The following is a 54,830-nucleotide window of genomic DNA, read 5'->3' on the forward strand; positions in this document are numbered from 1 at the left end:
TCTGCGAGAGTTCACGGCGCTCCGGGGTCAGCTCTTCGCCATATCTCGACGCCCAATGTTCGTGAAGCATTCTTCCCTGGATCCAGGCGGCTAGGTCGGCGATGTCCGTTGGAGCGCCTGCCAGCCCGACCTTATTCCTCTTCGCCGTGGAATGCGGGCCCGGCTCTCGGAAGTAGTCCAGCGTGACCATGTCCATGAGTATCCTCCAAGGCCGGATGATCCAGCGAGGGCGCATTGGTGTCAAGCGCACGGCGAACGCCCGCTTCGGGCCGAACTCGGACACCATTTGCGCATGTTTGGATGTCCGCTTAAGCGGTGTCTCGCAGGCACGTTGACTGCCAATCCTGGGCGCAGCGTTCCAGACCAGCGTTTGTCGACCATGGCTTCTGATGTCAGGTTGGCTAAGCGTATAGGCTTGTTGCAATCACAACTAGGAGCAAAGCAGGAATCATCGCCAGGATATTCGCCTTGGCGGCGTAGCCGGGATCGGCAGCAATCGTTTTGGCTGCCAGGACATGTCCGAGTGCGCTGCCTGATACCAACGCTATCATAATTGGTTGTTTTTGGAGGCCGAATCCCAAGAGCGTCAGGCCAGCAGAAATGAGGCCGAGCCAAATCCACGAGGTAACTTTTAGAAAGTGCATTGCCACGCTCCGGAGCAGATTTCTCTCTTGTGGTCACTGATACCTCGTGGGCGGTTCCGAAGACCATCAGTGCTAGACAGGTGACGATATGCGTGGGTTCGGGTTGGAGATTAGTTATCGGCCTCGGGGCGATACGAGAGCTGAGCCGATCTCATGTGAGCTTCTTGCAGGCTTGCGTAGGAGCCATCGACAGATAGTCCAAGGACGCAAAACGGTGGTGGCTAGAATTACAACGATCACTGTGTAAAAAGGCACCGTGGTCAGCGCTGCAGATAGCAATGATCCGAAAAACATTGCGATGCCGACCCACAGTATAAAAGCACGCGGGCCAGCTACACTGTTGTAGGCGAACAAATACATCAGCTCGATGATTACATTCACGATCGTTCGCCACATATCTTTCCCTCCGAAACCCGCTCAATGTGACATCGGTCGGTTAGTGACAGGTGAAGGGAAAAACTAAGATTGTCTGTCCGCTTTCGGCGAGCGGCAGTGTCCGCTTCGAACACCCTCTTTCCCCCCAATCACCCCATCTTCACCAGCGCCCGATCGCGCCTGAGCACAACCGCGGCCGAACTGAACGGCAAACCGGCATGGGCCGACTGTATGCCACTCCCACCACCCAATCATCCTAACCGCGCCCATCGCCCGAATGGCGAATCGCCGCCTCGACGGTCGGGGGCAGCCGAAAGCGCCGGCGATATTCACCCGGGGTCAACCCGGCAATCTTTCGAAACAGGCGGCGAAACGACGCAAGGTCCGAATATCCGACATCGCAGGCGATCTCCTCGATCGGCCGATCCTCCAGTTCGAGCATCTGCTTTGCTTCCTCGATCCGCAGGCATTGGATATATTCCAGCGGTGAAAAGCCCGTCGCCTTCTTGAAGCGTCGGTCGAACGACCGCTTTGGCAGACCGGATAGCTGCAGCAACTCGGCGAGAATTTCCGCCGATTGATAGTGGTCCGGAGCATAGGCCTGGCATTTCTCGATGACCGCATCGCCGTGGCTGATATTGGCGATCATCGAGGCATAGGGAAGCTGACCATCGCGATGCCACTGGTAGAGGAACAGCTTGGAGATCCGGATCGCCTCCGCCGTGCCGGCGTGCCTTGCAATCAGATAGAGCGTCAGGTCCTGCCAGGACGACGCGCCTCCCGAGCAGACGATGGAGTGTCCAGCACCGGACTGGACCAGGATACGCTCCTCCTTGAGCTCCACCTTCGGATATTCGCTACGAAACAGCGGCGCATACATCCAGTGCGTTGTCGCCGACTGCCCGTCCAGTAAACCCGCCTCGGCAAGCACGATCGACCCTCCACATGCGGCAAGCAGCCGTGCGCCCTGCCGATGCATCCTGACGATCCAGTCCAGCAGTCGACGATCCAGCGCCCGGATCGTGTCGGGCGTATCGACGACGACATTGGGAACGAGCACATAGTCCGTGTCGTCGACCTCGTCCAGGGTGACGTGCGGCATGACCGTCACCCCGGTGATCAGGGTCAAGGGGCCGGGGTCTGCCGCCACAAGGCGCGGAGCAAACAGGACCTCGCTGGTCGGCTCGTTCGAATTACTCTTCCAGTGCGCCCCGGCAATCCAGAGCGTATCGAAAATGCCGTAGAGGATAGAAGGATCGCATTCGCGGAACGTCACGATGCTGACCCGCAAGGGAGGCTTTGCGCTCGTGGGCAGTGGCTTGATCGGCTCCATAGCGGCCATTCTGCCTCTGTTGAGGGGTATAGGCAACGCCTAAAACTCCTGCCGAGCGGGCGGCATTCTGCAGTCCGATACGACAGGAACCAAAGACGATGGAATTGAATTTCGACAAACTGAACGCCTTGCTGGGCGTTATGGTGAATGAGCTTGGCGCGGCGCAGAACGCCGCGCTGGTGACAGTTGGCGACGAATTGGGCCTCTACCGGGCAATGGATGGCAAAGGACAGCTTTCAGCAGCCGAACTCGCGGAGTCCACCGACACGAAGGAGCGCTATGTGCAGGAATGGCTGTCCGCGCAAGCGGCATCCGGCTTCGTGACCTACGATGCGGCCACAGCAAAATTTGCCCTCTCGCCGGAACAGGCTGCGATCTTCGCAGTCGATGAAAGTCCGGTCAACATGATCGGCGGTTTCCAGGCGCTCGAGGCAGTTTATGCGGATCGCCCCAAGCTTGCGCACGCTTTTCGTCATGGCGGCGGTGTGTCCTGGACCGATCGCTGCAGCTGCATGTTCTGCGGCACGGATCGCTTCTTCAGGCCGGGCTACAAGGCGAATCTCGTTGCCAACTGGCTTCCCTCGCTCAGTGGCATCGTCGAAAAACTGGAGCGCGGAGCGTTGGTGGCGGATGTCGGCTGCGGCTTCGGTTCATCGACCCTGATCATGGCGGAAGCTTTTCCGAACTCGCGCTTTGTCGGTATCGACTTCCACGCCCCGTCCATCGAACATGCGAGCCGGCACGCGAAAGCATTGACCAATGTGCAGTTCAAGACTGCAAGGGCACAAGACTTTCAGGGCTCGGGCTTCGATCTGGTCACCATGTTCGACGCGCTTCACGACATGGGAGACCCCGTTGGTGCTGCACGCCACATCGCGCAATCCCTCAAGCCGGACGGCACCCTGATGCTGGTCGAACCGATGGCAGGCGACAGTCTCGCCGACAACCTCAATCCGATCGGGCGGGTCTTCTATGCCGCATCTGCCAATACCTGCGTCCCGGCGTCCCTGGGCCAGGAGGTGGGGGCGGCATTGGGTGCACAAGCCGGAGAGCGACGCCTGACCGAGGTGCTGAACGCAGGGGGCTTTTCCAGGGTCCGGCGCTCGGCCGAAACACCGTTCAACATGGTTCTGGAAGCTCGTATTTAACGGCGGCTGTAATGCGGAGGGGCGGGTGGTTCGGCGACCGCCCGCCCAATGCATGGCATTGCGAAGTTCAGCCACCCAGAGGTGACAGGTTTCACCCCTCAATCACCCCATCTTCACCAGCGCCCCGATCGTCCCCCCGACCAGCAGCACCAGCCCGATCAACGTGGTCAGCGCCGCACCCGGTCCGCGCTTCTTCGCATCAGTGTAATATTCCGCCGCATAGAGCGCCCGCGCCGCCGTCCAGCCGAGACCGAGTAGACCGGCGAGCTGGTCCGAGACATAAAAGCCGAAGATCCACAGCGCCGGCAGGAACAGCACCAGCTGCTCGACCGTATTCTGCTGCACCCGGAAGATGCGTTCGAAATTCTGATTGCCTGAGGTCTTGGGCGCTTCCACGCCGAACTGTTTGCGCGCCCGCGCCACCTTGATCATGAACCAGCAATAGGTCATCAGCGCCGCAAATGTCGCCAGAATGGTGAACCGCATCGAAACCTGCTCCGAAATCATCCTGAAAACGACCATCAAACCGTCATTGAGTAACCATCAACTGGTAGGAGAAAGGCCAGGGGCGCGCAAGCGCCATGCTGCGGCGCACCGCATCAAAGCTTGCGCTAAACGACGAATTCCGCCATCATTCCGCAAGCTGCGTTGCAGCCTGTGCGCGCAGGAAAGGCCGCCTTGATGACCCCCGAATTGACCGCTGAAACGACGCTCGAAACGAGCATGGAAGCGACCACGGAAGTAACCGGCGAAAGCTTCAAGTTTGGCCGCCCCTACGACCTGCACGAGCTGGTTGCCGACGGCATTATCCATGGCATCGGTGTCGTCTTCGCGCTGGTCGGCGCCACCGCGCTGATCTTTTATGCGACGGTCTATTCCGACTATGCCGATATCGCCGCATCCTGGATCTACGGCCTCGGCCTGATCATCGCGCTCGGCGTCTCCTTCACCTACAATATGTGGCCGCATTCGCGCATCAAGTGGATCCTGCGTCGCTTCGACCATTCCGCCATCTTCATCCTGATCGCCTCGACCTATACGCCCTTTCTTGTCCAGGGCGCCGACCAGCCGATGATCCTTGCGCTGCTGATCGGCATCTGGCTGACGGCCGCCCTCGGCATCTGGCTGAAATTCCGCTATCCCGGCCGCTACGACCGGCTTGCCATCCTGCTCTATCTCGCCATGGGCTGGAGCGGCGCGCTGGCCATGGGCCCGATTTCCGAGATCATCCCGGGCATCACCCTGACCCTGATCATCATCGGCGGCTGCATCTATTCCGCCGGCGTCATCTTCCATGTCTGGGAACGCCTGCGCTTCCAGAACGCCATCTGGCACGGCTTCGTCGTCACCGCCGCCGTGGTCCATTATTCGGCGGTGTTTACGGCGATCGCCTGAGGCGAGGGGGAACCCAAGTGGAAATCGTCATCCTCGGGCTTGTCCCGAGGATCTGCCGAGGTCGGCTCCAAGCTGTACGTTTCCGCATCCCTCCGATCAACGCTCGCTGGAACCAGCGTCTCCGGCGAAAGCGTGTCCCCGGCGCAATCACCGCCTTCCCCAATCAGGCAAGCCACCCTATAGCTCTGCGCAGGACCAACGCCCCACACCCAAGAGCCTCCCATGACCGACCTCATCATCCGCGACGCAACCGAAGCCGATCTGCCGGCAATCCGCGACATCTACAATCACGCCGTCGAACACACGACCGCGATCTGGAACGAGGTGCTGATCGACGTCGATAATCGCCGCGCCTGGCTCGAGCTGCGCCGTGCCAAGGGTTATCCGGTGCTGGTCGCCGAGCGTGACGGCACGGTGGCCGGTTATGCCTCCTACGGCGACTGGCGCGCCTTCGACGGCTATCGCCACACGGTCGAGCATTCGGTCTATGTCGACAAGGACTGCCGCGGCGGCGGCATCGGCAGGCAGTTGATGGCAGCACTGGTCGATAGGGCAAGAACCGGCAATGTCCATGTGATGATCGCCGCCATCGAGGCGGAAAACCAGGCCTCCATCGCCCTGCACGAACGCATGGGCTTCACCCTCGTCGGCATCCACCGCGAAGTCGGCACCAAGTTCGGCCGCTGGCTCGATCTGGCGATGATGGAGTTGAGGGTCTGAGCGATAGCAACGAAAGGTCGAGGCGGTATACCCCCACCCCCCCCTCCTGGCCTGCCTGCCATCTCCCCCACAAGGGGGGAGATCAGCAAGTCCGCCAACGGTTTGCCGATACATAAAGTTGACACCCGATCAGGTTGCGCACCTCGACGGACAATGCCCCCTCTGTCCTGCCGGACATCTCCCCCCGTGTGGGGGAGATGTCCGGCAGGACAGAGGGGGCCGGCTCGGCACCACGAAGCAGCGAAGCGCGACCTCCCTCATCACCCCGCCGTCATCTCCTGCCAGCGCACGCCAGAGATCACCACGCCGTCCTTCGGCCGGCATGGCATGTCCGACAGCGAGACGGACACATCCTGCTCCGCTGGCATGTCGTAGTCGATCGCCGTGGTCAAAAGCCGCACGCCTTCCTTGATGATCGACAGCGTTGCCTCTTCGCCGGGACAGCGATGGCCGTCCTTCACCGATCCGGCCCCTTGCGCAACGAAGCTGTAGTCGCCTGGCCCGTGGCGCAATTCGCGCAGTGGCCGGAACTCTCCGGCATTGTGAAAGGCCGCCTCGTCGTGGCAGGTGCCGTAGAGGTCGAAAAGCAGCCATTGTCCGCGCCGGATCGGATGGCCGTTCCAGTCGAAACCGGTGCGCGCCACCGCGCCGACAAACGGATAAAACGGCACGCAGCGCCGCACTTCTTCGGCAAAATCGGTCAGCAGCCGGTCGTCCGGCACGCGCAGGATCTCGCGCCATTCTCCGTGCCGCTCCAGCTCGACGGCGGCAAACAGGATATAGCGGCCGAGCGAGGCGATCGGCCCGAGCAGGTTGATCAGTTCGCCGGCGGCAACGGCGGGTGAGAGCGGCAGGCCTTTCTGGTCGCGGTAGCCGGCGATCATCGCCATCGGCGTGCCCGGCAGCGGCGCTTGGCGGCCGCGGCGGATCTGCCGAAAGGCGGCCGTCAGCCGCCGCTCGAGCTGCGAGCGCCGGCCCAGCAGACCCAGGGGCAAAGGCAGGCGGCGCGGGCCGAAATGGCCGGCCTGTTCGGCCAGTTCCGCCAGCAGCGCGTCGTCCCTGTCGATCTCGTCTGCATCGATCGGCGCATGGGTCCAGGCGAGCGCCGTGCGGATCAGGATCAGGTCCAGCTCGGCGCCGAGCGGCACGGCCCCCCAGCGGATCCAGTCCGGCACGCGCTCGATGAAGTTGCGCCGGAAGATTGCCACCAGCCGGTCGATGCCGGTGCGGTCCTCGACCAGCATGCGCACGAACATCGCCTTGCGGTGCCGGTGCGCGGCGCCGTCGAGCTGCTGCACGCTGCCTTTGCCCGCAATCAGCCGCAACACCATCTGCGGCATGGCGCCGACCCGGGTCAGCCGGTCGTCGTCATAGATCAGCCGGGCCGCGTCCGGCCCGGCCAGGCAGATGACGTCGCGTAGCATCAGCCGGGTGCGAAAGATCGGCGTGTTCATCGACCGGAAGCGCTGCGACAGGAAGCCATAGCCTTCGCGCGCCAGATTAAAGGTCTCGTCGAAGCCCGGGCTGCGCGGGATCGCCGGCGGCCGCCCGGGCTGGGAGACGTTTGCGGGCTCGGAGGTGCCTTCGGGTTTGGAGGCGCTCGCGGGCAGGCCGCCAGACAGTCCCTCGGGCAGGGCGCCCGGCATTGCGACCGCGGGATGGCCCGGCGTATGGCCCGGTGTGTGGACAGAGGGATTGGCCGGTGAGTGTGGCGCTGAGTGGGGCGATGTCGGGGCAGGCGTGTCCGGCTGGCGGTGAAACTCGCTCTGGTTCATGCCGTCCCCTCCCTGACGCGCCCGGTTTGCCCGACAATACTCCCAAATTTCGACGCGCTCCATGCGCTTTGTTCCAGCCGTCGCCCTGAATTATCGCCAATCGCGCCCGATCGCCTGCAGGCAATCCCTCTATTCGATCCGCACCCGCGCCATCTCGCCGCGAATGGTGATCGACGGCCTGGCGCCCGGCGTATTCGGCAGCGTGCTGTCGACATAGGAGGCCACGGTCTCGACCAGGTAGCTGATCGGCGTCGGCTGCAGGAAGCGCACGGTCGCATCGAGCATGCTGCCGGAAATCGCGACGACCTCGTTCTGCATCACCCGTTCGAAGGTCAGCCGTGCCCGAAGTGCGGCCCCCGAAACCGCGATCGAGGCGGCATGGCCGGTAAAGGCGATGTCGCCGGCATCGCTGCGGATATCGAGCGCGCCGAATTCGCCATCGAGCCGGGTTCGCGCCGCCCGCTGGTCGATGATGACGGTGGCGCCGGGCGCCAGATTGGCCGTCAGCGTCATGGTGCAATCACTCCAGTCGAAGAAGCGGCCGCCGCGGCCGACATCGACCGTCAGCGTGTCGCCGTCCCGCAGCATCGTGCCTTCGGCCGGGCAGGAGTTGGAAAACCAGCTCGAATGCCAAAGGGCGCCCCAGCCATGCCGTTCGCCGGACAGTTCGGCAACCTGCGGCATGTCGGCGTCGGCATTGATGCTGATGTCGCTCGCCGTGCCCGTCACGCGGACCTTTGACACGCCGCCAAGGTCAAGCGGGCCGGACAGGCTGTCGCTGGCGCTGATCAGCGACACGCCGCCGTCGATGGCGAGGATGGCGACGATCACGCCGGCAACGGAGAGAAGAATGGTTCTGGTTTTCATCGGGCAGGGCTCCGGGTTGGGCCGCGACGGGCCGTGGTTTGAGCCCCGACCGTGCCGGCCCTCGTTCTCCATCGCGACCTTGATCGCGTTTCAGGTCGAAGCGCATCGCGTTTGAGGTCATGATGTGCCATGCATCGGGCATTGCCCTGCATCGGGCCGCGCTCCGCCATGGGCCCCGGTCCGCCAGTCCAAACCCTGTTTCTTGCAAGACACCGATGATCCTCGTTCCGCTTTCCTTTCTCGTCTCGCTCTATCTGACCGTCTTTCTCGTCCGGCTGCTGCTGCGCGGCCGCGACACCTTTGCGGCCAATGGCCTCTTCCTGCTGCTGATTGCCGTCTATATCGTCCAGACCGTGCTGGTCGGCCTGCGCTGGGGCTATGGCATCGTGACGATCCTGCCGCTCCTGTCGACGCTCGCCAGCCTCGTGCCGCCGCTGTCTTATCTCGCCTTCCGCGATCTCGCCCGCGAACAGCGCGGCCTGTCGGCGCGCGACTGGCCGCATCTCCTGCCGACAGCCGCGCTGATGCTCATGACGCTGGTCTGGCGCAATCTGGTCGACCTGCTGATCATCACGGAATTTCTCGCCTATGGCCTGGCGCTGCTCTGGCTCGCCCGGCTTGGCCCCGATGGTCTTGTCGCAGCCAGGCTCGACGGCACGCTGCGCTCCTATCGCTCGCTGCAACTGACCGGCCTTGCTCTGGTGAGCTCGGCCTTGACCGATATCGCCATCAGCCTCGACATGCTGTGGAGCGGTGGCCAGTATTCCGCTCTGGTCGTCTCGGCCTCAACGACCGCCATTCTGCTGCTGCTCGGCATTGCCGCCGTCGCCGTCGGCTCGGAAGAAGGCGAGGGCGATGCGCCGGACGATGGGCACGACGACCCGGCAGGATTGGATACGGGACGAGAGGAAGGTCGCTCACCTGAACGAATCCAGGGATCCGAAAGACCGTCGACCGCCACCGCCGCCTCGCCCGAGGACCGGCAGGTCGCCGCCGATCTCGACCGCCTGATGTCCGAACGCCGCCTGTATGCCGATACCGGCCTGAACCTGGCGAGGATCGCCCGGCGTTTAAGCCTTCCGGCCCGCAGCGTTTCTCAGGCGGTCAACCGGGTGCATGGCATCAGCGTCTCGCATTATGTCAACAATCACCGCATCGCCGACGCCTGCCGGCTGCTGTCTGAAACCGACCTGCCGGTCACCCGCATCGTCTTTGATGCCGGCTTCATGACCAAGTCGAACTTCAACCGCGAATTTCGCCGCGTCACCGGCATGAACCCGAGCGACTGGCGCCGGCAGAAAACCGCGGCTTGATCAGATCATGGAAAATGCCGGTCCCCCCGGGAGGCAACGCGTCGCCTGAGGCCAGAAGCGAACCGCCAACACAAGATGTGTACAGGAACGTCTACCCGGCCAAACCGCCTTGCCTTTCACCCGGCCGCATTGTTCCCTTGGCGCATCATTTGATCACTCAAGGATTTAAAATGCCTCTGAAGCTCTATCTCGCCGGCCCCGAAGTCTTCCTGCCCGATGCCCGCAAGGTGCTGGACGAAAAGGCCGCCATGACCCGGGCCTATGGCTTCGAGCCGATCTGCCCCGGCGATATCGAGATCGAGCCGGCCCCGACCCGGCATGAATTCGGCCTGAAGATCAGCGCCGTCGACGAGGGCTTCATGAACGCCGCCGATGGCGTGATCGCCAATCTCACCCCGTTTCGCGGCATCGCGGCCGATCCCGGCACGGTGTTTGAACTCGGCTATATGTGTGCGTCCGGCAAGCTGGTCGCCGCCTATACCAATGTCACCGATAGCCATTTCGCCCGCACCAAGGCCTGGTATGGCGGCGAACTGACCATCGACGAACACGGCCGCAAGCGCGGCGCGGACGGCCATTCGCTGGAGGATTTCGAAATGATCGAGAACCTCATGCTGCACGGTGGCGTCACCCGCCGCGGCGGCCCCATCGCCATCCACGCCGCCAGCCCCGACCGCCTCTACCACGACCTGACCGCATTCGAACAATGCCTGAAGGCGCTGGCTGAGCGCGGCTAGAGCCCTGCCTTCTCGCCGAGCAGTCGCCGCTGGAATCTGCCCCTCACCCTCTCCCCGCCAGCGGGGCGAGGGGACGCAAGGCCCGACCACAACCGTCCTTCTCCCCGTTCACGGGGAGAAGGTGGCGGCAGCCGGATGAGGGGCAGCACCGGACGGATGGATACGGACGAAGACGCATCTCCTTCCGCGTTCAATCTGGGGATCTTCTCGCGATCGACCGATGACCTGTCTGCCGATCGCCTGCCAACCACCCGCCAGCCCCGATTCCCCCTGTCTTTTCACGGCTTGCCAAGCCGCATCGCCAATGCTCCGTTGCGGTTGCAAAAGGAATCGTCATGAACCAGCACGTCACGCCGCAACCGAAGCTCGGCGCCAGTTTTTATCGCCTCTGGCTGTCGAGCGGGCTCGCCAATCTCGCCGATGGCGTTGGCATCGTCGCCTGGCCCTGGCTAGCCTCGCTGATTACCCGCGATCCGCTGGCGATTGCGCTTGTCGGCGTGGCGCAGAAACTGCCCTGGTTCCTCTTTGCCCTGCCATCCGGCGTGATCACCGACCGGCTCGACCGCCGCAAGCTGGTGGTCGCCATGGATTTCGTGCGTTTCGTGGTCTTGATGGCGCTGGCCGCAGCACTGCTGGTCCCCGGTCTCCTGCCGCAAGACCCGATAGCCGACTTTCCGACGGCCACGCTCTACTGGCTGCTGCTCGCAGCCGCCTTGATGGTTGGTTTCGCCGAAGTGCTGCGCGACAATTCCGCTGTCACCCTGATGCCGGCGATCGTGCCGCTGGAGCGGCTGGAAACGGCAAACGGCCGCATGGGCAGCCTGGAAACCGTGATGAACATGATGATCGGCCCGCCGCTCGCTGGCCTGCTGATCGGCTTGGCCCTGCCGTTTGCCTTCGGCCTCTATGGCCTAGCCTTTGCCTTTGCCGGACTGCTGGTCCTGTCCATTCCGGGTCGCTTTCGCACGATCCGGCCGGAGCAGCGACACTGGATCGCGGAGATCCGCGAAGGGGCAGTCTATCTCTTCCAGCGACCGCTGTTGCGGGATCTGGCGATTGGACTTGGGGCCTTGAACGCCATCGATGTGATGCTGCTGATGGGGCTGGTGCTGTATGCCCAGGAGGTGATGGGCCTCAATTCGGCGCAATATGGGCTGCTGCTCACCGGTCTTGCCACCGGAGGACTGCTGGGTGGTCTGCTCGGCGAACGTGTCATCCGCCGCCTGGGAGCGTCAGCCTGTCTGCGGCTGACCATCGCCGCCTGCTGTGCGATGGCGCTGGTCATCCTGCTCATGCCGTTTTCGGTCGCCGTCTGGTTCGCCCTGATGCTCGCCAGCTTCACCGGCATGATCTGGAACATCATCACCGTGTCGCTGCGCCAGCGCATGATCCCGCCGCATCTGCTCGGCCGGGTCAACAGCGTCTACCGCTTCTTCGGTCTCGGCACCATGCCGCTCGGCCTGATCGTCTCCGGCCTGAGCGTCACTATTGCCGAAGGCTTCATGCCGCGCAACCAGGCGCTGGCCGCCCCGTTTGCCCTCGGTGCGGTCCTGTCGCTGCTCTTGCTGATCGCCATATGGAAACGCGTGTCGCCCAAGGCGCTGAGGGATTTCAGCGGTCGGTGACCCGGTCGTCGTGGCGGTGCCGGATGGGGACGGTACCGGACGAAGCAGTCAGCCCAAGACGCTCTTGAAGGTGGTTAGAAACCACACAGCTTTGCACATATTTGGTTAGGCTGGATGTTCTATCAATCAATGGTTGATCGGTCGGTGCCTTTGCGAGGTTTTACCGATGAGATTTAGTTTCATCCTCTGCTGGTTCATCTTGTGCGGCATTTGCCTGGTGGGAGCGCTGGTTCCGTTTGTCGGCGCCGTCTTCATCTTGCTCATGCCATTCATGCTTGGCACTTTGGCTGCACTGGGCTTGCTTGCCGTCTTCCTCGATGTGCTGATCCGACGGCTGCCTGTCGCTTTTGTTGTTTTGCCGGTTGGTGCGCTCGTCTGGTATTACGGTCTGGTGGTTTTCGACCAGCTGGATCTTCGACGTATTCGCGACGAGATCGCTGCGCAAAATCCAATGACAATCGCCGCGTTTGATCCGAGCGCGTATGACCTTGTGCTGCCGGACGCACAGCGCTTCGTCCGCTTGAATGCGATTGCGACAGCCTATGATGAAAAGCAGTTTGCGCAGATCAGCGCCTTGAATGACGATGACTGCAGTATCGTTGCCGATTTCATCAAGACGGTGCCGGGTAGCTGGGCCGATGTTTCGTCGGGCATATTCGGCGCCGTCTGTGTCGTGACTGTTCCCGGAACACCGGCCAGACAAACCGTCACGGTCACCAGGCAGCACACGCTCAACAACGACAGCCCGCAACTCCGGACAAGCTTACTCCGGACAAGCGGCCTCCAGCTGAGCGGTGCCAATGGGCCGGTGATGACGTTGATTGACCGGGTGTCGGTTGATGCCTATCCCCCGATCCCGGTTCTTCTTCTGGGCTGCATGCTAATGACCGAAGGTCAACCGCAATGCTATTTCGGCCCGAAGAAACGGCCCCAGACACTCGAAGTGATCAACCCGTCGATCGACCGCGATCTCTATCCCGAGCCGGAGAATATCCTGCTCGGCATCCCGGCCAGGAAGAAAGGCGAGGGACCGTTTGCAGACCGGGAAAGCGTGATGGCCGCAATCCGTACCGCGGCCGCCGGACAATAGTCCCCAACCCTCACGCCAGCGGTTCAAACACCATCGAGTGACCGTTGATGCAGTAGCGCAATCCGGTCGGCTTCGGGCCGTCGGGGAAGACGTGGCCGAGATGGCCGCCGCAATTGGCGCAGCGGATTTCAGTGCGCACCATGCCATAGGCGGTGTCGCGATGTTCGGTCACGGCGCCCGGCTTCACCGGTTCGAAATAGCTCGGCCAGCCGCAGCCGGCGTCGAATTTGGTATCGGAAACGAACAGCGGTTCGTTGCAGGCGGCGCAGCGATAGAGCCCCTTGTCGTTGGTGTCCCAATAGGGGCCGCTGAAGGCGCGCTCGGTGCCGTGTTCGCGCAGGATCCGGTATTGTTCCGGCGTCAGCTGCTCGCGCCATTCCTCGTCGCTCTTGGTGATCTTCGGTGCGGTTGTGCTGTCGCTCATCATCGGCTCTCCAACTGGAATTTCGAATGGACGGCCGGCGAACCGGCCTCCGTTGTCCTATAGATAGGACGCCGATGCGGTTGCGGCAAATCCTCTTGAACCTAAGCCTTGCCGTGTTGCGCCGGAAATTTGGGCCCTTGCCTTGCCGGCACCGCCAACACGCAGCACCAAAGGCGGTTTGACGTGAGGAAACCGGGGGTTGACACCTCCGTGATTGGATTCTGTTCCGTTTTTGCTTGAGGCGACGGTCCCCATGTCCTAACACGGAACCTCCTTGCATCGCAGCCAAGTTCACCATCGAACGACCGCCCGGGGAGGTGGAATGCCTGTTTTGACCGGCGATCTGACCTGGATCGCAATGTTGCTACCCTTTGCCGGTGCGCTGGTCGCGCCATGGTTGACATCACGGCTTGGCGCGTCCGCTGCCTGGCTGCTGGCACTGTTCCCGGCGCTCGCCTTCCTGTATTTCATCGGCTTCATGCCGGAAATCGCGGCGGGCGAAGTGGTGACCGGCGGTTATGCCTGGGTGCCGAGCCTCAACCTGTCGTTTTCCTGGTTCCTCGACGGCCTGTCGCTGACCTTTGCCCTGCTGATCACCGGCATCGGCGCGCTGATCGTGCTCTATGCCGGCGGCTACATGAAGGGCCATGTCCAGCAGGGGCGTTTCTTTGCCTATATCCTGCTGTTCATGGGCGCCATGCTCGGCGTCGTCGTCTCCGACAGCCTGCTGATGCTGTTCGTCTTCTGGGAGCTGACCTCGATCACCTCCTTCCTGCTGATCGGTTTCGACCACAGCCGCGAGGCCGCCCGTCGCGCCGCCCTGCAGGCGCTGGTCGTCACCGGTGGCGGTGGCCTGCTGCTGCTGGCCGGCCTGATCCTGATCTGGAATATCACCGGCGTCACCCAGCTCTCCCTACTCCTGCACATGGGCGATCCCCTGCGCGCCAGCCCATTTTATCTCGCGGCCCTGTTCCTCGTCCTCGGTGGCGCCTTCACCAAGTCGGCCCAGTTCCCGTTCCATTTCTGGCTGCCCTATGCCATGGAAGCGCCGACCCCGGTCTCGGCCTATCTGCATTCGGCGACCATGGTCAAAGCCGGCGTCTACCTGCTGATGCGGCTCAATCCGGCCATGGGCGGCACGCCCGCCTGGGAAATCCTGCTGCCATTCTTCGGCGGCATCACCCTGATCGTCGGCGCGGTGCTTGCCATCCGCCAGACGGACCTGAAGCTGATGCTCGCCTATACGACCGTTGCCTCGCTTGGTCTCCTGGTCATGCTGACCGGTTTCGACACGCCTTATGCGGTCGAGGCGGCGGTGCTCTATCTGGTCGCCCATTCGCTGTTCAAGGGCGCGCTGTTCATGGTCGCCGGCGTGATCGACCATGAAACCGGCACCCGTGACGTCAGAAAGCTGAGCGGCCTGCGCAAGGCCATGCCGGTCACATTCGCCGCAGCACTGGTTGCCGCCCTGTCGATGGCCGGCCTACCGCCGCTCTTCGGCTTCCTCGCCAAGGAAGAGATCTACACGGCCCTTGCCGGCAGCAATCCTCGCGCTGTGGTCTTCACCGCCGTTGCCGTCTTCGGCAATGCGCTGATGTTTGCCATCGCCTTTGCCGTCGGCCTCAAACCCTTCATCGGGCCGCTGGTCAAAACCCCGAAACACGCCCATGAGGGCCCGGTCCTGCTCTGGCTCGGGCCGCTGAAGCTGGCGGTGCTCGGCCTGGTGCTGGCCGTTTTCTCGCCGCTCACCCATTGGCTGATCTCATCGCCGATGGCGAGTGCCGTCGATGGCACGCCGCAGACGGTGTCCATCAGCCTGATCCCGCATCCCGGCGTGCCGCTGGTCCTGTCGCTGCTGACGATCGCGCTCGGCATCCTGGTCTACCGCTCTCTCGACCGCGCCCGCGCGCTGGTTGCCGAACTGCTCGAGGCCATCGGCACCGGCCCCGATCGTGGCTTCGACCACGTCATCAGCGGTCTGGTCAAATTGTCCTTCCATGTCACGCGCCGGCTCCAGGGCGGACGGCTCGAAGTCTACATCACCAGCACCTTCGTGCTTCTCGCCGTCGTCCTGCTCGTGCCGCCGCTGGTCTATGGCGAGCTTCCGGGCGTGCCCGCCTGGCCTTCGAGCTTGCGTTTCCACGAACTGGCCATCTTCGCCATCGCCGTCATCGGCGTGCTCGCGGTGCTCACCGCCAAGGACCGCCTGACCGCGATCGTCTGCCTCGGCATCCAGGGCTTTGCCATCGCCGTCATTTTCCTGCTGTTCGGCGCGCCGGATCTGTCCTTCACCCAGTTCATGGTCGAGACCCTGTCTGTCGTCATCCTGGCGCTGGTCATGTCGCGCCTCAGGCTGTCTCTCTCCGATCATCGCCCGCTCTGGGCCACATTCGGTGATGGTGCCGTGGCGGTTGCCTGCGGCACGGGCTTTGCGCTGCTGCTGATGGCGGCCACCGAAATGCCGTTCGACACGACGCTGACCGAATTCTTCAACACCTATTCCAAGGTGATTGCCCACGGCGCCAATGTCGTCAATGTCATCATCGTCGACTTCCGCGGCGTCGACACGCTGGGCGAGATCTCGGTGGTGATGATCACCGGCCTGTCGATCCTTGCCCTGATCCGGGTGCGCGCCCGTCCGGCCGTGGCCGGGGTTCCGGCAGGCGTCGCGGTTGCCGAAGAGACCGCACCGCCGGCCCGCAAGAAGAGGGGGGCGAAGAAGTGAACACCCTGATCTTCCGCACGGTTGCGCCCTTCCTCACCGCGCTCATGCTGCTGTTTTCGATCTTCGTCCTGCTGCGCGGCCACAACGAGCCCGGCGGCGGCTTTATCGGTGGCCTGATCGCGGCCTCCGCCTTTGCCATCTATGGCATCGCCTTTGGCGTACAGGCCGTGCGCCGCGCCCTTTATTTCCATCCGATGTCGATCGCCGGCTGCGGCCTTTTCGTCTCGACCCTGTCCGGCTTCGTCTCGGCGCCGCTCGGCCTGCCGTTCATGACCGGCGTGTGGATCTATCCGAGCCTGTTCGGCGTCGAGGTGCCGCTCGCCACCGTCATGTCCTTCGATGTCGGCGTCTATCTCGTCGTGCTCGGCGCCTTCACCTCGATCGCGCTGGCGCTCGAAGAAAGGGACGACGGCTGATGGAAGCGTTGTTTGCAGTCCTGGTCGGCATCTTCTTTGCCGCCGCCCTCTATCTGATGATGTCCAAGCATATCATCCGTGTCCTGCTCGGCGTCGTCCTGCTCGGCAATGCCGTTAACCTGCTGTTGTTCACGGCCGGCCGGCTGACCGCGGAAGTGCCGCCGATCATCCCGGCCGGCAGCGATACGCTGGCCATGAGTGCCGCCAACCCGCTGCCGCAGGCGCTGATCCTGACGGCGATCGTCATCTCGTTCTCCTTCTTCTGCTTCCTGCTGGTGCTGACCTACCGCGCCTATCAGGACCTCGGCACCGACGACACCGACGACATGCGCGTCGCCGAGCCGAAGGATGAACCCATGCCTCCAATGGGATATTGATGATGGCTACATCGTCCACCCCGATCGACCTGTCGCTGGCGCTTGTCATGGATCCGGCAACTGCTGGCCAGTGGCTGGCCATCCTGCCGATGGGCCTGTGCCTCGGCATCGGTGCGCTGCTGATGATGATCCGCCATCGCATCACCTGGCATCCGCCGGTTGCTCTTGCCGGTCTTGCCCTGCTGGTGCTTGTTGATGTCCTGCTGCTGTCCAAAGTTCTCGCCGATGGCCCGCTGACCATGATGATGGGGCGCTGGCGCCCGCCGTTCGGCATTGCCATCACCGTCGACCTGACCGGCGCACTGCTGGCGCTGGCTGCCGCCATCGTCGCCTTCGCCGGCGCGCTTTATGCCGAGGTCGATATCGACAACAGCGGTCGCCGCTATGGTTTCTATCCGCTGCTGATGGTGCTGATGGCCGGCGTATCCGGCGCATTCCTCACCGGTGACATCTTCAACCTCTATGTCTGGTTCGAGGTTCTGCTGATCTCGTCCTTCGGCCTGTTGATCCTCGGCTCCGAGCGTGAACAGATCGACGGCGCGCTGAAATATGCGGTGCTCAACCTGATCGCCACGACGCTGTTCCTGATCGCCGTCGGTTATCTCTATGCGATCTTCGGCACGCTCAACATGGCCGATATCGCGCTGAAGGCGCCGGAACTGTCGGGGTCTGCGCCGCTGATGACGCTGTCGGCGCTCTTCGTGCTCGCCTTCTCCATGAAGGCGGCGGCCTTTCCGGTCAATTTCTGGCTGCCGGCCTCCTATCATACGCCGCGTGTCGTCGTGTCGGCCCTGTTTGCCGGCCTGCTGACCAAGGTCGGCGTCTATGCGCTGCTGCGCGTCATGGTCATGCTGCTGCCGATCGAGCGCGAGGCCCTGAGCCTGATCATCGCCATTGTTGCAGCCCTGACCATGATCCTCGGCGCCATGGGTGCGCTGGCCCAGACCGACATCCGCCGCTTCATGGGCTATATCGTCATTGCCGGCATCGGCAACATGATGGCCGGCATCGCCATCGGTGGCGATATGGCGGTCGGTGCGGCGATCTTCTACGCGCTGCATTCCATCCTGCTGATGACGGCGCTCTATCTGGTCATGGGCGAGGCGGCCCGTATCGGCGGCAGCTTCAGCCTGTCGAAACTGGCCGGCCTGTGGACGTCGACCCCGGCCTTTGCCGCCCTGTCGCTCGCCCTGTTTTTTGCCGCCAGCGGCCTGCCGCCCTTTTCCGGCTTCTGGCCCAAGGCGCTGCTGGTCAAGGCCTCGCTCGATATCGGCGCCTGGTGGCTGGCCGGCTCCGTATTGCTGTCGGGCTTCCTGTGCACCATCGGTTTCGGACGGCTGTTCCTGCTCGCCTATTGGCGTCCGGCTCTGGCGACGGGACCCGAGGCTACGCTTGCCGCTTCGGGGCAGGTCACCTTCGTGCCGCCGCCACCGGTCCCCCGCACAAGCCTGTGGCGCAGCGCGCCGATCCTGCTGCTCTCTGGCTTCGTCGTCTGGTTCGGCCTGTTTCCCGATCCGCTGATCGTCGTCAGTCAGCAGGCGGCCGCTGGTCTCTCCGATCCGACGGCCTACATTCTGTCTGTCTTCCCCGAGAAAGCTGCGCCATGAGCCTGTTTGCCATCAGCGTCATCATGACCGCGATCTGGGCCGCCGTCAGCGAAAGTGCGGCCCTGCACAATCTGCTGCTCGGCTTCGTGCTCTCGCTGGTCATTCTTAGCCTGCTGCGCGAGCAATTGCTCGGCGATGCCCGGCCCAACCGCACCCTGCGCATCCTGTCGCTGGTCTGGCTCTTCCTGGTCGAGCTGGCCAAATCCGCCTGGAAGGTCGCCGTCATGGTCTGCCGGCCGAAACTCGACGTGAAGCCCGGCATCTTTGCCTATCCGCTGACCGTCACCAGCGATCTCGAAATCACACTGCTGGCCAACCTGATCACGCTCACCCCCGGCACGCTGTCGGTCGATGTGTCGGATGACCGCAAGACGCTCTATGTCCATGCGATCGACTGCGCCGACCCGGATGCCGCCCGGCTGGACATCGCCAATGGTTTCGAGCGCAAGATTCGCGAGGCCTTTGCATGATCACGCCTTCCCTGATTGTCGACTATGCCTCGGTCTTTGCCCTGCTGGCGCTGGGCCTCGCCTTTCTGCTGACCGTCTACCGCGCCGTCGTCGGCCCCACTTTGCCGGACAGGATCATCGCCCTCGACATGCTGGTCGGCATCGTCATCGGTTTCATTGCGGTGATCGCGCTGCGCTCCGGCTATACGCTCTATATCGACATCGCGATTTCGCTCGGCCTCGTCGGCTTCCTGGCAACGGTCGCTTTCGCCCGCTTCATCCTCGCCCGTGGCGCGGTCGGCGAAGGCGAGGCCCACGATTTCCGTGGAATTCGTGCAGAGCCCGTAACACAACCTGGATTAGAAAATCCGCCCCGCGCGATAAAGGCGTCGAAGCCGGCAAAACCCCGCGCCAGCCGCCGCAAGGAGGCAAAATGATCGATTATCTCGCAGCCATCCTGATTGCCGCCATCATCATTGTCGGCGCGCTGTTCTCGCTGGTTGCCGCCATCGGGCTCAACCGCCTGCCGGATCTCTACACGCGCATGCATGCGGCATCGAAGGCCGGCACCGTCGGCTCCGGACTGCTGTTGTTGGCTGTCGGCCTGCATTCCGGCGAATTTGCAATTTTTATCCGTGCCTTGGCCGGATTCGTGTTTTTCATCCTGACCGCCCCGGTGTCGGCTCACCTGCTCGCCCGCGCGGCCCACAAGGTTGGCTACAAGCTATCGCCTGTATCATTGCAAGACGACATGAACAAAAAATAGCCTTTATGGTCTCTCAGGTTAATTTAGCAGATCCTCTGCAATCTGTGGGCGGTTAAATCGGCACTGTTCTAGATGGAATCAGAATAGAGCCGCTTTATACCCGTTACATCTAGTAGAAATATCAGGTGGACATTTGCGCAGGGAGTGCTAATCCACTGATACGATGCTTATTCGCTGTATTCGTTGATTGACTGCTGGTCTGAGCCAATGATTACCACTTGGTAATATTCAGGGCGATGACCGCATTGACTGCGGCGCAGGACGGGACGGTTTGGGGCTGGACCGGGAGATAAGCGCGTTTGTGGGGTGGTTACTCGTTCCGGGACTGGTCGATAGGCGACCGGTAGGAGCGCACATAATTGACTCATGTTGGGTGCGGCGGCTGCCAACGACGAGATGAACAGGAGAATGAAATGATGGAAATACAACAGGGCCCGGGCCAGCAGTTGCTGGTCGAGCTGACGGCCGATATTGTTGCGGCCTATGTCAGCCACCATGTGGTGCCGGTTGGCGATCTGACCAATCTGATCGCCGACATCCACCAGGCCTTGAGCAATACTTCGTCGCCCGCGCCTGTGGTTGCCGTGGTTGAGAAGCCGAAGCCGGCTGTCGCCGTGCGCAAGTCTGTCCAGGACGATCATATTGTCTGCCTGGAATGTGGCGGTTCGTTCAAGTCGCTGAAGCGCCACCTGATGACCCATCATTCGCTTGGCCCGGAAGAATACCGCGAAAAGTGGGATCTGGCTGTCGACTACCCGATGGTCGCCCCGGCCTATGCCGAGGCGCGCTCGCGTCTCGCCAAGGAAATGGGTCTGGGCCAGCGCCGCAAGCGCGGCAAGTAAGCGTTCAGACAGGATCCGGCTATAAGCCGAGCAGGAACCGGGCCCGAAGGTCCGGTTTTTTGTTACCTGGACATATGAAAATAATCCCATGTTGCCGTGTTTATCGTTGCCCCTGTGCGAAAAGTGGGTTGCCGTCGCGGCGGAGCGACCGGCCGAAAATCTACTGAACTCCCTGAGAAATAACGAAATTCCCATCCGATTGTGGCTTGCAATCGGTCTTGCCCCTCAAAATATACGGGTATCTTTCCATCCAGACTCTGTTATCAAATAGGAAAATAAGCCTATTATGGAGTTGCCGATGTCTAGTGTCTCCGAGCCTGAACCAAACCCGCTTCCCGATGACCCACCCGATTGCCTGGCGCAGGCGAGGCCGCTGACGCCGGAGCGCAGGCTGCTGTGCATGGTCGTCCGCCAGCTTACCATCGAGCTTTTGACCGCCGTCGGCTTCGACGCCGAGCGCGACGGTCGCCGCCGGGCCACCAATCATGTGCGCCAGATCGCCATGTATGTCTGCCACGTCGCCTATTCCATGCCGATGATCGAGGTTGCCGAAGCCTTCGGCCGTGACCGCACCACTGTCCGCCATGCCTGCCGCATGGTCGAGGATCGCCGCGACGACCCGGCCTATGACGGCTTCGTCGCCATCGTCGAGCGCATGGCCTGCGCCGTCGTGCTGGTCGCCGGCCCGAGGCCATGACCGAGGCCATGGCCGAGGCCGAGGCCGGTGCCATGGCCGGCGAGATGCGCTGCTCTCCACGACAAGCCCGCCCAACAAGCCCAGCTACACGTCATCACGGACCGGGCCGAAAGACGCGCCCGGCCGAAAGACACGCCCCGACAGCAGATACCAGACGAACCATGACAGCGAGGAAATCCCGATGACGAAGACCCGGCCATCCGCCCCTGATGTAACCCGCGACATCGGCCGCAATACTGGCCGCAATACTGACCTTAGCGCTGGCCTTAGTACTGGCCCCAGCACAAGCACCGCCACCGGCGCAATGACGCCCCTCAATGCCGGCGACCGCAAGCTGGTCCGCCGCCTGCTGCGGCTGGCGCTCGACGGTCCGCTCCGCATGCAGGTAACGGGGCAGGCGACAGGGCAGGCCGCAAGGCAGGTGACGGGGCAGGCGCGGCCGGTGGTCGAGGCCGGCGGCCGGACAATCACCGACGTCGATCCGGCCTTGCTGCGTCGACTGGTGGCCGATGGCCTGCTGGTGGCCGTGCCAAAGGGCCCTGCCGAGGGCAGGGCAGAGGACCATGCCGAGGGCTATGCCGCCACGGCCGAAACGGCAAGCTGGCTGCGCCGTGCGCTGACCGATGCGGCGGCCGAGCCCTTTCTCGACCAGCACCGCGTTCTGGAGACGGTGACGCTGAAGGAGCCCGACGGTTGCCGCAACGTCCGCCGCAATCTGGCCGAACAGCCGCTCTTTCCTCTGCTGCGCCTGAAGGACCGGCAGGGCCTGCCGTTTTTGCCGGAGGATGCGGTGCGGGCGGGAGAACGGCTGGCGGAGGATTTCGAACGCGGCGGCCTGCAGCCCCGCATCACCGCGTCCTGGGAGCCGCGCCTGTCCAGCCGGGCGAGGGGACAGGCGCCGGCGGCCGCCGATCTTTCCGACATGGCCCAGTCCGCCCGCCGCCGCCTGGGCGCCGCCGTCACCGCCATGGGACCGGAGCTGTCCGGCGTGGCACTCGATGTCTGCTGCTTCGGCAAGGGGCTGGAAACGGTCGAGCGCGAACGCCAATGGCCCGCCCGCTCGGCCAAGCTCATGCTGCGCACAGCCCTTCTGGCGCTCGCCCGCCACTATGCCCCGCCACAACGGCAACACGCCCAGCACCGCCCGCGTCACTGGGGCGAGGACGGCTACCGGCCTGAAATCAGTTAAGGCGGCCCGGCTCTCACACCAGCCGGCGGGCCGCTTCCTCGCGGATTCGCTGGATCATCGAGCGCAGGCCGTTGGCGCGCTGGGCCGACAGGTGCTCAAGCAGGCCGATCTGCTTGAACAGGTCGATCGCGTCGAATTCGACGACGCCGGACGCGGTCTTGCCGGAATAGGCGGCGAGCACGATGGCGACCAGGCCGCGCACGATAAAGGCGTCGCTGTCGCCGCGATAGGTCATCACCGGATCGGCGCCATTGCCCGACGAAGTCGCAAGCCAGACCTGGCTGGCGCAGCCCTGCACTTTGTTGTCGGCGCTTTTGTCTTCGTCGGCAAGGTCCGGCAACGCCTTGCCCAGTTCGATGACAAAACGCATCCGGTCCTCCCAGTCGTCGAGGAAGGCAAAATCGTCGATCATCTGTTCAAGCGTCGTCATGGTACACCGGGTCTGTTCTTGCTGCATGCCATATAGGTTAAGCGCCGGCCGTTTTGAACCGTCTCTGTCGCGCGAAAAAAAGAAAGCCGCGAGGCGGTTAACCTCGCGGCCCGGCAAAATGCCAAAGGGACAGTTTAGGACAGGCAGACAGGCATCCGCACAACCGTCACGGGGACGGTCGCTCTGATGCAAGAGGGGTGGGGCGCAGGCCCCGAATTAGGCGGTGTTCGAAGCGATCTGCTGCAGGCTCGGCTTGCGCTGTCGCTACGGATAGTTGAAGGGTCGGCGGTCTCAAAGCTTCGGCGGTGTATAGGGTTTCGGCAGGTTCTTGTTCTGCGGCCGCGGTGTCGGCACGACGGTGCCGGTCACGATCGCTGCAGTATCGAGGTTTTCGGACAGATCGACCGCCTGGCTCGCTGCGGTTTCGACCGCCGGCTTCAGGATCTCGACGCGGCCCTTGGCCGGTAGTGGGTTCTGGCTCGTGCCGTCATCGGTAAACTGCTGGTCGAGCAGCTGGAAGGCAACCAGGGCGCCTTCGCGGGCCCGCTGGCCGAGAGCCTGGAAGGTCTCCTTGCCCTTTTCGCAAACCTCCGGCTTCTCGACGCAGATCGCCGAGACATACTGGTAGGCATCCGTTGCCGCCGTGATCGCGTCGCCCATGACGAGGCGCGGTCCGCCGGCGGTTTCCTCCTGCGGCGGATTGCCGAAGAACGACAGCACCACCAGCGCCATGGAGCAATAGAAAGTTCCCTTGATCAGAAACCACATTGTCGTCACCAAATCCCTGTTGCCGGTCGTTGCCGGACCTCTCGGGTTGCGTCCCGAATTCGTGATTTGAACCTATCGCTGAGTCGCAAAGATGGCTTTTCAGAACCTGTTCGGCTTTGAGGCAAATTTGATTAAAATGCCATCTAAGTCGCGTTTTTGTAGCCTTTGTCTCAAATTGTAACGGTTGCCGTTAAGCATAATTGTGGCGCCCGCCCGACAATCCCGCAGCTTTTGCCGGCAGTGGTCGACACAAGTGTTAACGCGACTGTGAAAACTCTTGGAAATCCGTTGCTTACGCCCGATTAACCATAAAATCGAAAGCCCGGTCCGGCTGTTCTGTTTCGGGTCAGATGAGCCAAATCCGGGCCTTCCGAAGGCCTCGCTTTATCGTTTCCTTAAGCGCGTGAAGCCTATGGTCGGGCTCGAAAAGACGAAAATGAGTCTCGGATTTCCCGCGTGTTTGTATTGCGTAAAAATGTGGATGGACTGACGGCGATCATCGATCGCCTGGCTGCGCGATGCCTGCCGCGCCAGTCCCATGGACGCGTGGCCGATGCCGCCGAAATCCGGCTGATGCGCAAGTTGACCTTGGCTTTCCTGCCGGCCCTGCCGGTCGTGCCCGCCGCGGTATCGCTGACCCTCGGTGCCGCCATCGGCCTGCCGCTCGGCTTCGGTCTCGTCGTCGCCCTTTATATGATGGCCGCCGTGGCGCTGATCGCCGGCCGCCGTGTTGGCGCCGAAAGCGTTGCCAATCTTGCCGCTACCGCTGCTGCACAGTCGGCCGACGCCGGCTCGCCCTACGATCTCTGCCCCGGCCTGTTCCTCGGCCTGGATGCGGCCGGACTGGTGCGCACCGCCGGTGGCCGCGATCGCCAGATGTTCGTCTCTTTCCTGCGCGAACCGCTGTCGCGCCCCTTCGTCGATCAGGTGCATGTCTCCGACCGCCTGTCCTTCGTCCAGGCGCTCGATGCCTTGCGCCAGGGCGCCGATGCTGTGGTCATTGACCTTCGCCTCGATCGCCCGGTTCTCGGCCTCGACCACACCCAGTTCCTCAATGTCCGCATGGACATGACCGCCGTTCGTTGTGCCGACGGCGCGCTGACCGGCGTTCAGGCACAGATCCTCGACATCGAGGGCGAGATGCAGATCCGCGATACTGTCAGCGTCAAGGAAAACGAGGCCGTTGCCGCCCATGAGGCGAAGAGCCGGTTCCTCGCGGCCGTCAGCCACGAGTTGCGCACGCCTCTCAATGCCATTCTCGGCTTCTCCGACATTCTCGCCGGTGAATATTTCGGCAAGCTCGCCAACGACCGCCAGCGCGAATATGTCCAGCTGATCCGCCAGTCGGGTGCCCATCTCCTGTCGGTGGTCAACACCATGCTCGACATGTCGAAGATCGAGGCCGGCCGCTACGAATTGCTGCTCGAGCCGTTCGCCATTGCCGAAACCGTCACCGAATGCGAGCGCATGCTGTCGCTGCAGGCCGCCTCCAAGGGCGTCAAGCTGACCAGCCGCCTGCCGCGCGGCCTCGGTGAGGCGGTCGCTGACAGCCGCGCGTTGCGCCAGGTGATCATCAATCTCGTCGGCAACGCCATCAAGTTCACCGACAATGGCGGCGCCGTGATCATCGATGCCAGCCGCACCGCCACCGACTTGGTGATCAGCGTCAGCGATACCGGCATCGGCATGGCGCCGGAAAAGCTGAGCATGCTCGGCCGGCCGTTCACCCAGGTCCACGACGACCTCAACCGCAATTATGAGGGCACCGGCCTTGGCCTGTCTTTGGTCAAGGGGCTGATCGCTCTGCATGGCGGCACATTCGCGATTTCCAGCCATCCGGGCGAAGGGACTGTGGTTACTGTCACTCTGCCGGTTGACGGCTCGGGCGCTGTCGCGCAGGCTGAGAATGAAGATAATATGGTCGAGTTTCCGCCGCGCCTGACCGCGCAGCCGGCGGCTCGCAGAAGGGAAGGCAAAGAGACCGGGTATGACCAAGCGAACGCGAAAATCGCCTGAGAAGAAGAAAAAGCCGACGCAGCATGCGCTCGGCCTTCTTTCCGCCGGCGTTACAGCGCTTGCGCGGCTTGCCGGGCGCCATCCGCGCCTGGTGGGTGGTCTTGTCACGTTCGCGGTGATCTTCGGCACCGTTGCCGCCAATGCGCTCTGGTACCAGCCGGGCCAGCACCCGTCGCCGTTCCTGCGCACCCGTGATGCCGCCAATTTCAGCGCCCTGGCCGGCGTTGGCCGTGCCTCGCATCTGTCCGAACAGTCGCATGCGAATGTCACTACCTTCAAGATCGCCCGCGAGGGAGAGGAAGGTCCGGTAGCCGACTCTGCAGCATCTTCGGCAGCCGCCGTAGAGGGTAGCGTCGAGATGGCAGCGGTCACGCCCGCCGCGGCGACCGCCGAGACAGCAGCCCCGACCGCTGCGCAGGCGACATCCACCGATTGGCCTGTCGCAACCGGCGAGACGGCCGTGCTCATCCGCGATGTCCAGGCCGAACTTTCCCGCCGTGGGCTCTATGACGGCGAGGCCGATGGCGTCATCGGTCCGCGCACCGAAACCGCGATCGCCGTCTTCCAGAAATCCGTCGGCATGGAGCCGAATGGCCTCGTCAGCACCGAACTGGTCGCCGCACTCCGGGTCGACCGCAGCGTCACCGCCGCCGTGCCCGCCCAGCGCCCGACGCCGGATCTGGTTCGCGACAGCGCAGGCGTCGACCCGGTCGCCGCTGCGATCCGTCGTGCCGAGACCCAGGTGGTCACCGCGCCGCGTCGTGAGGTGGCCAAGCCATCCGCGCCAGTGCCGGTTCCCCCCGGCGAGATCCGTGCCACCGCAGCCCGTCCGGATGCGCCGCTGCCGGTGCAGCAGGCGAGCTTCGATCCGGGGCTGGTGATGGAAATCCAGCGCGGCCTGTCCAACATGGCCTATAGCGATGTCACCATCGACGGCGTGCCCGGCGAGCAGACGCGCAATGCCATCCGCCGCTTCGAGCGCCATTACAAGATGGCCGAGACCGGCGAGCCGAGCGCCGTGGTGCTGAAGAAGCTGAAGTCGATCGGCGCGCTTTGAGCGACCGGCTTCTTGCCTATCCCCGGCGCCGGGAGTTCGACGAAAGTCGAAAACGCCCGTAAAGACCTCGTTAACCATACCATGGCCAGTATCCTTCACCGGAGGAGAGACCTGGCCATGAACGCTGTGAACGGCATGCCTCGCCATGAGGATGAATTGGCAGTCGCATCGACAGGTGTGGATGCCGAAACCTTGAAGCACATTATTGGCCGCCTGGCCGACGAGGCGTCGAGCCTGGGCATCGATATCGTCGATATCGCCGGCGCCATACAGGATGTCGCGGCAACCTCAAAGCGCCATTCCGGCACATTCGATCACGTCACCCGCACCGCGCTGTCGATTGCCGAGACCAATCGTGACGTCGCGATCTCCTTGCGCGAGACCGACGAGACCGCCGGCGAAGCCCGCCGCATGCTGAGTGAATCCGCCACCCGCCTGACCGGCGCCGTCGGCAAGATCGATCAGATGGTCGCGGCTAACGAAGAGATCGGAAGCGAGATCGGCACATTTGCGCGCTCGCTTGCAGAAGTTGACAAGGTCGCCGAGGAGATCGGCGCAATCGCCCGCCAGACCAACCTTCTCGCCCTCAATGCCGCCATCGAGGCGGCGCGAGCAGGCGAAGCCGGCAAGGGTTTTGCCGTTGTTGCCAGCGAAGTGCGCACGCTGGCATTGCAAACCTCGCAGGCCACCGGCGCCATCCAGCAGACGCTGGGCGTGATCCGCACCAAGATCAACCGTCTGACCGAGGCCGGCCAGGGCGCGAGCACCAGCGCAAGCGACGTGCGCCAGACATCGCAGGCGCTGAACGGCTCTTTCGGTGCCATGGAGCAGGTGATCACCCGTATTCTCGACGGCTCTTCCGCCATGGCGCAGACGACCGACATGGTCGACCGCCAGTGTGCCGAATTCGTCGCCACGCTGAACACCATGGCGGGCGAGGTCAAAGGTTCGGACGCGGCGCTGCAGAATGCCGCCGGCCGGGTCGACAAGGTGGTCGCACTGTCGGAAACGCTGATCCAGTTGACGGCGAGCGCCGGTATCCGTACCGCCGACAGCGAATGGATCGACACGGCAACCGCCGTCGCCGCCGACGTGTCCGCCGTCTTCCAGCGGGCGGTCGACAGTGGCCGTATCACCATGCAGGCACTGTTCGACCGCACCTATCGGCCGATCCCCGGCACCGATCCGGTGCAGATGATGACGGCCTTCACCGATTTCACCGACCAGGTCCTACCGGCGATCCTCGAACCCGTCGCCGCCACCAGCGAACGCATCGGCTTCTGCGCCCCGGTCGACGAGAATGGCTACCTGCCGACGCACAACAGGAAATTCTCCGCCCCGCAGCGTCCGGGCGACACCGTGTGGAACACCGCCAATTGCCGCAATCGCCGCATCTTCAACGACCGTGTCGGCCTAGCCGCCGGCCGCTCGACGGCGCCGTTCCTTGTCCAGACCTACCGGCGCGACATGGGTGGCGGCAATTTTGTCCTGATGAAGGACATCTCCGCCCTGATCACCGTTTCCGGCCGCCATTGGGGCGGGTTGCGACTGGCCGTCAAGGTTTAGCCCGCCATCCTGCGGTCCGGAGGTCGCCGTCATGCCGGTTGGCGCTGTCGGCACACCGGAACGCTACGCTTCGGCCACCCTGCTTCCCATCCGTGCCGACATCGCCTACACCCGTGCCATGCGCATCCGCTCCGACATCTTCGTCTCTGCTCTCACCCGCCGCGTCTTTTCCGCCGGTGGCTTTGCCGCAGTCGTGCACAAGGGTTCCGACGCCTCCGGCGCGATCTTCATCCGCCAGCGCTTTCGCGACGGGCTGGAGACGCTTTATGGTCCGGCGCCGCAGTCGATGGTGATGGTCGAGGACCGCGATGATCGCCAGTTCGAGATCCGCCTGGCGCGCGCCGAGCCGGAGGCGTTGAGCGCCCTGATCGCCCGCGAACAGCGCTTCGACAGCGATCTGTGGCTGGTGGAAATCGAGGTCGACGAGATCGGCGACTATGTGCCGCTCGCTGCTGGGCAGAGCTGAAACCTGTCTGTCCTTTCTATCCGGCCCTATGAAATCAGGCGGATTCAGGCGAGGATGAACCGCTCTAGTTTCGGGGGAACGTTGATGGAAGACCACGAGCCATATCTGCGCGAGGCGATTGCGCTGTCGAGATCGGCGATGGAACACGGCAACGAGCCGTTTGGCGCGCTGCTGGCCAGGGATGGAGAGGTCATCCTGCGCGCCGAAAATAGCGTCTTCACCGGCCACGATATGACCAACCATGCCGAGATGAACCTGATCAAGCTGGCCGCAAGGCACTACGACGCAGCCTTTCTCGCCGATTGCACAGTCTATACCAGCACCGAGCCCTGCGCGATGTGTGCCGGCGCCATCTACTGGTCGGGCGTCGGGCGCATGATTTTTGCCTGCTCGGAAGTGCAGCTTGGCGAGATCGCCGGGATCGGCCTGAATGTGCCGAGCCGGGCGATATTGCAGACCGGCGCGCGCGTCGTCACGGTGCTTGGCCCAAGTCTTGAAGAGGAAGCCGCCGACGTGCATCGGGAGTTCTGGCCGAAGCATCTCGGCAAGGCCTAGAGCCGCAAGCCGAAAACGCGGGCTCCGGAGCCGGGCGCTTGGAATCTGGTGCTTTGAACTTGGCGCCTAGCGCTTGCGCGCCCTGAGCAGCTGCCGGCCGAGTTCGTCGCCGACCGGCTTGCGCGCCGAGGCCGGCGGGCTCGGCGCAACAGCCGCCCTCGGACCGTTGCTGGCCGCGGTCACGCGCGTTTCTTCGCCATCCGTGCCGCCATCTGTACCAAATGTGTAGCTGTCGGCCCGCTGCCAGCTGTCGACGCGCGCTTCACAATCATGCGGATCGAGGCTGGAGACCAGCCGGTCGGCCCGGCTGACGCCGCCTTCGGCCCGCGCCAGATGCGGATAGATATGTTCGAGCACGAATACGGTTTCGGCCAGCGGCATCGCGACGCCGACCAGCGTCGTGGCCAGTTGCCGGCCGGAAATGTCGAGCAGGATGCGCTCGGCAAGCCAGCGGCTCGACGACAGGAGGTCGGCAAGCGTCGTGGCGAAATGGCCGCCTTCGTGGCTGCGGGCAAAGCGGATGAGCAGGGCCGCCTGCATCTGGCTGACCGTGCGCCGTCCGAGCCGGTCGTTGTCGGACGGATTGAGGTGCTGGGCAAGCCGCTTGATCTGCAGGCGCAGTTCTTCCTCGCGCGCCAGGCGCTCGTCGTCGGTCGGCGGCGGCGGAATGTCCATTTCGGTCCGGCGCACATTCGGAATGGCGTTCAGCGCCGGCATGGCGCCGGTCTCGCCGGCAGCAGCCCCCATTGCCATCCCCGTTGTCTGCACCGTCTCCCGCGCCAGTTTCCGCTCAATGTCGCGGGCCGTCTCGCTGTGGCGCAGGCCGACCAGCGCGTCGATGACGGTTGGCGACAGCCGCTCGCGCTTGACGATCGCGCGGGCATGGTCCGCCCCTTGCGTGCGGGCGATCATCACCAGCATCTCGTCGGTCAGGGCCGGCGAGGCGGCGAGGAACGGCGCGGCGATGGCGATCGGCTGGGTGGCGATGAACACGGTGATCGCCATCGGCAGGTTCGGGCTCTGCGACAACGCCGCGACCGCCTCGCGGCGGGCCTCCACCGTCGAATTGGCAAACAGCGGCTGGAACAGCTCGGCAAATTGTCGAAGCTCCGACTTGCCGGGAAAGGAAAGCGCCTGAAAACTCGTGACCGTGGCCATCAGAACAACGTCCTTTTTACGCACGCTGATGGGCTTTTCCAGCTCCCGAAACTGATCGCTCACGACAAACCCACCCCAACGCAATACAACTGTGGCTCAGTTTAGAACGAATTTGTTAGCAAGCTGTTAACTAACCTATGGCTTGATTAACAAACGCGGATGGCGCTGGACGGCGATTCGCGTACTGTTTAAGATATTAGGAATATGCGTGCCCCTGAGTAGAGTGGGCCAGATCCACGACAGAAGGGGCGCGTCAGAGAAAGGCGCAGATGACCCCGGATTGTGCGAAATCTTCCGCGACACGACCCGGATTGTGCCAGCCCTCCTAACCGGGGGCAGGGTGAAATCGATCTTTTCATCCGTCTCGACTGCTCAATGGAGACGAGGCATGGCGGAAATCATCAGGATGACGGACAGGCTCGATCTGTCGCGAACCCGTGAACAGACCGAGGGCCGCAAGGCGGAAATCCTGCTGTTCACCGGCATTCGTTACGAGCGCCGCGAAAGCGCGCAGATCCCGACCACCCGCAAGAACAAGCCGCGCGTGCCAGCATTGCCCAAGCCGCGCGAACAGGGCGTCACCTCGGACGTGATGCCGTTCTGAGAAATAGACGACTTCCTTTGCCGCCGTGCACGCTTGGCCAGCTGCGCGAAGATCACCGCCCGGTAAACGGCAGGCATTCGGCCTCGGCCAGGAATTCGCGCGCCTCCGCCTCGAAGCTCGGCTGCGCCACCATGCTGCGCAACACCGCATAACCCGTCGTGCCGCGATGTTCGACCAGGATCGTCTGGGCCAGCGCCGGGATCGGCGTCTTGCGCAATTGCGCGATCTGCACCGGCGTCGCCAGAAGCACATCGACATCGCCGGCAACAGAGGTCCGGTCGTTCATCGAGAACACCTCGTTGGAATCCTTGTCATACAGCGAGATCGACCAGAAGCTGCCGCTGCCCAGCGCCACCAGCGACAGCGGCTGTCGGCTGATGTCGAAATGGCAGACCGCGACCCGCATATAGGGATCGAGGCTCGACAGCCCCGTTGTGTCCGGCTTGACCTCGAGCCGGTGGAAGACGAAGGGCGCGCCTTCGGCCACCACCCGCGTATAGGCATCCTTGCCGGTAAAATGCGGAATGCCAAGAATGATGATGATATGCAGGAGCACCGCGCCGAAGACCCCGGTGATGACGGCGTAAAGCAGTCTACTCATTGCCGCACCCAAGCGTTTCGATCCCCGGCATGTCGAGGCCGATCAGCCCTGTCGAGCCGGCAGCCGGCGTGTCGAGCAGCGTCAGCACCAGCGAAAATGCGCCCGTATCCGGCAAAGCCAGCCAGTTGCCGGCCTTGGCCGTCGGCGAAATCGTCACCGAAAACGTGCCGTCGTGCTGGCGCAGAACGGTCTGCGAATTCAGCGACGTCGGCAGGTCGGCGCTTGCAACCAGCGGCAACCCGTCGCCGTCTGCGGCATAGAGCGTCCACAGCCGTGCCGTCGGCGTGCGCCCGGAAAGCCGGTAGGTGCAGGTGCCGGTGAGGCGCTGGCCGGCATCGTCGGCGGACGCGGTAAAGGTCAGCCCCTCGGCCGAACCGTAGAGCAGCCGCCCGGCCTTGGCCCGATGCGCCTTGGCATAGGGATCGGCCTCGGCCGTCTGGGCAGCGGGAAAGGCCGACCACACCCCGATCCGGATTGCCCCGAAGCCGACAGAGGCATTCAGCGCCGACAGCGACGACAGGATGCCGCCGCCAAACGCGATGATCAGGGTAAGCGCAATGAGCAGGGGGACACGAAACACGTCTCGTCAGATACCTTGTTCGACCTTGCCGGCGACCGCCGGACTTGGCGGCTAGCGGTATCACTGATTCGGCATCGGGAAAAGGCAAGCCGCAGATCCCGCCGCCGGCCATCCCGCCCCAGGCCCACCAGAAGCCTACCCCGAGAAGCCTTTCCAGAACCTGGCCCATCAAGCCCCGCCATCCCGTCACCGGCCGCAGCCATGCCGCGCAGCCGTTCCTAGAATCCTCCATGCCCCCCATGGAACCGATGCCGGCGCGAACCGTTGTCCAGCCAGAGAAGCAAACGCCGATACACCGCGAAACACGAGGAGAACCACCATGCGCAACAGGCTCATTCTGGCAACCGCCCTGGCCACGACGGCAACATTTCTGACGCTGTCCGGAACGGCCGGTGCCCAGGAAACCGTCATCATCCAGCAGGCCCCAGCGCCCGCGCCGCAGACCGTCGTCATCCCCGGCGAGGTCCGCACCTATGTCATGGAGCAGCAGGTCCAGTCGGTGCCTTATGAAGGCGACGTGCTGATTGGCCGCGTCATCGAGGATCCGGTCGAACTCTACCCGATCGATGGTTATGACGGCTATTCCTACACCGTCGTCAACGAACGTCGCGTCATCGTCGACCCGCAGACCCGCGCCGTCGTCCAGATCCTCGACTGACGCACACCATCCCGAGGACGATCTGCAAGGAGCCCGGCGCCGCGCGCCGGGTTTTTGCGTGCAGCGGCCGCTGGTTGCCCTTGAGATGAATGGCGTTTGAAGATCAGGACCCGCGCCGACCGGCGCTCTCCAGCTGCCAGGCTCTCCAGCTTACGGGCTCACCAGCTGCCGGAAAGCGCATTGCCCGTCAGCGGGATCTCCCGCAGCTTGCCGCGCGGATCCTTCGACGAGATCGCGCTTGCCATATGTTTCGGCGACTTGCGAAACCATTGCGCGGCCACGGTGGCGAGATCGCCGATCATCGTCTGGCCGCGCCATGCGGCAAACCGCCGGGCGCTGGCTTCGGGCTCGGACTGGTAGAAGAAATCGCCCGACTGGCTAAGCGCATTGATGTCATCCGCCATCGCTGAAAGCGGCTTCTGGAACATCTTCGACGGCAGCGACAGTTCCCGCCCGCTTTCGGAAAACGCCGGCGCCATGAAATCGATGGCAAAGCCGTCCGCCTCGACCCAGCAATGAAAATTCTCGCCGGCGCCGGTCACATGCCCGTCGTCGCGGTGATCGGCAAACAGGATCAGCGTGCCGCCAAGATTATAGGCCGCAAGCCCGCTCTTCGGGACGGCATTGACCTTGTAATGCTGCTTGAGAATGAAGGCGCCGAACGTGGCGAAATACATGCCCGCCACCGCCGGATCGGCATTTTCATTGACCAGCAGGCTGTTGATGACGCGGTAGATCCGCTGGTAGTCGCTCTGCTTGATCAACATGGGTAGCACCTACACATATGGGGGATGTTGGGGGATTTTGCGCTTTCTGTAGGCGAGGGAGGCGCGGATGTAAACGGAGGAGGGGCGAGGCCGCGGCAAACGACACAAGGCCCCACCATCGCTGGCAGGGCCTTGTATACTCATTGATCACAAAGGTCCGCGCTCGAAAGGCAAGCTTCCGAGGCTGCACCGCTTAAGCGGCCGCAAGCGCCTTTTCGATATCCTGTATCGTGTGGCCGGTCAGATCCTTGTCCAGTTCGCCGACGAGAACCTCCGACAGCGACTTGTGGTAGTTCTTGCGCATTTCGCCCAGCGTGCGCGGGGCCGCAATAATCACCAGGCTCTTGATATGGCCGTCGAGCACCTGCTTGTTCAGCATGTTGGCGACACCGACGCTGAAGCCGTCTTCCGTCTGCTGGCTGTCGTCCGGGTTGGCGGAACTGCTCGGGTGGCGGCTGCCGGAGGAGATCGTCGAACCGTCGACCTCGGCCGCCGGCATCGCCCTGAGCTTGACATTCGTCGCATTGCCCTCGTTCTGAAACAGGCTCAGCTTTTCGCCATCGGCAATGGCGACAACCGTGTTCTGCGGAAGTTGCATATCAGGTCTCCTTGGGTATGCACGCTTTATGCCACCCTTCTGGGCGACGTCATGCAGGGATGGTCCGAGGAGGTAACCTGTTGGCGGGTGATATGTTCCGGCGCGATGGCAGAAGGTGCGAACGATGCTGGGTGGCCGGCGGTCCCCTTGCACCATGAGGGTCTTCGTTAGCGGCTTTTAGATCCTGTTGCGGCCAGGAGCTCAGACTGAACGCGCAGCAACGACAACGAACTGTGCACTTTCCGTCCGAAGGCAAGTTTGCATGCGGCCTCGCGGCAAATGACCGTCTGGGAAACAATCTTATAGTAAGATGACGTATCCGCACCCCGGGCGTGCTAGGGTGTTTTTGTCGAGCTTGCCCATTGTGGCTTGTCGACCGTGTTGCCGAGCTATGACCCGCTTCGCGAGTCTCCGGCCCCAGAGGGCCATTTCCATGCCAACGACCCCGACTGTGCATTTCGAGGCAGCGAGCACGCTTGCCGTGGTGGTGTCTTCCAACGAACCGCTGCTGTTCCTGTCTGATGATCTGAAAATCATTGCCGCGAGCGCATCATTCTGCCGTGCCTTCGAGATTGACCCGGCGTCCGTTCCTGGCCGGCTGCTCAGCGAGCTCGGCCAGGGCGAATGGGGGATGCCCAAGCTCCAGTCACTTCTGATGGCGACCGCATCGGGAAGTGTAAAGGTCCAAGCTTATGAAATAGAACTCAAGCGATCGGGCCAGACACCGCGGCAACTGGTTGTCAACGCGCAAACACTTGATGACGGCGATGTCGATCGTATCCGACTGCTTGTGGCAGTGACGGATGTGACCGATGCGCGCGCGGAAACGCGACTGAAAGATAACCTCATTCGTGACAAAGCTATCCTGTTGCAGGAAGTGCAACATCGGGTCGCCAATAGTCTCCAGATTATTGCGAGCGTCCTGATGCAAAGTGCCCGCCGGGTTCAGTCGGATGAAGCGCGTGGACATCTCCACAACGCGCATCACCGGGTGATGTCGATCGCCGCGCTGCAACGCCAGCTATCCACATCCCCCGGCGGCATCGTCGAGCTGCGCGCCTATTTCAAGTAGCTTTGCCAAAGTCTCGGTGCATCGATGATTGCTGATCCCGAGCGGTTGTCGATCGACGTCACGGCCGACGACAGCGCGGTGGAGGCGGACGTTTCCGTCAGCCTGGGACTGATCGTGACCGAGCTTGTCATCAATGCCCTGAAACACGCATTTCCCGACGAGCGAAACGGGACGATCTTGGTCGACTATCAATCCTCTGGACAAGACTGGACGCTGTCGATCACCGACAACGGCATCGGCATGCCCGAGGGCAACGAAGCCCCCAAGGCCGGACTTGGCACAGGCATCGTGGAAGCGCTGGTCAAGAACCTGGAAGGCGAAATCACATTGGCCGATGCCGGTCCGGGCACCATCGTTAAAATCAGCCATCAGCAAGGCAAAGGTTCGCGAACCGATGTGTCCAAGGCCGCCTAGAAACCAAATTTCCCCGGGCGCGCATTGCGGTCGCAGCGACGGAGCTTTCTCATGATTGCGGGTAAACCATGAACAACGGCAAGGCGGTCGTCCTGATTGTCGAAGACAGTGCTCTCATCCGAATGGGTGCCATCGATCTGGTGCGGTCGGCAGGCTACGAAGCGCTCGAGGCAACCGATGCGGATGAGGCAATTCGCATTCTTGAGTCGCGAGACGACGTCGATCTTGTTTTCACCGATGTCCAGATGCCGGGCACGATGGACGGCATCAAGCTATCCCACTACATCCGGGATCGCTGGCCCCCGGTGAAGTTGATCGTCGCTTCCGGCGCTGCAATTCTTGCAGAGAGTTCGCTACCTGTAGGAAGCAGTTTCTTTCTGAAGCCCTATGACAGCCACGCAATCACAGATGCGATGGCACGCCTGCTTGCGCCGTGATTGCCGCGCGCCTGCATCGCTTGAGTTGTCGTATCTGAAAAACCAAGAGGCTTCGTCTGAGCCACCTGCTTCACGCCCCAAAAGCATCCCCCATCTTCACCCTTCCTTCGCCAATCCCTGATACACCCGGAACTCCCACACCCCAGAAGGATTTCCGATGAAGAGAATGCTCGTCCTCGCCATGGCGCTTGCCATCGCGCCCTTGCTCGCCCCGATGTTCGGCCCGATCCGCGCCGAAGCCGCCACGCTTGAATTTCCGAGCGATGCGCCGATCGCCTCGGTCACCATTCCCGATGCCTGGGAGCCGAAGGAAACCATTTCCGGCATCGAGGCGACCTCGCCCGATGCGGCGATCTATTTCTCCATCGATGTCGCCTCCGATGAAACGATGGACAAGGTGATCGACGATGCGATCAAGTTCCTGACCGACAATGGCGTGACGATCGACGAGACGACCAAGAGCGATTCCGGCGATGTCGAGATCAACGGCATGACGTTTGGCAGCATCGAGTTCGACGGCGAGGATGCCGATGGCCCGGTCGAGGTTTCGCTCGGTTTTGCCTCGCCGTCGGAAGGCAAGATGCTGGTCGTCACCTATTGGGGCACCAAGGAAACGCAGGGCGCCCACAGCAAGGACCTCGTTGCCATCCTGAAGTCGCTGAAGCCCGCCAAGTAAGGCGGCCAGTTAAGCCGGCCACCACTGAACGCGGTATCGGGGCGCGCTTGGCCGTTCCCCGATACCATCGCCTTCCGCCAGATCCCGTAACTTGAGCCCTCGCCAGAGCCGGTCTGCCGCGCTATGTCTTGCGCCGACCACGCGCAATCAGCGCAGCCACGCATTGGGAGGAACCATCATGGGCAAGCGGATCATCTTTACCGGCGGCAGCGGCAAGGCCGGGCGCCATGTCGTGCCCTATCTGACCGGCCGCGGCCATGCGGTCCTCAATCTCGACCTCACCCCCCTCGATTGCCCCGGCGTCAACACGCTGCTGACCGACCTCACCGACAGCGGCCAGGTGTTCAACGCGCTGTCCCAGCATTTCGGTTTTGACGGTTTCGAAACGGGTAACGGCCCGGCCAAGGTCGATGCGGTGGTGCATTTCGCCGCCATCCCGCGCATCCTGATGAAGCCGGACAACACGACCTTTGCGGTCAACACGGTGTCGACCTACAATGTCATCGAGGCGGCGGTGAAGCTCGGCATCCGCAAGGTGATCATCGCCTCCAGCGAGACCACCTACGGCGTCTGTTTCGCCGAAGGCGACAAGGATTACCACCAGTTCCCGCTGACCGAGGACTATGATGTCGACCCGATGGACAGCTACGGCCTGTCCAAGGTGGTCAACGAGAAGACGGCGCGCGCCTTTGCCATGCGCACCGGCGCCGATATCTATGCGCTGCGCATCGGCAATGTCATCTCGCCGGAGGATTATGCCAATTTCCCCGGATTCCTCGCCGATCCGCCGAGCCGCAAGCGCAATGCCTGGAGTTACATCGACGCCCGTGACCTCGGCCAGATCGTCGATCTCTGCGTCGAAAAAGACGGCCTCGGCTTCCAGGTGTTCAACGCCGTCAACGACACGATCACCGCCAACGAGCCGACCCGCGATTTCCTCGCCAAGTGGGCGCCCAACACCCCGATCACCGGCGAGCTGGACGGCTATGCGGCGCCTTTGTCGAACGCCAAGATCCGCGACGTCCTCGGCTTTCGCGAACAGCACGACTGGCGCGACGAACTGCCGGACGGCTCGATCGACTGAAACCGCAAACGACAAATCAGGGCTGCGCCTTGCGGCCCAGTCCTGATCACTCGTTTGCGTGGCTGCCGTTACTGGCAAGCGGTCAGGCCACCGGGATTGACGATTGCCGCGATGCCGACATGCGTAATCGTCAGGTCGTTGCGGGCCTGGAAGCAATAGACGTCATTCGCGTCGGGTGCCGCAATGACGCAGGAATTGGAGCCTGCCGGCACGACGTAATTGTTCAATCCGTTGATCGAAAACACCGTCGCGTCGCCGGCCGGATGCGGAACCGGATGTTTCGACAACACGATCGCATTCTGCGGCAGAGCGACCGCCAGCGCGGTAAACGCCGTGCAGGCGGGTGAAAACGCCATCTGCGCCGTGGCCGAGGTCGTGCATGCCGCAAGGGCAGCGGAGACGATGGCAACGGCGAGCCTTGCCCTGGATGCCGGCAGGTGGCGCCGATGGTTTGCGCCCGGCAGCATTTCCGTGCGCGTGGGCTGTGCCGGGATAGGCCTCGTCTGGATAGGCGAGGTCTGCGGGGTCATTGTCTGAATGGTCATGGCTATGTTCCTTTGATTGGTTTCTTCCATCGGGGTGAAATTTCAAGGCATTGAAGTCACGTCGAAAAATCCGGATTCTGCCTGGTTCTACGGCCCTCCTTTGGTTGAGAATGTGCCATTGGCATTGTAGGTCGCGGTGACGCTGCCAAAGCCGGTGGTGAAGTCGCAGCGCGCCGACAGGCTCTCGTCATAGGCAAGGACGTTTCCCGTCGGCTGGTAGCCGGTCTTGACGAAATAGACCGGCTGCGGCGCGCAAGCCGTCGTCATGTTGGGCGGCGGTGCGAGGAAGCTCGACAGGATGATGTGGCCGTCGCCGGTAAACACGGCCGCGCCGCAATAGAGTTCGGGAACCGGCACCGGCGTATAGGGCGGCACGTCGATGCCGAAACTGCCGTCTGCAAGGCCCGCCTGATAGGCCGGCGGCGACAGCCCGAGTGGGTCGAGCGACAGCGTGGTGCAATTGGCCGGACTTGCACCAGGATTGCCGCCAGACAATGCGATCGGCTGGGCCGCCGCTGTGCTCGACACCAGAAACCGTGTGGCAGCGCCGATCGCATCGGCAACAATCAGCGCATTGCTCGGCAGCGGCTTCGGCGCCATCGTGGTCAGCGCTCCGGCATAGACCTGGCGCTCGAACACGAAGCTGATCTGCGCGCCGCTTTGGACCGAATTGCCCAGGCTCTGGCAGCCGAGACTGCTGGCGAAGATAGAGCCGCTGGCGATCGGCGGCTGGAACGACGCCTGCTTTTGAAAGACGTGGAAATAAAGCACCGTCTGCGACAGGTTGCGCACGATGATCTCGTAGCTACTGGCCATGGTCTGCAAGGCTCCCCTGTCGTGTGATGCCTGTCGTGTGATGCCGTGTCCGGATGCTGTGAAGGTGTCAGATCCGGGATGGCCGAGGCCGAGTGCCCGGGGCCGTGTGACCGGGGCTGGCAGATGCGGATGAAGGGGGAGGCGGCTCTCCGGCCTCCATCCACATCGCCGGCCAGCTGCCAGCGCCAGCATCGGGGCCGGCGCCAGCATCGCGGCCAGCGCCAGGGCCGACATTGCGGCCGGTTGGTGCTGCCTATTGCAGCTTGACGTCCCACTTGCCGTCGGCCTTGAGCGTGACATTGGCGGTGGCATAGCCGCCGGTGAAGTCGCACAGCGCGGCATTGACGCTCGACTGGGTGAAGTTCATCACATTGCCGGGCGTATAGGTGCCGGTCTGCACGTAATATTGCAGGATCGGCTGGCAATCGGTGTTGTCGGCCGGATTGGCCTGGACGAAGTTCGACAGCACGATCCCGCCATTGACCGACACCGCCGAGCCGACATTGTAATAGGGCGGCGAGGTGAAGCTGGGCGTGGTGATGCGGAATGCGCCTTCCTGCACACCGGAAAGATTGACCGGCGGCGACAGGCCGAGCGTGGTGTTCGGCCCGACGACGGTCGCCGTCGTCGCGTCGTTCGGCTTGGCCGAAGAGCCAGCTACCGGCGCAAGGTCGATCGCCCGGCTGGCGGAGGAGAAGCCCGACGACGAGCCAACCTGCGGCGGCTGGTTCGACTGCTGGATGCCGGCATAAAATTGCAGGTTGACCTGGAAGGTCAAGATCGCGCCGCTATCGCCGAAATTGGCCAGCGACTGGGAAAACAGGCTGTTGGAATAGACCTTCCCACCGCCGGTATAGATCGCCGGTTGCTGGAAAAAGTAGAAATTCTGCGTCTGCGGCTCCAAATTCTTCACGTTGATCGTCAGCATGGTCGACATGGTCTCACCCCTTGGGTTGCGGTGTTGTAGCGTTGAAGACAGAGGGGTCCAGCACCCGATCAGCCCTTGGTGGAATGGATGTCGATGGCGTGTGGCTGTTGTGCTGAACCCTGCACACAGTCTGGTTGAGTTGGAAAATTAATCAACCGATAGCTGTTGAGTGCAGGTTGAGATTGCGGCGGAAATTGCGCTCAGCGCAAAGGCCCGGCCGGCGGGATCGCCTCGAGCAGTTCGACCAGCAGCCGGCGAATCCGCGCCGGCCGCGCCCGCAGTCCGACGATCCAGCCGATCTCCGCCGGTGATACCGAATTGTCCCGGTGCCAGTCGATCGTGCCGCGCCCGAGCAGCAGCCAGTCGAGCGAGACATCGAGCAGCTCGGCCAGCGCGCAGGCGCTTTCCAGCGACAGATGGCCGCCATTCTGCCAGCGTGACACCGCCGCTGCCGAGACGTCGAGCTCGGCCGCCAGCGCCAGCGTCTTGTGAATATGCCGCTGCAAGATCGCGTCGCGCACGCGCCTGCCGCGCGCCGGGTCATGGGACATTGCGGTTTCTCCCGAGGATTGCTCCCCTGAAGGATAAGCAACTAATGGATGTTATCAATTCCAAGTACATCATCTTAAAGTTGTACTTGATTGCGGCCGGATGCCGACCTGCTCGAAAACCCCGAATCCCCCGCCAACCGGCGATTGCCCCTAACCAGCCTCCCTGCGCCGGCATCCAGCCCTCCGTTCCCGGGCTGCACCCTCAGCCTCTGGAGATATCTGACCTGTGGTCACCCGTGCTCATGTCTTGAGAATCATCTCCGCCGCTGCCAGTGTTGCGCCCGACTGCAGCGCCTGTCGGCCCGAGCAGTGAGGCCGTAGCCATCCGGTGGTGGCGACTGGCGGCTCACCCGACTACGGCCGACGAACCGCCCGATCGCCGGCACTGCCGGACAGCCATGACTGCCGGACCACCACGACTACAGGACCACCGGACTGCAGCGCTGCCCGGAACGCCCAGATTGCCCAGATTGCCCGGAATGCCAGACTGCCAGAATGCACAGAACGAAAGGCCCGACCGCCATGCACTTCCTCCGCGCGACGCCAATCCTGGGCGCCCTGCTTGCCCAGGCGCTGGCGGCGCTTGTGGTCGCCGGCCTTCTCCAGGCGCTGATGCCGCAGCTGACCGGCCGGTTCGGCATCGATAAGATCATCTGGGGCGCGCTGGTTGTGCAGGCGCTGCTGTCCGCCGGCCTGACCCGGGCGCTCGGCCTTGCCGTCTGGTGGCACTGGATCGCGCTCGCCTTTCCCTTCGCCGTGGCGCTGGCGCTCGCTGCCGGTTCCCTGCCGGCATGGCCCTTCGGCCTGGCTTTCCTGCTGCTCTACCTGTTCTTTTCCAACACCGCGCGCGAGCGCGTGCCGCTTTATCTGACCAACCGCGCGACGATCGAGGCGCTGCGCCGGCTGATGGCCGAGCGCGGCGCGACCCGCTTCATCGATCTCGGCTCGGGCCTTGGCGGCGTGGTGCGCGGCCTTGCCGGCAAGGGTCGCAACGCCGAAGGCTACGAGACCGCGCCAATGGCCTTTCTCATCTCCGCCATCCTGTCGAAGCTGACCGGCCGCGGCACCATCCACCGCCGCGACATCTGGTCGGCCGATATTTCGAGTGCTGACATCGTATATGTCTTCCTCTCGCCCGAACCGATGCCGGCGATCCATGACAAGGCGAGGCGCGAGATGAAGCCCGGCAGCCTGCTGGTCTCCAATAGCTTCGCCATCCCCGGCCTCGACGCCGACGAGATCTGGGACCTGTCCGACCGCCGCAAGACAAGGCTGTATCTGTATGGGATGAAGGGGTGAGCGGGGGAGTGGCGAGAAAAGGGCTGACATTGCCGCGCCTGGAAAGTGCAGCGGTCATCAAGTCCGGTCAGTAACTGGCCTTTCGCCATCCGGCCGTGCGCGCCTCGGTCTCGGTGCAGAACCAGCGCTCGCCGCGATGCGGTAAAACCCGGGATTCGGCGTACCAGTACTGGCCCGGCACATGATAGATGCGTTCGCCGCTGGCAACGCTGATATTGCCTTTGATCTTGCATGCCGGGTTGAGCGCGTTCGGCAGCGAGCCGGCCACCGGTCGCGGCAGATACTCATGCCCACCGGCGCCGAAGAAGGCAACGACTGTGCTGATCATGACAAGCGTTGGAAACTTCATGTTCCACCCCCGAACCACAGGCCTGGGACTGTAACAAGCGGCGTCTTTCATTCCAGTAAAAGAAGTTACTAAAATACGATATGTCTGGCGCGTCGATCCTCGACGCCGTCGGCTGGTTCTGTCAGCGCGGGCGGCTTCCGGCCATGCCGCAGCCCCATGGCCGTGCCATACCCCCCTCGGTGCTGCCGGACATCTCCCCCTCAAGGGGGGGGGAGATCACCCGCCGCCGATTGCATACGCCACACTGGTGGATCCCAGGGCCACTTGGAGGGCCATATTGTGCAAAAGGACAGCCTCGCGCTGATCTCCCCCGTGTGCGGGAGATGCCCGGCAGGGCAGAGGGGGTACGCCCGGCACCGATCACCAGGAGGAACGCAGGTGCCATCACGCCCGCCGGCCTTGCCGCCTGGCCGTTGGCTCAGGCAAAACCGTGATGCCGGCCTTCACGCCACATCCTGCGCCACCTGTTGCCGTTCGTTGATCCGCCAGCCGTTGCGGCCATCGGCCTTTGCCGCATAGACGGCCTGGTCTGCGGCGTCGACGAGGGACTGGAAATCGTCGTCATTCAGGATAGTGCCGGTCGCGGCACCGACGCTGACGGTGACATGCCGGTTGCGGTCGCGGGTGAACTCGTGGGCAATGCCGAGCTGGCGCACCGAGCGGCGCACGGCTTCGGCGAAATGCCCCGCCTTGTCGGCATCGGTGGCCGGCAGGATGGCGAGAAACTCCTCCCCGCCCTGGCGCGCCAGATGCGCGTCGAGCGGCAGGGCCCGGCGCATGGCGCGCGCCACCCGTTTCAGACAGTCGTCGCCGGCACCATGGCCATAGCCGTCGTTGAACGCCTTGAAATGATCGACGTCGATGATCAGCACGACCGCGTTTTCCATCGCCTGAGGCATTTCCAGCCTAAGTCGCGAAAGCTCGCCATCGGTGCCGCGCCGGTTCGACAGCCGGGTCAGTGGATCGGTCACGGACAGCCGGGCCAGATCCTTGTTCTGCCGCGACAATTCCCGCTTCAGCACCTCGTTTTCCTGGCTCTGCAGGAAGTTGGCGATCGCCTCGCTTTCGAGCTGGTAGCTGACCAGAAGCGTCATGCCGACCGTCGGCAGATAGACCGCCAGATGCTGCAGCACGTAAAACCCGCTGCTGCCTTCGAGGAACCAGATGACGGAATAGTTGAGCACGAAGATCAGCAGGCTGGCGATCAGGCTGGGGCGAAACGGCGAGGCGGCGGCAATGGTCACGACCATCTGGAACGAAGCGGCGGCATAGAAATAGCTGAGCACCGCCGGGTTGCGGCTCGAGACCAGGATCAGACACCAGCAGACATTGCCGAGGATGGCGACACCAAGGGCGGCATGTTCCTTGTTAACGATCGGATGATCGCCGGAGACATAGCGCACCAGCACCAGCGCCACCGGCAGCACTACGCCGAAGCGCAGGCTGATCGCCAGCAGAGTCACATCGCCGAGCAGCAGGATGTCGAGCAGGATGCAGGCGAGATAGAAGCCGCAGACGCCGATCACCGAGCTGAGCAGCAGCCGGGTCCGCGCCGATGTGCGCAGTGAAAGAAATGCGTTCTGCTGGTCCGCCGTCATGCGAAGTCGCGGGAACAAGGTCGACCATCTCGTCATGGATGTACAATCACCGAAAGAAAATGCGTTGATCAAATCTGGCAAAATTCTTAGCCCAGCCGATTTAAGCATGGGTGAAGGATGTGTGCCGATGCGGGAAACCCGCCACGATCGCTTCGACTATGATTAATGGCACCCTAAAAATGGGGTGGCGCAGCTTTAGGGGATGCGACCCTTCTGTGTCAATTCAGGATGGATGCGCTCTGCGCCGGGCCGAGCGGCGCCGCCAGCCGCAGTTTCGCCGCAATATCGCGAATCAGCCGGGTTGATTGCGAAGACAGCGAGCGTGGCCGCACCATCGGCGGCAGCGCCGTCGGGTCGTCGGCTGGCTTGGCTTCCGCCACGGTCTTGGCCGCATCCGGGCCGGGCAGGGGGTTTTCAATGCCGGGGATCGGCTTCAGGTCGATGCCCTGATGTGCATAATCCATCAGCTTCTTGAAGGTCATCGCCGGCAGCGAGCCGCCGGTCATGTTGTTGGTCGAGGTATAGTCATCATTGCCGAACCAGACGGCGCCCGTGTAGTTGCCGGTATAGCCGACAAACCAGGCATCGCGGTAGGCCTGGGTCGTGCCGGTCTTGCCGGCCGTGACGATGCCGTGATCGAGCGCTGCCCGCCGCGCGGTGCCGATATAGGGGATCTTGGTCATCATCTGGTTCATGTAGGCGGCCGCCTGCGCCGTCAGGATGCGGTCGGCCGGCTTTTCGTCGCGGTCGAAATCATAGAGCACCTCGCCCTGGTAGTTCATGATCTGCGCGATGCCGTGCCGGCGCGACTGGTAGCCGCCGGCCGGCAGTACGGCATAGGCCGTTGCCTGGTCCATCACGGTCACTTCCGTCGTGCCGAGCGGAATGGTCACGTCCTTGCGCAGAGGCGTTTCCACGCCCATCGCCTTTGCCGTCTGCATGATCGCGTCGATGCCGAGCTTTTCCTTGGCCAGCCGCACGGGGATGGTGTTGATCGATTTCGCCAGCGCCGTCTCGATGGTAATGCGGCCAGCATAGCTGTTGCCGTAGTTGTGCGGGCTCCAGTTGCCCCAGGAGATCGGCCCGTCGGTGACCATGGTCGAGGGCGTGTAGCCATTCTCCATCGCCAGCGCATAGGTATAGATCTTGAACGACGAGCCCGGCTGGCGCAGCGCCCGGGTCGCCCTGTTGAACTGGCTTTCGCCATAGTCGCGCCCGCCGACCATGGCGCGCACGGCGCCACCGCTTTCCAGCATCACCAGCGCGCCCTGGCGGACATTGTAGCTCTCGCCATATTCGCGCAGCGACGAGGCGACGGCCTCGTCGGCCGCCTGCTGCAGGCCGGTATCGATCGTGGTGCGCACGACCAGTGTATGATCCTTGAAGCGCGCCGCGATCCGCTGCACCTCCTCGAAGGCCCAGTCGAGGAAATAGTCGGGCGCTTCCGCCTCGTCGCGATCGACCACGGTTGCCGGATTGCGCCGGGCCGAGACCACCTGGCCCTCGCTCATCAGCCCGCCCTGCACCATGTTGGTCAGAACGTCATTGGCGCGTGCGCGCGCCGCCGGCAGGTTGACATGCGGGGCATATTTTGCCGGCGCCTTGAACAGGCCGGCGAGCATCGCCGCTTCCGCAAGCGTCACCTCGGTGATGCTCTTGCCGAAGTAGAATTGCGAGGCGGCCGCTGCCCCGAACGTGCCGCCGCCCATATAGGCGCGGTCGAGATAGAGCGACAGGATTTCCTTCTTCGACAGGTTGGCTTCCAGCCATACCGCCAGGAAGGCTTCCTTGATCTTGCGCTCGATCGACCGTTCATTGGTCAAAAACAGGTTCTTCGCCAGCTGCTGGGTCAGCGTCGAGCCGCCCTGCACGACCGTGCCGGCCTTGGCGTTTTCGGTCATGGCGCGGGCAAGGCCGAGAAAATCGATGCCGAAATGCTCGAAGAAGCGCCGGTCCTCGGTCGCCAGCACCGCCTTGATCAGGTGATCGGGCAGGTCGTCGATCGGCACGAGGTTTTCATGGATGATGCCGCGATGGCCGATCGTATTGCCGTAGCGGTCGAGAAAGGTGACGGCGAAATTGTCGTGGTTGCGCCAGTCCTTCTTGGTTTCCTCGAGTGCCGGCTGGGCCAGCGTTAGCAGCACGACCATGCCGGCCGTGCCGAGCGTCATCGCCTCGCCGGCGATCTCGAAGCCGAGCTTTTTCAGGCCGCGCACCCGGAAGCGGCGGAAGAAGATGGTGATCTCTTCCCAGATCTCGACCAGGTCATAGCCGGCATTCCACAGCGTCGAGTCGAGCCAGCTGTCGATCCGCAGGAAGAAATGCCGCTTCAGGCGGGGTTTTTGTCCCGGTTCTGGCGTGTGGTCCTCGGTCACCTTGGTCTTGCCTTTTTCCTCAGCCTATATCAGGCAGATCGCATTGTCGCAGCCATCACCCGCCGGATCCCCGTCGGACCCACAAGTCCGCCCCACGCCGGATTCGAGCGCGCTGCCGTGCCGGCCGGGTCCAAATCCCTTGACGCGAAGGCCTTAACGGGTCAGGACCGGGGCGAGCCACGGGCAAATCGGCCTTTGCTGATTGATGGTCGATTTGGCCGCAAAGAACAAGAAGAATTGCATCCCGGACATTCACGCCTGCATGAGTGCAGGCATCAGAACCGGCATGACAACAGGCACGAGAGCGAGCATGGCAGACGGTATGACCGAGACCCCTTACTGGAAGACCAAGCGCCTGGTCGAGATGAGCCTGACCGAATGGGAAGCGCTGTGCGATGGCTGTGGTCTCTGTTGTCTCAACAAGCTGGAGGACTGGGACACCGGCGAGGTGGTCTTCACCTCCGTCGCCTGTACCCTGCTCGACGGCAATACCTGTCAGTGCAAAGACTATCCCCACCGCCAGACGATCGTGCCCGACTGCATCCAGCTCACCCCCGACCAGGTCGATACCATCGCCTGGCTGCCGCCGACCTGCGGCTACCGCCTCGTGCATGAAGGCCGCGACCTCTACTGGTGGCATCCGCTGGTCTCCGGCGACCCCGACACCGTGCACCAGGCCGGCATTTCGGCCCGCGGCCGCACCATCTCGGAGGACGATGTCGATGTCGAGGATTTCGAGGATTTCGTCGTCTACTGGCCGCTGACCGTGGGCGAAGGGGTGGAGTAGGGGGAGCTGGTCCGCCCCCTCGGTAGCGCTGCCCGCCGACTCAGTCTGCCTTCGCAAACCGTGCGATCACCTTGATCTCGAAGTCGAAACCGGCAAGCCAGGTGACGCCGAGGGCGGTCCAGTTCGGGTAGGGTGCCTCAGGAAAGATGCGGTTTTTCACCGCCATGATCGTCTCGAACTGGTTTTGCGGATCGGTGTGGAACGTCTGAACATCGACGATGTCGTCGAAGCCGCAGCCGGCGGCCTTCAGCACGGCCTCGAGATTGGCGAAGGCCAGCTCCACCTGTTTCCGGAAATCCGGTTCTGCTGTGCCATCCTCGAGGCTGCCGACCTGGCCGGAGACGAACAGGAAGTCGCCTGAGCGAATGGCGGCCGAATAGCCATGGGCTTCATAGAGTGCGTGCCGGTTCGCGGGGAAAACTGCGTCGCGTTTGCTCATTGTAGGTTCCTTTGCTGATTGCAGGTGTCGATGCGCCGCAGGGCGACGATCGAGTGTGGATGCTTCCCGTCATCGGTGGGAGGTGATATACGATCCGTATGTGAAATTGATATTCGCATGCGGACCGTATGTCAAATTCAAATACGAAACGTATGTGAGAGAGGAAGCGCCATGGCTGCCAAGCGTATTGAAAAGATGGAGGAAAATCGCGCCCGGCTGATCGCCGCCGCGCGCCGGGCTTTTGCGGCTAAAGGCTATGCGGCGGCGTCCATGGATGAATTGACCGCCGAGGTCGGCCTGACACGCGGCGCGCTCTACCACAATTTCGGCGACAAGCGCGGCCTGCTGGCCGCCGTCGTTCACCAGATCGACAGCCAGATGGCGGCGCATGCCAAGGCGGTCGGCGCAGCGCACGCAGACGGCTGGCAGGCGCTTCTGGCCGAGGGGGTCGCCTATATCGAGATGGCGCTGGACCCGGAGATACAACGCATCGTCCTGCTCGACGGCCCCGCCGTCCTCGGCGACCCTTCGCGGTGGCCGAGCCAGGACAGCTGTCTCGTTGCAACCCGGCAGGCCATCACGGACCTGCTGGCGCAAGGTGTCCTGAAGCCGGTGGATGCCGAGGCCGCGGCGCGGCTGGTCAGCGGTGCTGCCCTCAACGCCGCACTGTGGATCGCCGCTAGCGAGCGCCCGCGCGATGTCCTGCCCAAGGCCATCGAGGCGTTTCGCGCCCTGGCGTCGGGACTGTTGAAGGAGGCGTGAATATTGACCGTGAGCCCGATCACTTGAGTATCGGAAGTCACATTCATTGTTTTAAACTTTATTGCTTGATGTACCAGGCTCTGTTGACCAAGATTTGTCCCGTCTCCCTGCGGACGCTTTGCAGAGACCTGTGCCGCTGACCGTTCGTGGAGTGGCAAGAATGCCCGAACTCCTGCCGCTCCGCGCTGTGTTGATATCACCGCTGATCCCAGACAAGCCGACCTTAATTTTGCGGTGAATCGTCGGTTGTGCCTTCGTTGTCAGAGGTATCGTTTTCGATCACCAATCGTATCCGGAGTTGGTCGATAGCCCGTTGAAAAACGGCCGGATCGTCCATTGCCCGGGAAAGAACAATTGCCCCTTGAATAGCAAGAACGGCCTCTTCCGCGAGGATGCGCGATTGCTCACTGCTGCGGCCCTGCCGAACAAGCGCTGACTGCAACGCGTCTACCCAGGCGACAAAATAGCCTCGGATGGCCTGCGCGAAGAGGTCACGCGTATTGGCGACTGCCAAAGCACCGACGAGGCACACGCGCCTGCCGGACCTGAAATACTGGTCCGTCGAGGCGAGCATGGCACGGATGGCGCCATTGACATCGCTCTCGTTCCGCAACGGGGAATATACGGCATCCTCGAACCATTGGCCGATTTCGTCGAGAACAGCCCGCACCATCTCTTCCTTTCCGTTCGGGAAGAAATGGTAGAGGCTGCCCTTGCCGAGACCGGTAGCCTTGCCGATCAAGGCAAGGCTTGCGCCTTCATAGCCATGTTCGCGGAAAACTTCAGCCAACGGGGCTATGACGTCGGCTTTTTCAGCGACCATGCGGGCCATGACTAGAGGCCCAGATCGCTGAGGCTGGCGTGATCATCCGGCCGACGGCCAAGAGGCCAGTGGAACAAACGATCGCTTTCAGCAATCGGCATTTCATTGATGCTCGCGTGCCTGTGCGCCATCAGACCGTCCTCCGCGAATTCCCAGTTCTCGTTACCATAGGCGCGATACCAGCGGCCGCCATCGTCGCGATATTCATACGCGTAACGTACCGCGATGCGGTTACCGGTAAAAGCCCAAAGCTCCTTTATCAGGCGGTATTCGTGCTCTTTGTTCCACTTACGTGTCAGAAATGCCTGAGCTTCTTCGCGATTGCTCGCGAACTCGACGCGGTTCCGCCAGCGGGTGTCGAGCGTATAGGCCAGAGCAACTTTCGCTGCGTCTCTCGTGTTCCAGCCGTCTTCGGCCAACCGAACCTTTTCGACGGCGGTTTCGCGGGTGAAAGGGGGGAGTGGGGGACGTGACATCTTCAGTTCCTTGTCAAGTTGAGCCGTTGTACTGATTGGTAATATCTTTACCGATCGGTACAATCGCGAGTGAACATGTGCTTGTCAAGTGGCATTTCCGTCTGGCTGTTTGAGATCGATTTGGAGTGGCGCGCGGTAGCCTCGTTGGCGGCGGCTGCCGACCAGGCCGGAGTGTTCTCACTGGCTGCGGGCGCTACAGGGTGACTTATCAGGAGGCCTTTGGTCGATCACGCGGCGGCTTTACGACAAGAATCCACGCCCGAGCACACGGTCAGGGACGCCCTCTCGGCTTCGTCCTGACGGGCAGGGAAGCTTCGGACGACAACGCCGTTCCGGGCATGCTGGAGATACCGGTCAGCAAGCCGAGGCTATTCCTTGCCGACAAAGGCTACGGCGGTGAGTTCTTGCGTGAAGAACTCCTGCTCCACGGGATCAGACCGGTCATTCTGCCGAAGGCAAACCGGAAGACCCCGCCCGCCGAGGACTACCGGGCCCACAAGCACCGAAACCGCATTGAGCGGATATTCAATCGCCTCAAGCAGTTCCGTCGCGTTGCGACCCGATACGACAAGACACGAAAAATCCCCTTCGACCCCTTGACCCTCCCATGATGGGAAGGTCCATGTAGAGGGCAGAGGTGATGATGATGAATGTGCAATCCAAGACGTTTTCCGAGGTTCCGCCGCTTCAGGTCCCCGTTGACGGCATGACCTGCGCTTCCTGCGTGCGCCGTGTCGAGAAGGCGGCGGCTGGCGTTGAGGGCGTCGCGGCGAGTGCGGTGAATTTTGCCACCGAGACGCTGAGCGTCACGCCGGGGCAGGGCTTTTCGGCGGCGGCGCTGATGCGGGCGATCGCCGATGCCGGCTATGAGGCGCGGGCGGAAAAGCTGGTGCTCGAGGTCGAGGACATGACCTGCGCCTCCTGCGTCAGCCGGGTGGAAAAGGCACTTCTGTCGGTGCCGGCGGTGGAGACGGCCTCGGTCAATCTGGCGACCGGCGAGGCGATCGTCACCGTGCTTGGCGGTGCGCTGGCGCTTGCCGACATGCAGGCGGCGGTCGACAAGGCCGGTTACCGGCTGCGACCGGTCGTGCCGCAGGCAACGGGCTGGCCCGCGGTAAATGCCTCGGACACTTCCGGCGGCAGGGATGGCGCGCGCCACCGGCCGCTGGCAGATGCAGGCGTAGGCGGGCAACCCGACGACAGCCGCGAGGCGCGCCGCGCCCGCGAGATCGCCCTCCTGACCCGCGACGTGTGGATCGCGCTTGTCCTGTCGCTGCCGCTGTTCGTCATGGAAATGGGCAGCCATCTCTATCCGCCGCTGCATCACACACTGATGCAGGTTTTCCCCGGCAACACGCTGTATTATCTGCAATTTGTCCTGGCGACGCTGGTCCTATTCGGGCCCGGCCGGCGCTTTTTCGTCAAGGGCGTGCCGGCTCTGATCCGGCTGGCGCCCGACATGAATGCGCTGGTCGCGATCGGCACCGGGGCGGCCTATCTCTATTCGCTGGTGACGACGTTTGCGCCCGGCCTGCTGCCGGCCGAAGCCCGGCATGTCTATTACGAGGCCGCCACCGTCATCGTCACGCTGATCCTGCTTGGCCGCCTGCTCGAGGCCCGCGCCAAGGGCCGGACGGGGGCGGCGATCCGCAAACTGGCCGGTCTGCAGGCGAAAACTGCGAGGGTCGAGCGCGACGGCCGCACCGTCGATCTCGACGTTGCCGAAGTCGTGGTCGGCGATACGGTGGTGATCCGGCCGGGCGAACGCATTCCGGTCGACGGCACGGTGATCGACGGCACGAGCGCGGTCGACGAGGCGATGATTTCCGGCGAACCGATCCCGGTCGAGAAGGGGCCGGGGGCAACCGTCATCGGCGGCACGGTCAACGGATCCGGCAGTCTGAGGTTCACCGCGACCGGCGTCGGCGCCGACATGATGCTGTCGCGCATCATCCGCATGGTTGCAGAGGCGCAAGGGGCCAAGCTGCCAATCCAGAAACTGGTCGACCAAGTGACGTCCTGGTTCGTGCCGGCGGTCATTGCTGTCGCGATCCTCACTTTCTTCGTCTGGTTGGCCGTCGGGCCGGAGCCGGCCTATACCTACGGGCTGATCGCCGCCGTCGCCGTGCTGATTATCGCTTGCCCCTGCGCCATGGGGCTGGCCACCCCGACCTCGATCATGGTCGGCACCGGCAGGGCGGCGGAACTCGGCGTGCTGTTTCGAAAGGGCGAGGCGCTGCAGACGCTGGCCGATATCGACACCGTCGTCATGGACAAGACCGGAACGATCACCAAGGGCCGGCCGGAACTGGTCGAGATCGTCGTGGCCGACGGTTTTGATGAGGCCGAGGTGCTGGGCCTTGTTGCCAGCCTCGAGGCGCGCTCGGAACATCCGCTCGCCGACGCGATCGTCCGGGCGGCGGAAGGGCGCGGGCTGGGCCTCTCGCCGGTCCAGACGATGCAGGCGGTGGCGGGGTTTGGCCTTGTCGGAAGCGTCGCCGGTCGGACGGTTGCGGCTGGTGCGGATCGCTACATGGTGAAGCTCGGGCTTGATGTCGCGCCGTTCTCGGCACGGGTCGCCGAACTGGCCGACCAGGGCGCAAGTCCGCTTTATGTCGCGATCGACGGCAGGCTTTCGGCGGCATTGGCGGTGGCCGATCCGCTGAAGCGGACCAGCGCTGCTGCGATTGCGGCGCTGAAGGCGATGGGGCTGAAGGTGATGATGGTGACCGGCGACAATGGCCGCACGGCTCGCGCGATTGCGGCCAAGGCCGGCATCGACGATTTTGTCGCCGAGGTTCTGCCGGAAGGAAAGGTCAAGGTGATCAAGGACCTGCAGGCAAAAGGCGCAAAACTCGCCTTTGTCGGCGACGGCATCAACGATGCGCCGGCGCTGGCTACGGCCGATGCCGGCATCGCGATCGGCACCGGCACCGATGTGGCGATCGAAAGCGCCGATGTGGTGCTGGTCGGCGGCGACCTCACAGGTGCCCTGCATGCGATCGAACTGTCGCGCAAGGTGATGCGCAATATCGGTGAAAACCTGTTCTGGGCCTTCGGCTACAATGTGCTGCTGATCCCGGTCGCCGCCGGCGCGCTTTATCCGGCCTTCGGCTGGATGCTCTCGCCGATGATCGGCGCCGGCGCCATGGGGCTGTCGAGCGTGTTTGTGCTGTCGAATGCGCTCAGGCTGAAACGGGCGAGGGTGACGGATGTGGGAGCCGATGCTGTCATCGGGCGGTCCTCCTCATCTGCGAAATCTAGCACTTAGCTGAAGCTAAGATGCTGATTTCGCTTCTTCTCCCTCCAGGGGAGAAGAAAGGCGGTGGCGTTTTCCTCTCCCCTGGAGGGAGAGGACGGAAAATCACGGTCTTGGCGTCAGCCAAGTCGTAGATCTTCCAGGTGAGGGGGCTTTGTCATCCGGAAACGAGAACAGGCCCGGAAACGAAATAACGAAGGAGAATCAGATGAATATCGGTGAAGCCTCTGCCGCCTCCGGCGTCTCGGCTAAGATGATCCGCTACTATGAGGAAATCGGCCTGATTGCGCCGGCGGGACGCACGGCCGCCAATTACCGGGTCTATGACGAGGATGAGGTCAACCGGCTGCGCTTTGTCCGGCGCGCCCGCAATCTCGGCTTTTCGCTTGAGGAAACCGAGCGGCTGCTCAAACTCTGGGCCGACAAAGAGCGGGCGAGCGGCGAGGTCAAGGCGCTGGCGGTCAGTCATGTCGCCGATCTGCAGCGAAAGATTGCCGAGATGCAGTCGATGGTCGATACGCTGACGCATCTGGCCGACAGCTGTCACGGCGACGCGCGGCCGCATTGTCCGATCCTCGCCGACCTTGCCGGAAAGCCGGTGCGGCAAAAGGCCGGGGGCGCCGGGGAGAAAACCGCTTGACCTAGCCACCGGGGCAGGGTGCAGAAGCGTGACGAAGATATCCGTGACATTGGAGGACTTCCGGTAAAGGCCGGATCGGCTTTGTATCGGGGTATTACGTTAAAACAAAGAGATAGAGCATTTCAGGTGATCCAGTTTCATCGGAAATGCTCGAGAGCTTACAGGAGCGTGACGTGAGCATGCGTGCAGAATTTTCGGTCGAGGACATGACCTGTGGCCATTGCGAAAAGGCCGTGACAAGGGCGCTGGCCGACGCGCTGCCGGGGGCTGCCGTGCACATCGATCTGGCGGCCCATACGGTAAGCGTCGAGGGCGATGCTGGCGTTGCCGAAGCCGCGATCCGCGAAGCCGGCTATACGCCGGTCAAGGTCTGAGGCATCGCATGACCCGAATTCAGTAGTCGGGCTGTGGCGGAAAGGCCGATCGGCTGGGGAAAATGACGGTCGTTTCAAGTTTTAACGATTGTCGCGTCTAATTTAGAAAGTTGTTTGCCAGACAAGCAGATCTGTTGTCGGACGCGCCATGCGTTTGCCGATTTTCGAGGCTTGGGCATGCAGGGATTGACACGGGTTGGCGCCAGGCAGGACTGGCTTTTGCGGATGGGCGCCGAAGTCGAGGCGGCGCATGAGCGCGCCTATGGCGCCATGCGCATAGTGCACCTGCGCCAGACCATTCTGGTCGGGCTTGCGGTCTACAATGTCTATAACCTGACCAGCCTCTATCTGATGGCCGATATCCAGGCATGGACGGTGTTCCTGCGGCTGTGCGTGCTGACACCGGGTTCGCTGCTGATCTTCTGCCTCGTGCCGCGCCTGCCGGAAATCTGGCGGGAAGTGCTGCTGCTGCCGGGCGTGTTGGTCGCCAGCCTGCTGCCGCTGCTTCTGCTCTGGCAGTCGCAATCGCCGCTGGCCACCTACACGATCGGCGAACTGCCGCTGGCGCTTGTCTTCGGCAACATGCTGCTGGTGTTGCGTTTTCGTTATGCCGTGCCGTTCACCCTTATCACCTGCGGGGTCGCCATCGTGGTGGTGAAGACCAAGGTCGGCATCGATCCGATGCTGCATTTCCCTTTTCTCGTGCAGATCGTCACCGGCGCCTTCCTGACGCTCTATGCCAACTGGCATGTCGAGCGCGTGCGCTGCCGGTCCTACCTTGCCGAATA

General features: G+C 62.9%; 57 protein-coding genes and 3 pseudogenes (1 of these 60 running past the window's edge). 36 read left to right on the top strand and 24 right to left on the bottom strand.

All coding sequences use genetic code 11. The annotated features are described in order from the left end of the window. The 3 genes and pseudogenes from PDO_RS28710 to PDO_RS03795 form a co-directional block, all read right to left on the bottom strand. A pseudogene (locus tag PDO_RS28710) lies at positions 1 to 196 on the bottom strand (hypothetical protein); the annotation flags it as partial. Between the two features lie 205 nt (positions 197 to 401). After that, positions 402 to 644, bottom strand: a complete 243-nt coding sequence (locus PDO_RS03790) for a hypothetical protein (protein WP_007598032.1) — start codon at positions 642 to 644, stop codon at positions 402 to 404. A 631-nt stretch (positions 645 to 1,275) separates the two neighbouring features. Then, positions 1,276 to 2,361, bottom strand: a complete 1,086-nt coding sequence (locus PDO_RS03795) for a GlxA family transcriptional regulator (protein WP_007598050.1) — start codon at positions 2,359 to 2,361, stop codon at positions 1,276 to 1,278. 89 nt (positions 2,362 to 2,450) lie between these two features. Between PDO_RS03795 and PDO_RS03800 the strand changes: the two genes are divergently transcribed. Continuing rightward, complete coding sequence (locus PDO_RS03800) at positions 2,451 to 3,500, top strand: class I SAM-dependent methyltransferase (protein ID WP_007598052.1); 1,050 nt, start codon at positions 2,451 to 2,453, stop codon at positions 3,498 to 3,500. A gap of 102 nt (positions 3,501 to 3,602) precedes the next feature. On the opposite strand, the gene PDO_RS03805 is transcribed toward PDO_RS03800, so the two are convergent. Then, positions 3,603 to 4,022, bottom strand: a complete 420-nt coding sequence (locus PDO_RS03805; RefSeq protein WP_244426337.1) for an MAPEG family protein — start codon at positions 4,020 to 4,022, stop codon at positions 3,603 to 3,605. A gap of 201 nt (positions 4,023 to 4,223) precedes the next feature. Between PDO_RS03805 and trhA the strand changes: the two genes are divergently transcribed. Next, positions 4,224 to 4,895, top strand: a complete 672-nt coding sequence (gene trhA / locus PDO_RS03810; protein WP_037072587.1) for a PAQR family membrane homeostasis protein TrhA — start codon at positions 4,224 to 4,226, stop codon at positions 4,893 to 4,895. A gap of 222 nt (positions 4,896 to 5,117) precedes the next feature. Next, entirely contained in the window at positions 5,118 to 5,615 is a 498-nt protein-coding gene (locus PDO_RS03815) for a GNAT family N-acetyltransferase (RefSeq protein ID WP_007598063.1), read from the top strand. A 260-nt stretch (positions 5,616 to 5,875) separates the two neighbouring features. Here the strand turns inward: PDO_RS03815 and PDO_RS28200 are convergent, their stop codons facing one another. Both PDO_RS28200 and PDO_RS03825 read right to left on the bottom strand, forming a co-directional pair. Beyond that, entirely contained in the window at positions 5,876 to 7,390 is a 1,515-nt protein-coding gene (locus tag PDO_RS28200) for a cytochrome P450 family protein (RefSeq protein ID WP_007598065.1), read from the bottom strand. Between the two features lie 129 nt (positions 7,391 to 7,519). Further along, positions 7,520 to 8,257: a hypothetical protein gene (locus PDO_RS03825; RefSeq protein WP_007598066.1), complete on the bottom strand. Its 738-nt coding sequence runs from the start codon at positions 8,255 to 8,257 to the stop codon at positions 7,520 to 7,522. A gap of 215 nt (positions 8,258 to 8,472) precedes the next feature. On the opposite strand from PDO_RS03825, the gene PDO_RS03830 reads away from it, so the two are divergent. From PDO_RS03830 to PDO_RS03850, 4 genes are all read left to right on the top strand, one after another. Continuing rightward, positions 8,473 to 9,570: a helix-turn-helix domain-containing protein gene (locus PDO_RS03830; protein WP_037072566.1), complete on the top strand. Its 1,098-nt coding sequence runs from the start codon at positions 8,473 to 8,475 to the stop codon at positions 9,568 to 9,570. A gap of 170 nt (positions 9,571 to 9,740) precedes the next feature. Beyond that, positions 9,741 to 10,307, top strand: coding sequence for a nucleoside 2-deoxyribosyltransferase (locus tag PDO_RS03835; RefSeq protein WP_007598068.1), 567 nt, complete (start codon positions 9,741 to 9,743; stop codon positions 10,305 to 10,307). A gap of 335 nt (positions 10,308 to 10,642) precedes the next feature. Continuing rightward, positions 10,643 to 11,932 (top strand): MFS transporter, encoded by a 1,290-nt coding sequence (locus tag PDO_RS03845; RefSeq protein WP_007598074.1) that lies wholly within the window; start codon positions 10,643 to 10,645, stop codon positions 11,930 to 11,932. 166 nt (positions 11,933 to 12,098) lie between these two features. Then, positions 12,099 to 13,022 carry a hypothetical protein gene (locus PDO_RS03850; protein ID WP_007598076.1) on the top strand — a complete coding sequence of 308 codons (924 nt, stop codon included), beginning with the start codon at positions 12,099 to 12,101 and terminating at the stop codon, positions 13,020 to 13,022. A 10-nt stretch (positions 13,023 to 13,032) separates the two neighbouring features. Here PDO_RS03850 and msrB read toward each other — a convergent pair whose 3' ends face one another. Next, positions 13,033 to 13,446: a peptide-methionine (R)-S-oxide reductase MsrB gene (gene msrB, locus PDO_RS03855; RefSeq protein WP_037072589.1), complete on the bottom strand. Its 414-nt coding sequence runs from the start codon at positions 13,444 to 13,446 to the stop codon at positions 13,033 to 13,035. A gap of 322 nt (positions 13,447 to 13,768) precedes the next feature. Here msrB and PDO_RS03860 point away from each other — a divergent pair, with 322 nt between their 5' ends. The 10 genes from PDO_RS03860 to PDO_RS03905 all read left to right on the top strand — a co-directional run bounded on the left by PDO_RS03860 (position 13,769) and on the right by PDO_RS03905 (position 22,514). Then, positions 13,769 to 16,171 (top strand): putative monovalent cation/H+ antiporter subunit A, encoded by a 2,403-nt coding sequence (locus PDO_RS03860; RefSeq protein ID WP_007598091.1) that lies wholly within the window; start codon positions 13,769 to 13,771, stop codon positions 16,169 to 16,171. Then, positions 16,168 to 16,587, top strand: coding sequence for a Na+/H+ antiporter subunit B (locus PDO_RS03865; protein WP_007598092.1), 420 nt, complete (start codon positions 16,168 to 16,170; stop codon positions 16,585 to 16,587). The genes PDO_RS03860 and PDO_RS03865 overlap by 4 nt, the downstream gene beginning before the upstream one ends. Then, on the top strand, positions 16,587 to 16,964 hold the full coding sequence (locus PDO_RS03870; RefSeq protein WP_007598093.1) for a Na+/H+ antiporter subunit C: 378 nt from the start codon (positions 16,587 to 16,589) through the stop codon (positions 16,962 to 16,964). Before PDO_RS03865 ends, PDO_RS03870 begins: the two co-directional genes overlap by 1 nt. 2 nt (positions 16,965 to 16,966) lie before the next feature. Beyond that, positions 16,967 to 18,571, top strand: a complete 1,605-nt coding sequence (locus tag PDO_RS03875) for a Na+/H+ antiporter subunit D (protein ID WP_037072591.1) — start codon at positions 16,967 to 16,969, stop codon at positions 18,569 to 18,571. Beyond that, on the top strand, positions 18,568 to 19,041 hold the full coding sequence (locus tag PDO_RS03880) for a Na+/H+ antiporter subunit E (protein ID WP_007598095.1): 474 nt from the start codon (positions 18,568 to 18,570) through the stop codon (positions 19,039 to 19,041). The genes PDO_RS03875 and PDO_RS03880 overlap by 4 nt, the downstream gene beginning before the upstream one ends. Then, the gene (locus PDO_RS03885) at positions 19,038 to 19,457 is read left to right on the top strand and encodes a cation:proton antiporter (RefSeq protein ID WP_007598096.1); all 420 of its coding nucleotides are present in this window, start codon (positions 19,038 to 19,040) and stop codon (positions 19,455 to 19,457) included. Before PDO_RS03880 ends, PDO_RS03885 begins: the two co-directional genes overlap by 4 nt. Further along, positions 19,454 to 19,786, top strand: coding sequence for a monovalent cation/H(+) antiporter subunit G (gene mnhG / locus PDO_RS03890; protein WP_007598098.1), 333 nt, complete (start codon positions 19,454 to 19,456; stop codon positions 19,784 to 19,786). Before PDO_RS03885 ends, mnhG begins: the two co-directional genes overlap by 4 nt. 413 nt (positions 19,787 to 20,199) lie before the next feature. Further along, the gene (locus tag PDO_RS03895) at positions 20,200 to 20,628 is read left to right on the top strand and encodes a Ros/MucR family transcriptional regulator (RefSeq protein WP_007598100.1); all 429 of its coding nucleotides are present in this window, start codon (positions 20,200 to 20,202) and stop codon (positions 20,626 to 20,628) included. Between the two features lie 298 nt (positions 20,629 to 20,926). Next, positions 20,927 to 21,325, top strand: coding sequence for a helix-turn-helix domain-containing protein (locus PDO_RS03900; protein WP_007598101.1), 399 nt, complete (start codon positions 20,927 to 20,929; stop codon positions 21,323 to 21,325). A gap of 181 nt (positions 21,326 to 21,506) precedes the next feature. Further along, entirely contained in the window at positions 21,507 to 22,514 is a 1,008-nt protein-coding gene (locus PDO_RS03905; RefSeq protein WP_007598102.1) for a DUF6456 domain-containing protein, read from the top strand. Positions 22,515 to 22,527: 13 nt separating this feature from the next. On the opposite strand, the gene PDO_RS03910 is transcribed toward PDO_RS03905, so the two are convergent. Further along, on the bottom strand, positions 22,528 to 22,944 hold the full coding sequence (locus PDO_RS03910; protein ID WP_007598108.1) for a SufE family protein: 417 nt from the start codon (positions 22,942 to 22,944) through the stop codon (positions 22,528 to 22,530). A gap of 291 nt (positions 22,945 to 23,235) precedes the next feature. Continuing rightward, entirely contained in the window at positions 23,236 to 23,712 is a 477-nt protein-coding gene (locus PDO_RS03915; protein ID WP_007598110.1) for a DUF5330 domain-containing protein, read from the bottom strand. 456 nt (positions 23,713 to 24,168) lie between these two features. Here PDO_RS03915 and PDO_RS03920 point away from each other — a divergent pair, with 456 nt between their 5' ends. From PDO_RS03920 to PDO_RS03940, 5 genes are all read left to right on the top strand, one after another. Next, a complete protein-coding gene (locus PDO_RS03920) occupies positions 24,169 to 25,728 on the top strand; it encodes a sensor histidine kinase (RefSeq protein ID WP_007598112.1) in 1,560 nt (519 codons plus the stop codon). After that, a complete protein-coding gene (locus PDO_RS03925) occupies positions 25,700 to 26,785 on the top strand; it encodes a peptidoglycan-binding domain-containing protein (protein WP_007598115.1) in 1,086 nt (361 codons plus the stop codon). The genes PDO_RS03920 and PDO_RS03925 overlap by 29 nt, the downstream gene beginning before the upstream one ends. A gap of 117 nt (positions 26,786 to 26,902) precedes the next feature. Further along, positions 26,903 to 28,351: a methyl-accepting chemotaxis protein gene (locus PDO_RS03930; protein WP_007598119.1), complete on the top strand. Its 1,449-nt coding sequence runs from the start codon at positions 26,903 to 26,905 to the stop codon at positions 28,349 to 28,351. Positions 28,352 to 28,469: 118 nt separating this feature from the next. Further along, positions 28,470 to 28,817 carry a DUF1491 family protein gene (locus tag PDO_RS03935; RefSeq protein WP_037072596.1) on the top strand — a complete coding sequence of 116 codons (348 nt, stop codon included), beginning with the start codon at positions 28,470 to 28,472 and terminating at the stop codon, positions 28,815 to 28,817. Between the two features lie 84 nt (positions 28,818 to 28,901). Next, a complete protein-coding gene (locus PDO_RS03940; RefSeq protein ID WP_037072572.1) occupies positions 28,902 to 29,372 on the top strand; it encodes a nucleoside deaminase in 471 nt (156 codons plus the stop codon). A gap of 66 nt (positions 29,373 to 29,438) precedes the next feature. On the opposite strand, the gene PDO_RS03945 is transcribed toward PDO_RS03940, so the two are convergent. Then, on the bottom strand, positions 29,439 to 30,530 hold the full coding sequence (locus PDO_RS03945) for a DUF2336 domain-containing protein (RefSeq protein ID WP_007598125.1): 1,092 nt from the start codon (positions 30,528 to 30,530) through the stop codon (positions 29,439 to 29,441). 388 nt (positions 30,531 to 30,918) lie between these two features. On the opposite strand from PDO_RS03945, the gene PDO_RS28520 reads away from it, so the two are divergent. Then, positions 30,919 to 31,134: a hypothetical protein gene (locus tag PDO_RS28520; protein ID WP_007598127.1), complete on the top strand. Its 216-nt coding sequence runs from the start codon at positions 30,919 to 30,921 to the stop codon at positions 31,132 to 31,134. A gap of 52 nt (positions 31,135 to 31,186) precedes the next feature. Here the strand turns inward: PDO_RS28520 and PDO_RS03955 are convergent, their stop codons facing one another. Both PDO_RS03955 and PDO_RS03960 read right to left on the bottom strand, forming a co-directional pair. After that, positions 31,187 to 31,735 (bottom strand): DUF1254 domain-containing protein, encoded by a 549-nt coding sequence (locus PDO_RS03955; protein WP_007598129.1) that lies wholly within the window; start codon positions 31,733 to 31,735, stop codon positions 31,187 to 31,189. Further along, on the bottom strand, positions 31,728 to 32,315 hold the full coding sequence (locus tag PDO_RS03960) for a DUF1214 domain-containing protein (RefSeq protein WP_007598131.1): 588 nt from the start codon (positions 32,313 to 32,315) through the stop codon (positions 31,728 to 31,730). The genes PDO_RS03955 and PDO_RS03960 overlap by 8 nt, the downstream gene beginning before the upstream one ends. 319 nt (positions 32,316 to 32,634) lie before the next feature. Here PDO_RS03960 and PDO_RS03965 point away from each other — a divergent pair, with 319 nt between their 5' ends. Continuing rightward, positions 32,635 to 32,973, top strand: a complete 339-nt coding sequence (locus PDO_RS03965) for a DUF1236 domain-containing protein (RefSeq protein ID WP_007598133.1) — start codon at positions 32,635 to 32,637, stop codon at positions 32,971 to 32,973. Between the two features lie 158 nt (positions 32,974 to 33,131). On the opposite strand, the gene PDO_RS03970 is transcribed toward PDO_RS03965, so the two are convergent. Both PDO_RS03970 and PDO_RS03975 read right to left on the bottom strand, forming a co-directional pair. Beyond that, on the bottom strand, positions 33,132 to 33,740 hold the full coding sequence (locus PDO_RS03970; RefSeq protein WP_007598135.1) for a DUF2026 family protein: 609 nt from the start codon (positions 33,738 to 33,740) through the stop codon (positions 33,132 to 33,134). Positions 33,741 to 33,933: 193 nt separating this feature from the next. Beyond that, positions 33,934 to 34,338, bottom strand: coding sequence for a host attachment family protein (locus PDO_RS03975; protein ID WP_007598137.1), 405 nt, complete (start codon positions 34,336 to 34,338; stop codon positions 33,934 to 33,936). Positions 34,339 to 34,771: 433 nt separating this feature from the next. Between PDO_RS03975 and PDO_RS03980 the strand changes: the two are divergent. From PDO_RS03980 to PDO_RS03995, 4 genes and pseudogenes are all read left to right on the top strand, one after another. After that, positions 34,772 to 35,824: pseudogene (locus PDO_RS03980) on the top strand (sensor histidine kinase). Positions 35,825 to 35,892: 68 nt separating this feature from the next. Further along, complete coding sequence (locus PDO_RS03985) at positions 35,893 to 36,261, top strand: response regulator (protein ID WP_007598145.1); 369 nt, start codon at positions 35,893 to 35,895, stop codon at positions 36,259 to 36,261. A 157-nt stretch (positions 36,262 to 36,418) separates the two neighbouring features. Beyond that, a complete protein-coding gene (locus PDO_RS03990; RefSeq protein WP_007598147.1) occupies positions 36,419 to 36,937 on the top strand; it encodes a hypothetical protein in 519 nt (172 codons plus the stop codon). 178 nt (positions 36,938 to 37,115) lie between these two features. Continuing rightward, positions 37,116 to 38,021, top strand: coding sequence for an NAD-dependent epimerase/dehydratase family protein (locus PDO_RS03995; RefSeq protein WP_007598154.1), 906 nt, complete (start codon positions 37,116 to 37,118; stop codon positions 38,019 to 38,021). A gap of 68 nt (positions 38,022 to 38,089) precedes the next feature. Here PDO_RS03995 and PDO_RS04000 read toward each other — a convergent pair whose 3' ends face one another. From PDO_RS04000 to PDO_RS04015, 4 genes are all read right to left on the bottom strand, one after another. Beyond that, positions 38,090 to 38,566 carry a hypothetical protein gene (locus PDO_RS04000; protein ID WP_007598157.1) on the bottom strand — a complete coding sequence of 159 codons (477 nt, stop codon included), beginning with the start codon at positions 38,564 to 38,566 and terminating at the stop codon, positions 38,090 to 38,092. An 87-nt stretch (positions 38,567 to 38,653) separates the two neighbouring features. Then, positions 38,654 to 39,382 (bottom strand): hypothetical protein, encoded by a 729-nt coding sequence (locus PDO_RS04005; RefSeq protein ID WP_007598159.1) that lies wholly within the window; start codon positions 39,380 to 39,382, stop codon positions 38,654 to 38,656. Between the two features lie 253 nt (positions 39,383 to 39,635). After that, on the bottom strand, positions 39,636 to 40,319 hold the full coding sequence (locus PDO_RS04010; protein WP_007598161.1) for a hypothetical protein: 684 nt from the start codon (positions 40,317 to 40,319) through the stop codon (positions 39,636 to 39,638). Positions 40,320 to 40,510: 191 nt separating this feature from the next. Beyond that, on the bottom strand, positions 40,511 to 40,861 hold the full coding sequence (locus PDO_RS04015; RefSeq protein WP_007598164.1) for a helix-turn-helix domain-containing protein: 351 nt from the start codon (positions 40,859 to 40,861) through the stop codon (positions 40,511 to 40,513). Between the two features lie 495 nt (positions 40,862 to 41,356). Here PDO_RS04015 and PDO_RS04020 point away from each other — a divergent pair, with 495 nt between their 5' ends. Next, entirely contained in the window at positions 41,357 to 42,160 is an 804-nt protein-coding gene (locus tag PDO_RS04020; RefSeq protein WP_160167019.1) for a hypothetical protein, read from the top strand. A 67-nt stretch (positions 42,161 to 42,227) separates the two neighbouring features. Here PDO_RS04020 and PDO_RS04025 read toward each other — a convergent pair whose 3' ends face one another. The 3 genes from PDO_RS04025 to PDO_RS04035 form a co-directional block, all read right to left on the bottom strand. Continuing rightward, the gene (locus PDO_RS04025) at positions 42,228 to 42,509 is read right to left on the bottom strand and encodes a sunset domain-containing protein (protein WP_007598168.1); all 282 of its coding nucleotides are present in this window, start codon (positions 42,507 to 42,509) and stop codon (positions 42,228 to 42,230) included. 443 nt (positions 42,510 to 42,952) lie between these two features. After that, entirely contained in the window at positions 42,953 to 44,143 is a 1,191-nt protein-coding gene (locus tag PDO_RS04030) for a GGDEF domain-containing protein (protein ID WP_244426339.1), read from the bottom strand. A gap of 182 nt (positions 44,144 to 44,325) precedes the next feature. Continuing rightward, positions 44,326 to 46,482: a transglycosylase domain-containing protein gene (locus tag PDO_RS04035; RefSeq protein ID WP_007598179.1), complete on the bottom strand. Its 2,157-nt coding sequence runs from the start codon at positions 46,480 to 46,482 to the stop codon at positions 44,326 to 44,328. Between the two features lie 322 nt (positions 46,483 to 46,804). On the opposite strand from PDO_RS04035, the gene PDO_RS04040 reads away from it, so the two are divergent. After that, the gene (locus tag PDO_RS04040) at positions 46,805 to 47,269 is read left to right on the top strand and encodes a YcgN family cysteine cluster protein (RefSeq protein WP_037072599.1); all 465 of its coding nucleotides are present in this window, start codon (positions 46,805 to 46,807) and stop codon (positions 47,267 to 47,269) included. A 40-nt stretch (positions 47,270 to 47,309) separates the two neighbouring features. Here PDO_RS04040 and PDO_RS04045 read toward each other — a convergent pair whose 3' ends face one another. Further along, entirely contained in the window at positions 47,310 to 47,708 is a 399-nt protein-coding gene (locus PDO_RS04045) for a RidA family protein (RefSeq protein WP_007598183.1), read from the bottom strand. A gap of 171 nt (positions 47,709 to 47,879) precedes the next feature. Between PDO_RS04045 and PDO_RS04050 the strand changes: the two genes are divergently transcribed. Further along, a complete protein-coding gene (locus tag PDO_RS04050; RefSeq protein WP_007598185.1) occupies positions 47,880 to 48,470 on the top strand; it encodes a TetR/AcrR family transcriptional regulator in 591 nt (196 codons plus the stop codon). A gap of 223 nt (positions 48,471 to 48,693) precedes the next feature. On the opposite strand, the gene PDO_RS04055 is transcribed toward PDO_RS04050, so the two are convergent. Both PDO_RS04055 and PDO_RS04060 read right to left on the bottom strand, forming a co-directional pair. After that, positions 48,694 to 49,302 (bottom strand): TetR/AcrR family transcriptional regulator, encoded by a 609-nt coding sequence (locus PDO_RS04055; RefSeq protein ID WP_007598187.1) that lies wholly within the window; start codon positions 49,300 to 49,302, stop codon positions 48,694 to 48,696. A 2-nt stretch (positions 49,303 to 49,304) separates the two neighbouring features. Next, positions 49,305 to 49,769, bottom strand: coding sequence for a nuclear transport factor 2 family protein (locus PDO_RS04060; RefSeq protein ID WP_007598189.1), 465 nt, complete (start codon positions 49,767 to 49,769; stop codon positions 49,305 to 49,307). Positions 49,770 to 49,957: 188 nt separating this feature from the next. On the opposite strand from PDO_RS04060, the pseudogene PDO_RS04065 reads away from it, so the two are divergent. From PDO_RS04065 to PDO_RS04085, 5 genes and pseudogenes are all read left to right on the top strand, one after another. Continuing rightward, positions 49,958 to 50,350: pseudogene (locus PDO_RS04065) on the top strand (IS5 family transposase); the annotation flags it as partial. A gap of 65 nt (positions 50,351 to 50,415) precedes the next feature. Continuing rightward, positions 50,416 to 53,040, top strand: coding sequence for a heavy metal translocating P-type ATPase (locus PDO_RS04070; protein ID WP_052023380.1), 2,625 nt, complete (start codon positions 50,416 to 50,418; stop codon positions 53,038 to 53,040). Between the two features lie 196 nt (positions 53,041 to 53,236). Next, entirely contained in the window at positions 53,237 to 53,668 is a 432-nt protein-coding gene (gene cueR, locus PDO_RS04075; protein ID WP_007598195.1) for a Cu(I)-responsive transcriptional regulator, read from the top strand. A gap of 179 nt (positions 53,669 to 53,847) precedes the next feature. Next, complete coding sequence (locus tag PDO_RS04080; RefSeq protein WP_037072579.1) at positions 53,848 to 54,042, top strand: heavy-metal-associated domain-containing protein; 195 nt, start codon at positions 53,848 to 53,850, stop codon at positions 54,040 to 54,042. Between the two features lie 177 nt (positions 54,043 to 54,219). Then, positions 54,220 to 54,830: the 5' portion of a GGDEF domain-containing protein gene (locus tag PDO_RS04085; protein WP_007598199.1), read on the top strand. It continues 550 nt past the right edge of the window; only the first 611 of its 1,161 coding nucleotides appear in the window; the start codon lies at positions 54,220 to 54,222; its stop codon lies off the right edge, out of view.

Source organism: Rhizobium sp. PDO1-076, from assembly GCF_000247475.1.
Taxonomy (GTDB): Bacteria; Pseudomonadota; Alphaproteobacteria; order Rhizobiales; family Rhizobiaceae; genus Allorhizobium.

Excerpts from the sequence above, each read along its gene's own strand:
- PDO_RS03790 (WP_007598032.1), bottom strand. The coding sequence starts at position 644 with ATGCACTTTCTAAAAGTTACCTCGTGGATTTGGCTCGGCCTCATTTCT.
- PDO_RS03795 (WP_007598050.1), bottom strand. The coding sequence starts at position 2,361 with ATGGCCGCTATGGAGCCGATCAAGCCACTGCCCACGAGCGCAAAGCCT.
- PDO_RS03800 (WP_007598052.1), top strand. The coding sequence starts at position 2,451 with ATGGAATTGAATTTCGACAAACTGAACGCCTTGCTGGGCGTTATGGTG.
- PDO_RS03805 (WP_244426337.1), bottom strand. The coding sequence starts at position 4,022 with ATGGTCGTTTTCAGGATGATTTCGGAGCAGGTTTCGATGCGGTTCACC.
- trhA (WP_037072587.1), top strand. The coding sequence starts at position 4,224 with ATGGAAGCGACCACGGAAGTAACCGGCGAAAGCTTCAAGTTTGGCCGC.
- PDO_RS03815 (WP_007598063.1), top strand. The coding sequence starts at position 5,118 with ATGACCGACCTCATCATCCGCGACGCAACCGAAGCCGATCTGCCGGCA.
- PDO_RS28200 (WP_007598065.1), bottom strand. The coding sequence starts at position 7,390 with ATGAACCAGAGCGAGTTTCACCGCCAGCCGGACACGCCTGCCCCGACA.
- PDO_RS03825 (WP_007598066.1), bottom strand. The coding sequence starts at position 8,257 with ATGAAAACCAGAACCATTCTTCTCTCCGTTGCCGGCGTGATCGTCGCC.
- PDO_RS03830 (WP_037072566.1), top strand. The coding sequence starts at position 8,473 with ATGATCCTCGTTCCGCTTTCCTTTCTCGTCTCGCTCTATCTGACCGTC.
- PDO_RS03835 (WP_007598068.1), top strand. The coding sequence starts at position 9,741 with ATGCCTCTGAAGCTCTATCTCGCCGGCCCCGAAGTCTTCCTGCCCGAT.
- PDO_RS03845 (WP_007598074.1), top strand. The coding sequence starts at position 10,643 with ATGAACCAGCACGTCACGCCGCAACCGAAGCTCGGCGCCAGTTTTTAT.
- PDO_RS03850 (WP_007598076.1), top strand. The coding sequence starts at position 12,099 with ATGAGATTTAGTTTCATCCTCTGCTGGTTCATCTTGTGCGGCATTTGC.
- msrB (WP_037072589.1), bottom strand. The coding sequence starts at position 13,446 with ATGAGCGACAGCACAACCGCACCGAAGATCACCAAGAGCGACGAGGAA.
- PDO_RS03860 (WP_007598091.1), top strand. The coding sequence starts at position 13,769 with ATGCCTGTTTTGACCGGCGATCTGACCTGGATCGCAATGTTGCTACCC.
- PDO_RS03870 (WP_007598093.1), top strand. The coding sequence starts at position 16,587 with ATGGAAGCGTTGTTTGCAGTCCTGGTCGGCATCTTCTTTGCCGCCGCC.
- PDO_RS03875 (WP_037072591.1), top strand. The coding sequence starts at position 16,967 with ATGGCTACATCGTCCACCCCGATCGACCTGTCGCTGGCGCTTGTCATG.
- PDO_RS03880 (WP_007598095.1), top strand. The coding sequence starts at position 18,568 with ATGAGCCTGTTTGCCATCAGCGTCATCATGACCGCGATCTGGGCCGCC.
- PDO_RS03885 (WP_007598096.1), top strand. The coding sequence starts at position 19,038 with ATGATCACGCCTTCCCTGATTGTCGACTATGCCTCGGTCTTTGCCCTG.
- mnhG (WP_007598098.1), top strand. The coding sequence starts at position 19,454 with ATGATCGATTATCTCGCAGCCATCCTGATTGCCGCCATCATCATTGTC.
- PDO_RS03895 (WP_007598100.1), top strand. The coding sequence starts at position 20,200 with ATGATGGAAATACAACAGGGCCCGGGCCAGCAGTTGCTGGTCGAGCTG.
- PDO_RS03900 (WP_007598101.1), top strand. The coding sequence starts at position 20,927 with ATGTCTAGTGTCTCCGAGCCTGAACCAAACCCGCTTCCCGATGACCCA.
- PDO_RS03905 (WP_007598102.1), top strand. The coding sequence starts at position 21,507 with ATGACGAAGACCCGGCCATCCGCCCCTGATGTAACCCGCGACATCGGC.
- PDO_RS03910 (WP_007598108.1), bottom strand. The coding sequence starts at position 22,944 with ATGACGACGCTTGAACAGATGATCGACGATTTTGCCTTCCTCGACGAC.
- PDO_RS03915 (WP_007598110.1), bottom strand. The coding sequence starts at position 23,712 with ATGTGGTTTCTGATCAAGGGAACTTTCTATTGCTCCATGGCGCTGGTG.
- PDO_RS03925 (WP_007598115.1), top strand. The coding sequence starts at position 25,700 with ATGACCAAGCGAACGCGAAAATCGCCTGAGAAGAAGAAAAAGCCGACG.
- PDO_RS03930 (WP_007598119.1), top strand. The coding sequence starts at position 26,903 with ATGAACGCTGTGAACGGCATGCCTCGCCATGAGGATGAATTGGCAGTC.
- PDO_RS03935 (WP_037072596.1), top strand. The coding sequence starts at position 28,470 with ATGCGCATCCGCTCCGACATCTTCGTCTCTGCTCTCACCCGCCGCGTC.
- PDO_RS03940 (WP_037072572.1), top strand. The coding sequence starts at position 28,902 with ATGGAAGACCACGAGCCATATCTGCGCGAGGCGATTGCGCTGTCGAGA.
- PDO_RS03945 (WP_007598125.1), bottom strand. The coding sequence starts at position 30,530 with ATGGCCACGGTCACGAGTTTTCAGGCGCTTTCCTTTCCCGGCAAGTCG.
- PDO_RS28520 (WP_007598127.1), top strand. The coding sequence starts at position 30,919 with ATGGCGGAAATCATCAGGATGACGGACAGGCTCGATCTGTCGCGAACC.
- PDO_RS03955 (WP_007598129.1), bottom strand. The coding sequence starts at position 31,735 with ATGAGTAGACTGCTTTACGCCGTCATCACCGGGGTCTTCGGCGCGGTG.
- PDO_RS03965 (WP_007598133.1), top strand. The coding sequence starts at position 32,635 with ATGCGCAACAGGCTCATTCTGGCAACCGCCCTGGCCACGACGGCAACA.
- PDO_RS03970 (WP_007598135.1), bottom strand. The coding sequence starts at position 33,740 with ATGTTGATCAAGCAGAGCGACTACCAGCGGATCTACCGCGTCATCAAC.
- PDO_RS03975 (WP_007598137.1), bottom strand. The coding sequence starts at position 34,338 with ATGCAACTTCCGCAGAACACGGTTGTCGCCATTGCCGATGGCGAAAAG.
- PDO_RS03985 (WP_007598145.1), top strand. The coding sequence starts at position 35,893 with ATGAACAACGGCAAGGCGGTCGTCCTGATTGTCGAAGACAGTGCTCTC.
- PDO_RS03990 (WP_007598147.1), top strand. The coding sequence starts at position 36,419 with ATGAAGAGAATGCTCGTCCTCGCCATGGCGCTTGCCATCGCGCCCTTG.
- PDO_RS03995 (WP_007598154.1), top strand. The coding sequence starts at position 37,116 with ATGGGCAAGCGGATCATCTTTACCGGCGGCAGCGGCAAGGCCGGGCGC.
- PDO_RS04000 (WP_007598157.1), bottom strand. The coding sequence starts at position 38,566 with ATGACCATTCAGACAATGACCCCGCAGACCTCGCCTATCCAGACGAGG.
- PDO_RS04005 (WP_007598159.1), bottom strand. The coding sequence starts at position 39,382 with ATGGCCAGTAGCTACGAGATCATCGTGCGCAACCTGTCGCAGACGGTG.
- PDO_RS04010 (WP_007598161.1), bottom strand. The coding sequence starts at position 40,319 with ATGTCGACCATGCTGACGATCAACGTGAAGAATTTGGAGCCGCAGACG.
- PDO_RS04015 (WP_007598164.1), bottom strand. The coding sequence starts at position 40,861 with ATGTCCCATGACCCGGCGCGCGGCAGGCGCGTGCGCGACGCGATCTTG.
- PDO_RS04020 (WP_160167019.1), top strand. The coding sequence starts at position 41,357 with ATGCACAGAACGAAAGGCCCGACCGCCATGCACTTCCTCCGCGCGACG.
- PDO_RS04025 (WP_007598168.1), bottom strand. The coding sequence starts at position 42,509 with ATGAAGTTTCCAACGCTTGTCATGATCAGCACAGTCGTTGCCTTCTTC.
- PDO_RS04030 (WP_244426339.1), bottom strand. The coding sequence starts at position 44,143 with ATGACGAGATGGTCGACCTTGTTCCCGCGACTTCGCATGACGGCGGAC.
- PDO_RS04040 (WP_037072599.1), top strand. The coding sequence starts at position 46,805 with ATGACCGAGACCCCTTACTGGAAGACCAAGCGCCTGGTCGAGATGAGC.
- PDO_RS04045 (WP_007598183.1), bottom strand. The coding sequence starts at position 47,708 with ATGAGCAAACGCGACGCAGTTTTCCCCGCGAACCGGCACGCACTCTAT.
- PDO_RS04050 (WP_007598185.1), top strand. The coding sequence starts at position 47,880 with ATGGCTGCCAAGCGTATTGAAAAGATGGAGGAAAATCGCGCCCGGCTG.
- PDO_RS04055 (WP_007598187.1), bottom strand. The coding sequence starts at position 49,302 with ATGGCCCGCATGGTCGCTGAAAAAGCCGACGTCATAGCCCCGTTGGCT.
- PDO_RS04060 (WP_007598189.1), bottom strand. The coding sequence starts at position 49,769 with ATGTCACGTCCCCCACTCCCCCCTTTCACCCGCGAAACCGCCGTCGAA.
- PDO_RS04070 (WP_052023380.1), top strand. The coding sequence starts at position 50,416 with ATGAATGTGCAATCCAAGACGTTTTCCGAGGTTCCGCCGCTTCAGGTC.
- cueR (WP_007598195.1), top strand. The coding sequence starts at position 53,237 with ATGAATATCGGTGAAGCCTCTGCCGCCTCCGGCGTCTCGGCTAAGATG.
- PDO_RS04080 (WP_037072579.1), top strand. The coding sequence starts at position 53,848 with ATGCGTGCAGAATTTTCGGTCGAGGACATGACCTGTGGCCATTGCGAA.